The organism is Paenibacillus tepidiphilus (assembly GCF_008635795.1).
In the GTDB taxonomy this organism is placed as follows: domain Bacteria; phylum Bacillota; class Bacilli; order Paenibacillales; family Paenibacillaceae; genus Paenibacillus_AQ; species Paenibacillus_AQ tepidiphilus.
In genome coordinates, this window is sequence record NZ_VWRQ01000022.1 from 1 (window position 1) to 57,671 (window position 57,671).

Consider the following 57,671-nt stretch of genomic DNA (forward strand, 5'->3'; position numbering starts at 1 on the left):
TCGCCGGTTTCCAGCCCCAGGGACAGTACGCCCAGGATGGATTTCAGGGTTACCTTCTTGCCTTTGGCTTCCGCGAAGGCTTCCGTGTCCTTGAATTTAGTAGCTGTATTGACCAGCGCAGTCGCCGGACGTGCATGAATTCCGTCTTCGTCGATAATTCTGAATGTTGTTTGCATGAGATCCAACTCGCTTTCTGTTAATTTGGGATACATATATAGGGAGACGGCGCCTCCCCCGCAAGGAGAAGCGCAGCGCCATGGTACATGTTACTGGATGCTGATAATATCCTTGTCGCCGATGGACACCTTACCGGGTTTCTTCAGCGTAACCGATGAGCCTTCAGGCAGATTGGAGAAGATTACCGGAGAAATAACGGATGGCGCATGGGCCTTCACATATTCCAGATCTACTTCCATAATCGGCTGGCCGGCGGCCACCAGATCACCCTCTTGGACCAGAACAGTAAAGCCCTGACCCTTCAGCTTGACGGTGTTGACCCCGATATGCACAAGCACTTCCTTGCCGCCGTCGGACATAATGCCGACCGCGTGCTTGCTTGGGAACACATTGAACACTTTGCCGTAAACCGGCGAAGCAATCTTGCCGTCGCTGGACAGGAAGGCGAAGCCATCGCCGGTCATCTTTTGCGAGAATACGGCATCCGGAACCTCGGTAATGTCCAGCAGCTCGCCGTTGACCGGAGAGACGATATCTTCAGAGATAATCGCCGTACCGTTTACACCGGCTTGCTGCTCCAGTTCGGGCTGCGGCGCAGCTGCTGCTGGTGCCGCAACAGGCGTTCTGCCGCTCATGACGTCCTGAATTTGCGACTTGATCGTATCGGAACGGGTACCGAAGATCGCCTGTACGTTGTTCCCGACCTCAAGCACACCGGAAGCTCCAAGCTTCTTCAGACGGTTCTTATCCACCCCGCCCTTGTCTTTGACTTCAACTCGCAGCCGAGTGATACAAGCGTCCAGATGGACAATGTTCTGGCTGCCGCCGAGAGCCGACAATATGTTGCGCGGCAGATCGTCGCCGGTCTTCGACACGCTTTCGGTATTGACTTCTTCTTTATCATCCTCAGGCTCTTCCCGGCCCGGGGTCTTCAGGTTGAACTTGCGGATAACCCAGCGGAAGCCGAAATAGTAGATGACCGCAATGACCAGACCCACCGGAATAACGAGCCACCAGGATGTACGGTTCGGAATAATGCCGAACAGCACATAGTCGATAAAGCCGCCGGAAAAGGTCATCCCAATCTTAACGTCCAGTAGATGCATCGTCATAAACGACAAGCCGGCGAATACGGCATGCACCGCGAACAGCAGCGGAGCCACGAACAGGAAGGAGAATTCCAGCGGCTCGGTAATCCCCGTCAGGAACGAAGTCAATGCGGCGGACACCATCAAACTGCCGACAATCTTGCGGTTCTCCGGTTTGGACTCATGGTAGATAGCCAGCGCCGCGGCCGGAAGGCCGAACATCATGAACGGATATTTACCTGTAGTGAAGGTACCGGCAGTAAATTCCACACCGTCGCGCAGCTGCGACATGAAGATACGCTGGTCCCCGCGGATCAGCTCACCCGCATGGTTGATATAGCTGCCGAACTCATACCAGAACGGCGAATAGAAGATATGGTGCAGGCCGAACGGGATCAAAGAGCGCTCGATCACCCCGAAGATGAACGCGGACAGCGTCAGATTCGTGTTGATCATACTCTGGGATACATAGTTCAGACCGTGCTGGATCGGCGGCCAGATCAGGCACAGCAGCAAACCGAGCAGCAGCGAGGTCACCGCCGTCATAATCGGTACAAAGCGCTTACCCGCGAAGAAGCCCAGATGAGACGGCAGCTCGATACGGAAGAAACGGTTGTACATGGATGCTGCGAGTATCCCGACGAGTATACCGCCGAATACCCCTGTCTGCAGCGTCGGAATCCCCAGCACGCTGGCATAGGCAAAGTCCTGCTTGCTCAAGACATAGTCGTTGATCCCCAGGACCGTTCCCATGGTCACGTTCATGACCAGGAAGCCGATAATGGCGGCAAGACCCGCAACGCCTTCACCGCCGGCCAAACCGATCGCTACCCCAACGGCGAACAGCAGCGAGAGATTGTCAAAAACAATCTGTCCTGAATTCATTAACACGTTGGCGACAGCTTGAATCGTGTCATTTTCCAGTGCAGGCACGTACTGCAGGAAGTCAGGGTTGACCAGCATGTTGCCGATACCGAGCAGGAGGCCGGCAGCCGGCAGAATGGCCACCGGAAGCATCAGCGCTTTACCGACTCTTTGCAGAACGCCGAATAACTTTTTGAACATAATTTCACTTCCTTGGTCTAGGTTTCAACAGAACGCCAAAAAAGGCATGAGCAACACAGTTATGGAATGTTAACCTAACGTTGAAGTTAGATTGCCCCGACTTGGGGCGAAACAACCATAAATCTGTAAATCACTCATGCCTGATCGAATCAGTAACACGTTCGGTATTCTGTTATCGTTTATTAACAGGGATCATTGTAGCACCGATTATTTGATGTTGCAAGACTCTTTTTCAGCGGTGCATTTCCTCTTCGTCTTCTTTCTTCTGCGCCAGGCGCTGCAAATGGATCGTCAAATAACTGACCTCGGCCGGATATACCGGGATATGCATCCGCTGTTCAATGACCTTTGTCAGCTTCCAGGCCAGCATGTACATCTCGGGATACTCACGCTTCATCAGCCCGTCCAGAGATGAGGTTTCCCGCACGGTCTCTCCCCGGCGCAGCCGTTCCAGCACGAACCGCAGATGTGTCACCAGCCGGGAGTAATCGAGTGAATCGCGCGGCACCCGGTATTCAAGGCTGTCTTCCACCAGGCCAACCAGGTCGCCGATCAGCAGTGAATGCGCCCTGACTTCGGAAATATGCCGGTTGCTCAGCGCGCTGACGATATGCAGGGCGACGAATCCAACCTCATCGGGAGGAAGCGACACCTTCATGGCCGTGTTGATCCGCTCAATGGCATGCTCGGCGAGATTATATTCCTGCGGGTACATCTCCTTCGTCTCATACAGAAACGGGTTGTGGATCGGGATATGCTGCTCCTGGCGGCGGATCGCAAAGGAAATATGATCCGTAAGCGCCGTATGGATATGCTCGTTCAGGCCCTGGCCGCTATTCTGCATAATATGCAGGACGATTTCCTGGACAACTTCAATCAGCTTCTCCTCCACCTGGGGAACGAGCTGCTTGTACTGCTCCTGTTCCTCCTGGCTGCGGAGAATGAACATCTTCTCGACAGAAGCCAGATTGATGCGGTCATGGGCTTTGCGGTTGAAGCCAATGCCCTTGCCGATTACAACGACCTCGGAAAATTGCGGATGCTCGGCGATAATTACATTATTGTTCAGGACCTTGGCCACTGTGATGCTGCTCACCATAACACCTCTTTAGATTCGAACTTCACATGAACAGCCTACAGACAAAAAGGCTAGTCTCCATTATACGGACTGCATCAGCCAAACTTCAAGCTAAACTTCAGACCGCCCTGCTATAAAAAATATCCCGTTAGCTATCCGCACACAGCTTGTGCATTTATTTCAGCCGAAAGGTCTTCGCATGAAATCTGCGGACCAGAATCAATGCCAGCACAGCATAGACCAAAGCCAGGACCAGCGCAGCCGGCGCAAAAAATTCCGCATTGCTTCTCAGCACAAGGCCGACGCCCCCGACAGCCATCACGAGGCTGTTGACCACCATAAAGAACGGGTTCTTGATGTTCATCTCCGTGCCGTACGGCTGAAACATGTAGTACATAAACAGATGATGCACAGAGTAGAACAGCGCAAGTCCGATAACCGCCATGAAAAAGAGCGCAGCATCCCATATAATCCAATCCGCAGGCGACAGCAGCAGCGGCAGATTGACCGCCAGTCCGATCGCCACGGCCGCAATCAGATTAAGCCCGGAGATACGTGCCAGCCGGATGCGGAAGTTGCTCATGACCGCACCCTGCTTGCGGTAGAACCCGTACCGCAAGAGGCTCATATCACAGTTATAAAACATGGCCTTACAGGCCTTTTCTCCGGTGGTGATAAAGGCCATTACAAAGATCAGCACCAGCATCCCGGAGCGCAAATATTGTGCCGGAGCGATGAATAGCTCCGGGGACAGTGCAAGTGCCAGCAATCCTCCGCACAGCAGAACGGCGCAGCCTGCCAGACAGCGCTGGAGCGGCTGGATCAGGAGACGCTTGTGACGGGCGAAGAAGATGGCGTTCAGATAGGCATAGCCGGTCTTGTCTTCATATGCCGCGTGGCCAGGCCGCAGGACTGCCTGTTCCTCATCGGAACGGATATCCTTCGCCTGGGCATCCTTCATCATCCGGCCCATGTTGAGGAGCGGCTCGTCAATTTTGCTTACGGCATCAACCGCCTTCCGGTAATTCCCGTATCTGGCGATGTACAGGCCAGCCGCTCCCCCTGCCAGAAGGATAGCCAGCACAACCGGCAGATTAAACAGCCACTCCGGTTCGATGAACGATACTCCCGCATACAGCATAAAGGCACCAAGAATAAATCCCGGCCCAAGCACGATCCAGACGACAGCCGTTTGTTTCACCAGCACGATTTCCGTCCGGTCAAAAAGCCATAAATGCAGCGCTTCACACAAGGTCCGCCAGGATGCCAGCAGCAACGCCAGCAGTGCGCCTTGCCAGAGGGGAGCCTGCAGCATATGGGCGAACACCATCATTGCCGGGGCGAAATAGATCCCGAAGGACAGGCAGCGCAGCGTCATCGTGGAGCGCATATACGCACGGGCCGGCAGCCGCATCAGCTTGACGCAGATATATTTGTCCAGCTTTGGCTCCAGGATAACCGCACTGGAGACACCTGCAAGCGCGAAGCTGAGCAGCAGTATCATCTGCAGGTACAGACCGTATTGCTCCTGCGGCGGCAAATCGTTGCCAACCGCGGTAACGGGCCAATAGATTACAATTCCAAGATACATAAACTTCCCCAGGAACCCCCACAGCACCCTGAGGATTTGCACAATCACCGTCAGCGCCTGTTTCAGCTCCGCCCGGGCATACATCCCTTCCTTCATCATTCTCCCAAGAAGCGGAATTCTCCGGAAATAATAGATCAGCCGGTTCGCCCCGGAAGCCCCACGGATTTCCATTATGCTGCGCAGCGTCCTAAGCATCGCCGTGCCCGTCCTTTAGCATTTCAATAACCTGCTGTTCAAATTCCGGGCTTTGCAGCATGGCGGAGGGAATTTCCTGCAGCAGGCCATTGTTCAGGATGACCAGCTCATCGCAGAGATCGGCGGCAAGCTGCAGAATATGCGTAGAAAAGATAATGATGTGATCCTTCTTCATGCTGCGCAGCAGGTTCTTGATCTCCAGCGCGACAACCACATCAAAGGAGGTCAGCGGCTCATCCAGCAGGATGACCGGCGGGCGGTCAATGATAAAGAGCAGCATCTGCAGCTTGTTCTTCATTCCGTGGGAGTACCCCTTGATCAGGCGGTGCCGGTCTTCCGGCTCGATCCGCATCATCTCGAAGTATTCGTCGATCGTTCTGGCTCCGGCAATCTTATCCTTGTTGATATCCAGGTAAAATTTCACAAACTCATAGCCGGTCAGAAACTCCGGCAGCACCGGCAGTGAGAAGACATATCCGACATCCTCCTCGCCAAGCGGCTGGCTGACATCCCCCTGCCGTAAAAAAACCCCGCCGCTGTCCATGCGGATTTCTCCGCTCAGGCAGTTGAACAGCGAGGTTTTCCCTGCTCCATTGCGTCCGAGCAGGCCGTATATTTTGCCTTTTTCAAAGGTATAATCAATGCCTTTCAGTACGGGCTTATCACCAAACTTCTTGCGGATATTATCCAGTTGCAGCTGCATATACAGCCTCCTGTCTCCAGTTAAAGTAAAGGTATGGCAGACCTTATGCCGTCCGCCATACCTCGTCGTCTTATCCCTGCTTATTCGCCTACCGGCTGCTCAGGCACAGGGGCCACAGCCGGTGCAGGCTTGATTGCCGGTTTAATCTCTGGCTTAATTTCCGGCTTGGCGGCTCCGCCTTTGGTCAGCCCCTTGATCAGCCCCTCCACATCAATGCCGGAGACATCCTTCAGCATCTGGGGAGCGGTCGCCATCAATTGGGTGACATAGTTGCTGACCCGGGCCGCACCTTCACCGTTACCGGTGTCAACGACCGTCAGCTTATCAATCGAAGCCAGCGGCTCGGCGATCTTGCCGGCCAGCTCAGGCAGCATCTTGACGATGATATCGAGCACCGCAGCCTCACCGAACTTCTGGAATGCTTCGGCCAGCTTCTCCTTGGCTTCCGCTTCCGCCAGACCGCGCAGCCGGATGACTTCGGACTCCGCTTTACCTTTGGCCAGCTCGGCGTCGGCGACAGCCAAGCCTTCCAGGCGTTTCTGCTCGGCAGTTGCCTTCGCCTGTGTCTCAATGCTGTACTGCACGGCATCGGCCTCACGCATCCGCCGTGCCTTGTCGGCTTCCGCCGCCTGCTCTACCGCATAACGGTCAGCCTCCGCTTTCTTCTTCACTTCCGCATCATACTGCTTCTCGCGGACCTGGATTTCCTTGCCCTGCAGGTCGATTTCCCGCTCCTTGCGGACGAGCTCGACCTTCATCTGCTCCTCGACCACAATCTGCTTGGCGCGCGCTTCCTGAATATGATACGCCTGATCGGCTTCCGCCTTCGCCGTATCCTGCTCGCGCTTAAAGGACGCAACCTTCAGCTGATTCTCCTTGGACGCCTCAGCGATGTTCGTGTCACGCAGCAGCTCCGCCTTTTGACCCTGCTCCTCTGCATTCGCTTTCTGGATACGGGCATCCCGCAATGCTTCTGCTTCGGCGATTTCCGCATCCCGCTTCACCGCTGCGATCCGCGGCTTACCGAGGGCTTCCAGGTATCCATGCTTGTCGCGGACATCCTTGATGGTGAAGGAGACGATCTGCAGACCCATCTTCTTGAGGTCCCGTGCCGCCACTCCCTGCACCTCCTGGGCGAAGCGGTCACGGTTGCGGTATACTTCCTCCACGGTCATCGTACCGAGAATGGCCCGCAGATGGCCCTCCAGCACTTCCTGGGCCTCGCTCTTCAGCGCTTCAATCGGCTTGCCCATGAACTGCTCGGCTGCCGTCGCCACATCTTCAACGGAGCTGCCGACCTTGATAATGGCCACGCCGTCGGCGATGACGGGTACGCCTTGCTCGGTATATACCTCCGGCGTTGTCACATCGAGCTTATGGGAGAGCAGTGACGTAAATTCCGCCTTCTGGAACACCGGCAGGATGAACGCACCGCCGCCGCGGACGATCTTGATCTTGCGGCCTGAGCCGTCATCGGATATATGGCTGCTGCCGAGGAACGAACCGGTGACGATCATCGCTTCGTCGGGACCCACCGTCTTGTAGCGGGCCCAGAAGGCGATACCCAGCACCAGCAATACGGCGACAACCACCGCAGGGATAAACAGAAAATCAGGAATTCCAAACATTTACACATCCACTCCTCTTTGGTCATCAAATTCTGTTACAAGTGCGACGCCCTCACGGACCTCCACCACCACCGCCCGGCTTCCGGCAGGCAAGGGCAGACGGTCAAAGCTCGCCGCCGTGTGCAGACTGTTGCTTGCTCCGAACCTTACCATAATCTCGCCGTAGCCCTGTGCCGGAACCGGCACCGTGACTTCACCGATTCTCCCCGCCAGCTCCGCCATGGAGAAGCCGGTGGAAGTCTCACTGTTCCGGGTTGGCCTGATGACGGCCAGATAGAGCACCAGCCCCATAAACGCGGCGATCAACAGAGACAGTGCAAGGACGGCCCCTGGTTCAAGCCCTGTGTAACGTGTAAGCAAAATGCCCGCACCGCCGAATACGGTAACCCCTCCCGCAATGACGGCCGGATTGACGAAGTCAAAGGACAACGCATCTGTAATTCCGTCCAGCGCATCTCCGATCACATCCCCCAGCAGCACGCTGACGAAAGCAAAGATAACGCCGAGTGCCAAACAGCCCAAATACAGCGTTTGCATATGATCCCCCCTGTCGATGATTTCCGGACTGTCGTATCAGTATAAACGCCAAAACTGTGTCCTTGGTTTCACAAACCTGGGTAATTATATCAGTATTGTAACCTTTACTGGGATCCTATGGAAGACCCGCGGTTCATTTGCTACACTTAATGGTAACGTATGCAGTCATATTTTGGACCCGACAGAGTTAAAATCTTGATGGTGAGGTGAACGCACCTTTGCGAAATGAACAAGAGATGCTGGAGCTGATTATGGGAGTTGCCCGGAAGGATGAGCGAATCCGTGCAGTGTATATGAACGGCTCCCGCACCAATCCGCACGCTCCCCGGGATATATTCCAGGATTATGATATCGTGTATGTGGTCACCGACACCGAATCATTTATCCGCGATGAAGGGTGGATCGACATATTCGGTCCCCGCCTCATTCTCCAGGAGCCGGAGAAGAACAGCCAATATTTCTATTTCGATGACGGAACGCCGGACTTGTCGCGCAGCTACGGTTATCTGATGCTCTTCACAGACGGCAACCGGATCGACCTGCATGTCCAGACCCTGGAAGCGTCGCTGCCGGAATTCACTGCGGACAAGCTGACGGTTCTGCTGCTGGATAAGGATGCATGCCTGCCGCCGATTCCCCCGGCAACGGATATCGACTACCGGGTCAAACCGCCTTCAGAAATGGAGTTCGCCGTCTGCTGCAACGAATTCTGGTGGTGCCTGCAGAACGTCGCCAAGGGTATTTGGCGGGATGAACTCCCCTACGCCAAGCGTATGTTTGATCAATATGTTCGGGACATGCTGGACCGGATGGTCTCCTGGAGTGTGGGCATAGAGCATGACTTTGAGGTCTCGGCGGGCAAGCTGGGCAAATATTTCAAGCAATATCTGCCGGCGGGGCACTGGGAGCTGTACGTAAATACATATGCAGACGGCAGTTATGAAGGCTTCTGGAAAGCGGTCGAATCTACCTGCGCGCTATTCAGGGTACTAGCTGAGGAAGTAGCGGCACATTTCGGATACACCTACCGGAAAGAAGATGATGAGGGCATGACGTTATATCTGGAAACGGTGCGTCAGTTGCCGCAGGATGCAAAGGAAATTTTTCGGGAACAGGCTGCGCCTTAATGATTTAAGGATTCTGCTCACGATGTGCAACAAACCTCAACTTTTTCACAGACACAAGGCACAGGCTTAATTAAGATAGAATGGTTGCTTTAATCTGGTCTATCTTGCATAAAGCATCAAAACCAACAACAGTCAGGAGCACAGAAGTAAATGATCACATTTGTAAAAAGATTTCGCATCCTCCCGGGACTGCTGGCCGCCGTATTGATTCTGCAGCTGATGATCCCCGGCTTGCAGGCCGGTACGGCCGCCGCCGGTTCCACCACATCCATCCAACAAAGCTACGATGTCGTCGTGGTCGGAAGTGAAATCCAAGGCGTCCTGCTCGCCCGTGAAGCACACAAAGCAGGCTTGAAGGTGCTGATTCTCGATCCCCGCAGCAAGCCCGGCGGCGAATTGATCCAGGGACAGATGATTTTTCTGGATGATGTAAACGACAATAAGAAACAGAGCCTGGTCCAGGGGGAAATCAAGAATCTCCTGAATGGCTACAAGGCGGGGACGATCCGCAAAGCGGCCGACTTCAAACGCTACTACGACAAGCTGATCTCCGGAATTCCGCTAAAGAGCGGAGTTACGCTCGGGAAAGTCAATGTCCAGAAGCTTTCCGGCGGACAGTCGCTGAAATCACTGGACTACTCCGGCAAAGACGGCACCCACTATACTGTTCAAGCACGCTATTGGGTGGAGAACACCGATTATACTGCTTTGAGCGGCAAATTGAGTGATGCGCGGATTCCGGGCATGGAGACCATCTATAACGGCAAGAAGCCGGATTATATGGCGGCTACTTATATGCTGAACTTCAAGAACGTGGACTGGGGCAAGCTGCACCAGAGCATTCTTGAGGATTACCCTTTGACCAACGTCCGCAAGAAATATGGACCTAATACTTATGTGGACTGGCATTTTGCCACCGGCTTCAGCAACATTACCGCTAAATTTGCCACCAAGGACAAGCTGCTGAAGCTGCGCGGCCTGAACGCGGCCTATCAGAAGAACGGGCAGGTAATTATCAACGCTCTGCTTATCTATGATGTAAATCCTGCAGATCCTAAATCTGTGCAGTCGGCAATAGACAGGGCTAAAGCCGAAGCTCCCCGGATTCTGAGCTTTCTGCGCAGCAGCATCCCGGGGTTTGCCAAGGCGGAGCTGAACGGCTTTCCGGAATATCTCTACATCCGCGACTATAACCGCTACACCACCAAATATGTGCTGAGCTACAATGACCTGATGAGCAGCCGGATGTTCTATGACAATGTCAGCATCGGCGGCTATTCCGTTGACCTGCAGGGCACCCGGGCAATCCCGACAGGCATCGGCTTCGGCAAGCCGGACCGCTATGGCCTGCCGCTGCGCTCTTTTGAACTGAAATCCTACAATAACGTGCTTGTCACTGGCAAAAATGTCGGCGCCGACATCAAGGCCTATGGCAGCGCACGGATCATGGCGACCACCGCGCTCGCGGCGCAGACCATCGGCATTATATTAGGCCGGGAGAACAAGCCGCTGGCCGACTTAACGTCTGCCGATTTCAAACGGATTCACAGCTATCTGAGCAAGGAATATAATATCAAGCTGCAATAATCGAATTTCTTGATATGACGGAACAGCTCAGTGTTAAGGCATAAGGCAACAGCCGCCCCTGTCCGGGGGCGGCTGTTGCCTTATTGCACCAATAATCTATAGGTGTAGATTCGCAAGCTCTTGTATTCTTACAACGCCAGCTTGTAAATTTCCACGACATCCTCGCGCTGCAGCTTGCGGAAGTTGCCGAACGGGCCGAAACGCACGGCTTTATCGGCCATAGCACCGATCTCGCTGTCGTCGATCTCGTAATCAGCCAGCGCCTTCGGCGCGCCGATGGAATCCCAGAAGCGGCGCAGCGCTTCAATGCCTTCCAGCCCGGCTTCCTCGTCGGTCTTGCCGGAGGCATCCACGCCGAAGACATTGACGGCCAGCTGGCGGAAGCGGGCCGGATTCGTGCTGAGATTGTAGCGCATCCAGTGCGGGAACAGGATGGCCAGACCGCCGCCATGCGGAATGTCGTATACAGCCGACACGGCGTGCTCGATATTATGGGTAGCCCAGTCGCCGGCAAAGCCCATGCTGACCATGCCGTTCAGTGCCATCGTGCCGCAGTACATGATCGTCTCGCGCAGCTCATAATTCTCCAGGTCTTCAATCAGCTTCGGAGCGGTCTCGATGACAGTGCGCAGCAGCGTCTCGCAGAAGCCGTCCTGTACCGGCGTGTTGCCGTCCGTATGGAAATAGTGCTCCAGCACATGCGACATGATGTCAACCATGCCGTAGACGGTCTGATCACGCGGCAGGGAGAAGGTGTTCACCGGATCAAGGATCGAGAACGCCGGGAAGGCATGCACGCTGCCCCAGCCCATCTTTTCCTTGGTCACTTCGTTCGTGATGACCGAGCCGCTGTTCATTTCGGAGCCCGTCGCGGCCATGGTCAGCACTGTGCCCAGCGGCAGCGCAGCCTGCGGAGCGGCTTTGCGCTCCACGAAGTCCCACATGTCGCCTTCATATTTCGCGCCGACGGCCACGGCCTTGGCGCAGTCCAGCACGCTGCCGCCGCCTACGGCGAGAATGAGATCGATGCCATGCTCACGGCAAAGCTCTACTCCTTTATGTACCGTGGATAAACGCGGGTTCGGCTCCACTCCGGCGAGCTCCGTCACTTCAGCGCCGATGGCATTCAGTTCGGAAAGCACATTATCGTAAAGGCCGCTGCGCTTGATGCTGCCGCCTCCGTACATCAGAAGCACGTTCTTGCCGTATTTCGGCACTTCCGTACGCAACGCCTGCAGGGTTCCTTGTCCAAAAATCAGCTTGGTGGGATTGTAAAATTCAAACTTGCGCATGGAATCAAACCTCCAGTAGTTTTATATGTTTCGGTGCAATTGTATATTATAGACCTCCGGACAGTCGCATTCAAATCAAGCGGAAAGATCATACATTTAAAAATGTCCCCCGCCGGATAAGGCGGGGGACATTTCAATTTATTGCTGCGCGCCGAAGCTGCTGACGAACCGGCGGAAGGCTGCCTGTCCTTCCTCGGTCCGCTTGTATACGCCGGCGTGCTCAAGAATATGTGTGAATTTGATACCGACCTCATTACGGATCAGTTTAACCGCTTCCTCGCGGCCGTTGCCCGTACCAAAGCGCTCCACCAGCTCCTGAATCCAGGCGGCATGCTGAGCCAGCTTATGCTGAGGGTCGGACTGCACTGCTTGCAGCAATTGGCCGTCTCCGGCCAGAATGCCGGCAACCTCATCCAGCTCTTCCTTGAGGCGGCCCGGCAGAATTGCCAGCCCCATCACTTCAATCAGGCCGATGTTCTCCTTCTTGATGTGATGCATTTCCCGGTGCGGATGGAAGATCCCTTCCGGATATTCCTCGCTGGTCCGGTTGTTGCGCAGCACCAGATCCATCTCGAATCCGCCGTCCTCGGCACGGCGCACAATCGGCGTAACCGTATTGTGACGCACGGATTCCCCGTCTACCTCGCTTGCAGCCAGAACGTCGGCCGCCGGGTCGCTGTAGGTCATCCAGGCTTCGTAGATGTCGTTGCCGCACTCCAGCAGCACCGCCGGGTCCGCGCTGTGCAGGCGCAGCACCGACATTGGCCATTTAACGATGCTGATGCTTACACCCGGGTAGCTTCCGTGTGTGAAGGTATCTTCCTTCGGGGCCTTCTGGATCGGGAAGGTATGACGTCCGCCCTGGAAGTGGTCATGCGTCAGAATCGAGCCGCCGACAATCGGCAGATCGGCATTGGAGCCGATGAAATAGTGCGGGAAAGCTTCCACGAACCCGAGCAGCCGTTTCAGCGTATCCTTGGTCAGCTTCATCGGCACATGGTCATGATGGAACACAATGCAATGCTCGTTGTAATACACATACGGCGAGTACTGGAAGAACCATTTCTCCTTGTTCATCTCCAGCGGGATGATCCGCAGATTCTGGCGCGGCGGATGGTTCACCCTTCCGGCATAGCCGACATTCTCGCGGCAAAGCTGGCATTTCGGGTACACCGGCGGCGGCAGCAGCCGGGCCATGGCGATTTCCTTGGGACTCTTCTCCGGCTTGGACAGATTAATGGTCATCTCGATATCGCCGTACGGCGAATCCTGCAGCCAATAGACATTCTTGGAGACGCGGTCCATGCGGATATAGTTCGAATCAATGCTTAACTGGTAAAAACGGTCGGTGGCCGCCTGTATGCCCTGCCCGTCTTTGAGACGGTTAAATTCGGCATTGACCTCCGACGGACGAGCCATCAGGAGGCCCATAATCTTGGCGTCCAGCAGATCGCGGTACGTGTCCGTATTCTCGGGAATCAGCCCGATTTCAAACCCGTAGTCGATCAGGCTGTCGAGCGGCCCCTGCGGACTCTCCAGCGGAGCTTCGCTGAACTCCGCCGGATATGGCTCGCTGAAGCCGAACTGGTCGAGCAGCTCATTGCGGCTGTAATCCACGTCTGCAGGCTGGATCAGCTCTTTATGCAGAGCGAACAGTACCAGCTGCTCAATGGCCAGGAGCGCCTTTTGTGCCGCGGGTGAAGCGTTATTTTCGCTAGTCATGTAAATTCTCCTTATTCACGGTGCTGAGCTTATTTTCCGTAACCCTGCGGATTCTCGGAATGCCAGTTCCAGGCGCTCCGGATAATGTCGGCCAGATCGGGATACTGCGGATTCCAGCCGAGCACGGAGCGGGCTTTATCCGATGAGGCAACCAGCACGGCAGGGTCTCCGCCGCGGCGCTCCTGGATCATTACCGGAATGTCGAGGCCGGTTACCTGCTTCGCTGTCTCAATGACCTGCTTGACCGAGAAGCCCTGGCCATTGCCCAGGTTGAAGACATTGCTGTCGTTGCCGCCGCGCAGATAATCTACCGCGCGGATATGCGCGTCGCCCAGGTCGGTGACATGGATGTAGTCCCGGACGCAGGACCCGTCTTCAGTAGGATAGTCTTCACCGAAGACCGCGATGCTTGCGCGCTGCTTCAGCGCGGCCTGCAACACCAGCGGAATCAGATGGCTCTCCGGACGGTGGTCCTCACCGATCTTGCCGCTCTTATGTGCGCCGGAAGCGTTGAAGTAGCGCAGCGCAACGTATTTGATGCCGCTGACCTGGTCGAACCAGGCCATCATGCGCTCCATGGTCAGCTTCGTTTCACCGTACACATTCTTCGGCTGGGTGCGGTCACCTTCCTCGATCGGCAGCTTTTCCGGCTCGCCGTAGGTTGCAGCAGTGGAGGAGAAGACGATTTTATTCACGCCGGCTTCCTGCATCGCTTCGAGCAGGCAGAGGGTGCCGTAGACATTGTTGTCGTAATATTTGGCCGGATTCTTCATGCTCTCGCCAACCTCGGAGCTGGCGGCAAAGTGGATTACCGCTTCGATGTCATTTTCAGAGAAGAGCTTCTTCAGTGTAACCTTGTCGCGCAGGTCGCCCTCATACAGCTTGCCGCCCAGCAGCGCCTCGCGGTGCCCGGTTACCAGATTGTCGATCACTACTACCTCTTCACCGCGGTCCAATAGTTCCGCTACCGTATGAGAACCGATATAACCTGCGCCGCCTGTTACCAAAATCGCCATTTCTACTTCTCCCCTTTCAATTCTTCAACGCCGTTGCCGATGCTGCAGACATAGAATTCGCCGGTGAGACCGGTTCTGCGGGTGTAGGCCTCGCCCACCTGGGCGATGAACTGCTGCACATCATCCTCATGCACCAGCGATACCGTGCAGCCGCCGAAGCCCGCTCCGGTCATCCGTGAGCCGAGCGTGCCCGGAATGCGCTGCGCTTCTTCCACCATCACATCGAGCTCCTCGCAGCTGACTTCGTACAGATCGCGCAGCGAGACATGCGAATCGTTCATATAAAGGCCGAACTGCTTCAGGTCATTCTTCTTCAGCACTTCCACGGAATCCAGCACGCGCTGGTTCTCTTCCACAACATGCTTGGCGCGCCGTCTGACCGTTTCGTCGGTAATTTTATCCTGATGCAGAACAAACTGCTCCGGTTTCATTTCAGCCAGATAGGACAAGCCGGGAACTTCCTGCTTCAGGATGGCGAACGCTTCTTCGCACTGGCTGCGGCGTTCGTTGTATTTGGAGTCCACCAGGCCTCTCTTCTTGTTCGTGTTGCCGATCACCAGCTTGTAGGAGCCGGTCACAAACGGAATCAGGTTATACTCCAGCGTGTCGCACATCAGGAGAATGGCATGGTCGCGCTTGCCGTTGGCTACCGCGAACTGGTCCATGATCCCCGAATTGACACCGACATACTGGTTCTCCGCACGCTGCGAGAGCAGGGCAAGCTCAACCGTGTCGGTATCCCCGCCGAGCAGGGTCAGGAAGGCATAGCCGGTAACCACCTCGATGGAGGCGGAAGAAGAGAGGCCGGAGCCGTTCGGGATGTCGCCGTGGAACAGAAGATCATAGCCTTGGGTAAGCGGAAGCTCCTTCTTCGCCAGCTCTACCAGTACGCCCGACGGATAATCCACCCATTCGCCGGTTTTGGCTGCGCCGATTTCACTGTAGGCGAAGGATGCTTCATAAGGGAAGTTCGTGGAAGCGAACCGCACCACTCCGTCGCCGTTCGGACGGATCAAGAGGGTCGTTCCGAAATCCAGCGCCGCCGGCAGCACATAGCCGCCGTTGTAATCCAGATGCTCTCCGATGAGGTTCACCCGGCCCGGTGCGTAGAATACTCTTACCTCCTCTTTGCTCTCTCCGAATTTCTCGATAAATCTTGTGTTCAAATCCTGTACGCTCATTACTGCCAACCCATCCTTTCGCTGTCATCGCTTCAGCTTGGTATTCGGTATTGCTTCGTTCATGGTTCCATTATAATAAAATCAGACTTGCCCTGATAATGCAATCATGTGTGGAATACATGGACAAATGTGACTTCCGGCGGACAGCGGTATATAATTTCAGACAACAGTACTGTTTGCCCCTCACCATCATGGACGGAATTGTCGGCGGTAAGAAAGGAATGAAATTGATGGAGCACACTTACACTTATGCCGTAGCCTCCAATCCGGTTTATTATGAGACCCAGAGCCTGCACGTGCTGTTCTCGGGCGAGAGCCAGACCCTGCCGCTGCATCAGGCCGGCCCCAAAATCTACGACTATTACCTGCTCCACTACATCGAATCCGGCAGCGGCGTCTTCCGCAGCGAGAACCGTGCCTATGCACTGGGCGCAGGGGACTGCTTTCTGATCCATCCCGGCCAGCTCGTCAGCTATATCTCCGACCGTGATCAGCCCTGGCGTTACCGCTGGGCCGCCTTCACCGGCAGCGAATCGGATACGCTGGTCCTGAAGGCCGGCTTTACTCCCCAAGTACCGGTGCTGTCCACCGGCGAGGGCAGCGCCATTCCCGGCGCCCTTGCCGGAATGATGCAAGCCTTCTACGCCAATCAGGAAAGCGCCCATCTCACTTCGCTGGGCTATCTGTACCTGATTGTCGGCGAAGCCGCCGGGCAGCTCACCGCCACGCGCCTGCCCGGAGCCGAATCGCAGGTCAAGCGGACCGTGAAGCAGATGATCCACTACATGGCGGCCCAGTACGCCCATCCGGTATCCATTGAGCAAATGTGCGGCAGCCTGGGCTATAACCGCGCTTACCTCTCGCGCATCTTCAAGCAGGAGACCGGCCTCTCGCCGGTCACTTACCTGCTCAAGCTGCGCATCGAGAAGTCGCGCCAGCTGCTGCGGGAGCGCCCGGAGCTGTCCGTCGAGCAGGTCGCCGCGTCCGTCGGGCTGACGGATGCGCTGTATTTCTCGCGCCAGTTCAAGCGCTTCTGCGGACAGTCTCCGACGGCCTACCGCTCAGCCACCGCACGGCCGGGCGAGAAGCCGGCGCCGCGCGAGTAGCCTTGCGGCGATTATCCGGGAACCCGCCGTGCGGTACGGACTTGCAGTCTCACCTCTGGGATGATCTTAACCGCAATACCAGCCGGTCCAGCAGATAGCCCACCGTATACCAGAATATCAATGAGGTCAGATAAACAACGGCGATTGGAATAGCCTCCCCCCGTACCGCACGGAATGATTCATCTAACCAGGTCAGCGGGCTGGTTGCAGCCAGCAGCAGGTTATAGTCATCGTGACCGCTAATATTGATCCCGATTGCCGACAGAGAAATCAAGGTAAGCCAGAACCGGAATGTCCTGAGCCATGACAGCCATTTCATCGCTTCTCCTCCATTTAACTTTTCGGTACTATGTACCACGCTGGAGCTCCAAGGCCGCTTCCAGCACATCAGCCCGCATCCTGTGCGGAAGCGGGCTGATAGAATGACTTAAGCAGCAGCAGGCTAGCGGTTGCCCTGAAATGTAATGACGCATGTTAATTTAATCATGCCCCACCCTCCAGGCTCCGGAGCTGGCGATTCACGTATCACCCGCCGGCCTCGGCATCAGTATGGAGAATATTCTCGATCCGTTCCAGCTCCTCCGGCGTAAAATCGCTGTGCCCGAGTGCGGCAATGTTCTCTTCAATCTGGCTGACGCGGCTGGCGCCGATCAGGGCCGAGGTAACCTTGCCGCCGCGCAGTGTCCAGAGCAGGGCGAACTGCGCGAGCGTCATGCCGCGCGAGACGGCCATCTGATTAAGCGCGCGGATCTTGCGCAGGGCCTCCGGTGTGATTCTGCTCTCGCTGAGCGCCGTGGAAGGACCGGCTGCCCGGGAATCGGCCGGAATACCGTTCAAATATTTATTGGTCAGCATCCCCTGGGCAAGCGGTGTAAAGGCGATACTGCCTATGCCATGCTTGTCCAGCTCCTCCTGCAGCCCGTTCTCAATCCAGCGGTCCAGCAGTGAGTAGCTCGGCTGATGAATCAGAAGCGGTGTGCCCAGCTCATTCAAGATGCGGATGGCTTCGGCTGTCTGCTCCGCAGAGTAGTTGGACAACCCGACATACAGCGCCTTGCCGGAGCGGACTGCATGTGCCAGAGCGCCCATGGTCTCTTCCAGCGGCGTGTGCGGATCGGGACGATGCGAGTAGAAAACATCAACGTAGTCCACCCCGAGCCGCTTCAGGCTCTGATCAAGGCTGGCCAGCATATATTTCCGCGATCCCCAGTCACCATACGGGCCGGGCCACATATAATATCCCGCTTTTGTAGAAATGATCAGCTCGTCGCGGTAAGGCGCGAGGTCCCGGGCCAGCACCCGCCCGAACAGTTCCTCTGCGGAACCGGCGGGCGGGCCGTAATTATTGGCCAGATCAAAATGGGTAATGCCGAGATCAAACGAGCGGACAATCATCTCCCGGCCGTTCTCGTAGGCGTCGATTCCGCCGAAATTATGCCACAGTCCGAGCGATACCGCCGGCAGCTTCAGACCGGATCTGCCGACCCGGTTATACCGCATGGCTTCATAACGATCATCGCTGGCCACATATACCATTGCCATCACCGCCTCTTTCGTTCTCAGTTGTCGTGCGTTTACCCTATTTTAAACCGCTTGGAGCGCACATAATCGTGAACCGAAAAAGTTAATGCCGGATGACCCGTATCACAGGGATATTATAAGGCAGCGGTCCTGAGCCGGCCGAGGGAATCCTAAAGCTGCCGTTCGATCTCAGCCATCACTTCGCCGATTCGCCCCTTCAGTATAAGGTCCGCCCGGTCGTCGTAAGGCGTCGAATCATGGTTCAGCAGAACCGTATGGCGGCCTTTGAAATAGGTAATCAGGCTGGCCGCCGGCTGGACGGTCAGCGAAGTACCGCCGATGATCAGCAGATCGGCTGCGGCGATGGCCGCAAGCGCCGACATCAGCACCTTGTGGTCCAGTTCCTCTTCATACAGGACCACATCGGGCTTGATGATCCCGCCGCATTCCGGGCAGCGGGGTACACGTTCCGCCGAACCGGTCACCTGCTCCAGCCCGTAAAAGCGGCCGCAATCCAGGCAGTGATTGCGGTGAACAGAGCCATGCAGCTCCAATACCGCCTTGCTGCCGGCCAGCTGGTGCAGCCCGTCGATATTTTGCGTGACGACAGCCTTCAGCTTCCCTCGCCGCTCCAGCTCCGCCAGCAGCAGATGTGCGCCGCCGGGCTTCGCTCCGGGATGGAGCATTTTGCTGCGGTAGAAATCAAAGAACACCTCCGGCCGGGCCATGAAGAAGCTGCGGCTCAGCATAACCTCCGGCGGAAAAGGCGACTCATGCTCCGCCGTGTAGAGCCCGGCCGCCGAGCGGAAATCGGGAATTCCGCTCTCTGTCGATGTGCCGGCGCCGCCGAAAAAAACAATATTCCCGCTCTCTTTAATCCATGATACCAATGTCTGCATTTGATCCATTGTAAGCAGCACTTCCTCTCATGACTTCATGATTGCTGCCGGTAATACGCAGGGCCCGGAAATCCGCGACTACCGCGTCGGCATCAAGCAAATGCGCACCGGCGCCGTCCGGAGAAAGGCCCAGCGAGAAGCAGAGCCCGGCCCCCTTGCCCAGCTGCATATCGGCATTGCTGTCGCCGATAATCACTGCGTCCTCCGGCGCAAGCTCCAATTCCCGGCAGGCCAGCTCCGCCATCTCGGGAGCGGGCTTGCCTTGGGTTACACGGTCACGCGTAACCACCGTGCCGAAATACCCGGCGATGCCGAGCCAATCCAGTTGTTCCGCAGTAGTCTTATCTCCGTCGGAAGTAACCACGCCAAGCTTCAGCCCGGCTTCGGCGCATTGCCTCAGGAATGGCAGCAAGCCGGGCAGAGGTACAGCCAGCCGGCGAACACGCAGCTCTTCCATTGCTTCCTTAATAATGCCGTTCACCCGCAGCATTGCTTCGTTCCACGGGACTCCGGATGAATAAAGCTGCCAGGCCAGGATTCCCCCGGTCTCCTCGGCCGTTGCCATAGCCAGCGGTCCGGCGGGATCATAACCGGTAATTCTGCCGGACGCATCATGGGCTGTGCCCAGCACTCCGGACAAATCAAAGGCAGAGCCGGTTCCGCCAAGCGCAAGCTGGTTCTCCAGCCCGCGCAGCACCAGCTCTGCCCATGTTCCCCATGTTGCCAGCAAATCAAGCAGCGTTCCGTCCTTGTCGAACAAAATCCCCCTGCAGGGGACCGCCGTTCCATTGATATGCAGAATGGGCATGTAACCGCTCCTCTCCACGACTTTAGATAAATATTCCCGTAACTACCGCAGGTTGCCCAGCCAATCGAGCATTGCCCGGGCTGTGCTGCTCTGCTGCTCTTCTTCCGAAATAGACGGCGTCCCGTCGCCTTTTTGCGGACCATAGCTGCCAAACTGACCATGATTTCCGCCCGGAATCGAGGTGTAGACCGTATTGCTTGGCAAGTAAGAGCGTCCCTGATTGTATTTGTCCCTGTCAACTACCTCGTCCTTCGTACCAAGCACCGACAGAACTGAAAGTGTCGTATCCTTCAGGCTGCCCTTCTCATCTGCATAGGATGCGAGAAAATAGACGCCTTCCAGCTCATCCGCATGCTCTGCCGCATAACGGGAGGCCATAACTCCGCCGAGCGAATGCCCGCCGATAACGAATGTCTGCTGCGGATGTACGCGGATAATATCACTGGCCGCATCCCCGTCGATCACCGCCAGGTTGAGCGGCATCTTGGCAATATAAAAGGGATGACCGGCGGCGGCGATTTTCTTGGCGAGCGGCGCATAAGCTTCCGGCTTGACCAGCCCGCCCGGGTAAAAGATGACCGAGGTGCCGAGAATTGCCGACGGCTCAAAGGAGATCCAGTTGTCATTCTTCTCCACGGTGACTCCGCCGGCGGAAATAAGCGCCGTTTCTGCAGCCGGCTCCGGGGCATAAGGGGTCAGATACTTCCATATTCCTAACCCTGCCACAACTAGAACTACCAGCAATCCGGCCAGGATGCGGCGTTTCGTTTTATGTTTCTTCAATAGATTCACTCCCGAGTACTGCCTACTGAAAATTATATAGGAAGCCTTCCTTTCAAACAACCTTCAACACATCGCCACAAATGTACCCCTTGATAACGCTTACCATTGTGAGATATTTCACAATTTACCCTTCTGAAATCATGTATTTTAAAATTAAATTAATTGCCATGCAGATTATTGGAGGTTAGGGTCATGCCGGAGGAAAATTCGCTGGAAGCGCGCGGGGAAACTTTTTTTCTCAATCTCCGCTTCATGCTTATCGTTACGGTCTTTGTCGGTAATGCGATTGAACCTCTGATCGGCCAAATGAGCGGCCTGCACAGCCTGTTTGTCTGGATCTTCAGCTTTCATATGCCGCTGTTCGTGCTGGTGACCGGATACTTCGCCAAGAAAAGCCTGACCGGCACCGCCGGCCGCAGAGTGCTGCTGCAGATCGGGCTGCAGTATCTCATTTTTCAAAGCCTGTATTCCGCACTCGACGTCTCCCTCTTCCATACCGATAATATCCACCATTCTTTTTTCGCACCCTATTTGCTGCTCTGGTTCCTGGCCAGCCACGTCTTCTGGCGTCTCTTGATGCTCGGCATGGCGCGATGGTCGCTGTGGACCAAGCTGGCCTTCGCAGTCGCAGCCGGAGTGGCTGTCGGATATTTGCAGCTGGACGGTGTCTGGTTCAGTATCAGCCGCACGTTCGTGTATCTGCCGTTCTTCGTCATTGGCTATCATTTTAATTTCGCCGCCTTTGAGAAGCTTTACCGCAAGTATGCCCGGATTGCCGCCGCTGCTGTCTCTATCGTAATGCTCGTAACGCTTGGTTTCCTGTTCGAAGGCATTCCGCTTGGCTGGCTCTACGGCAATATGACTTTTATGCAGGTAGAAGCCCACGATTGGTATGCCGGCGCTTACCGTCTGGCGATGTACGGTCTGCAGTTTGCCGCTTCACTCGCCTTCCTGGGCTTTGTCCCTTACCGCTTCAGCCGGATGACGGATTGGGGCCGCCGCACGCTGTATGTCTTCCTGCTCCACGGTTTTGTAGTCCGTCTGGCCGTCGTCTCCGGTATCTATGCTTACATCGGCAACGCCTTCGGTGCCGTTCTTCTGGTGCTTTCAGCTACCCTCTGCACCATACTGCTGGCCCAGCCTGCCGTGAAGCGCCTGCTGCATCCGCTGGTCGAGCCGCCGGTTGAATGGATGAGCGTACTCCGTCAAGCCGCCTTGCGCCGGCCTCTGTAACTTTTTAAGCCAGATAGGAAGCCTCTCCTCGGGAGAGGCTTTTTGGCGTTTCTCCAGCCAGGCTACTGCTACCATTTTACGGCTGCTGCAGCGGTAAACTTCACATTGTCCGGTAGAAAAAACAGGTCTTTTATGATAGACTCACTAAATAAGAAAAATCTTATTGCTCCAGTACTCATCAGCTGGTTGATTTATAGAAACGGCTCCGCCCTCCTTCTACCCATGTAAGAAGCTGGACCCTGTTCTTTCTATAAACCGCGGATCCGCAGCATCCGGGATTGTAATGCGTTAACGCGGCACCACTTGTTATTACGGCGATTGCCGGGCCCGCTTTGTGCGGCCTGATGGATGCTACGCCTGACCAATTTTTAGGGGGGAACTATTTATATGGCAGCCAAGAAAATGCGTTCAGACATGATCAAGAAGGGCTTTGACCGCGCACCGCACCGCAGTCTTCTGCGTGCCGCCGGAGTAAAAGAAGAGGATTTCGGCAAGCCGTTTATTGCGGTCTGCAATTCGTATATCGATATCGTTCCGGGTCATGTGCATCTGCAGGAATTCGGCAAAATCGTCAAGGAAGCCATCCGCGAAGCCGGCGGCGTTCCTTTTGAATTCAATACGATTGGCGTGGACGACGGCATCGCCATGGGCCATATCGGCATGCGTTACTCGCTGCCAAGCCGCGAAATCATCGCCGACTCGCTGGAAACGGTCGTTTCCGCCCACTGGTTCGACGGCATGGTCTGCATTCCCAACTGTGATAAAATCACCCCGGGCATGATGCTCGGCGCGCTGCGCGTCAACATCCCGACCATCTTCGTCAGCGGCGGCCCGATGAAGGCTGGCGTCGACAGCAAAGGCCGCAAGCTCTCCCTTACTTCCGTATTTGAAGGCGTTGGCGCGCATCAGATCGGCAAGATCAACGACGATGAGCTGCTGGAGCTGGAACAATACGGCTGTCCGACCTGCGGTTCCTGTTCAGGCATGTTCACTGCCAATTCGATGAACTGTCTGGCTGAAGCGATGGGCCTCGCCCTCCCGGGCAACGGTACCATCCTGGCGGTAGCCGAGGAACGCAAAGATTTCGTCCGCAAATCGGCCACGCAGCTGATGGAGCTGATCAAGCTCGATCTCAAGCCGCGCGATATCGTGACGAAGGAATCCCTCGACAACGCGTTCGCGCTGGACATGGCGATGGGCGGCTCCACCAATACCGTACTGCATACACTGGCAATCGCCCAGGAAGCAGGCGTGGACTATCCGCTGGAACGCATCAATGAAGTGGCCAACCGCGTACCGTATCTGGCCAAGCTTGCACCGGCTTCCGACATCTTCATCGAAGACGTGGACCGGGCCGGCGGTGTCAGCGCCGTGCTGAACGAGCTGCTGAAGAAGCCTGGCGCCCTGTTCGGCGACTGTATCACAGTTACCGGCAAGACACTGGCCGAGAACGTGACCGGCCATGAAATCCAGGATACCAGCGTGATTCATACGATAGATAATCCGTATTCCCAGGTCGGCGGACTGTCCGTGCTCTACGGCAACCTGGCGCCGGAAGGCTCCATCATCAAGGTTGGCGCAGTCGACGCTTCGGTCGGCGGCTACCACAAAGGCCCGGCTATCTGCTTCGACTCCCAGGAGGAAGCGCTGGAAGGCATCGCCGGCGGCAAGGTCAAGGAAGGCCATGTCGTGGTCATCCGCTATGAAGGACCGAAGGGCGGCCCGGGCATGCCGGAAATGCTCGCACCGACCTCGCAGATCGTCGGCATGGGCCTCGGCGCCAAGGTCGGCCTGATCACGGACGGACGCTTCTCCGGTGCCTCCCGCGGCATCAGCATCGGCCACATCTCGCCGGAAGCGGCGGAAGGCGGCCCGATCGCCTTCGTTGAAGACGGCGACATCATCGAGCTCGATCTCAACAACCGCAAGATCGAGCTGCTGGTCGACGAGGAAGTGCTGGCAGCCCGCCGCAGCAACTGGACCGAGTTCGAGCCGAAGGTCAAGACCGGCTACCTCGCCCGCTACTCCAAGCTGGTTACGAACGCCAGCAAGGGCGGCGTATTGAAGATCTAGTTTATTGAAATGACAACCGTTCAGACAGTCGCTTGCGATTGTCTGGACGGTTTTTTGTTTGATGCGCGATTTGCGCATGCAGCGTATATACCGCAAATCAGGATGTGACTGTTAGGAGCAACTCAGCGAAGCAGAGTTACTTGTGAACAATGGGGACCGCCGCAGCAAATCAAAATTAAATGTGACCAACGAGCCCCGCCTCAGCAAATTAAATTACATGTGAAATGGACCGCTGAGCCCGTCTCAGCGCGTCAAATTTCCATGTGGCATGGACCATTTACTTCCGCCGCAGTAAATCAAAGTTACATTCGAACACTTAGTCCCGCCCCAGCAAAACCAATGTTACATGTGAACCTGAGTCCCGCCGCAGTAAATCAAAGTCACATTCGAACACTGAGTCCCGCCACAGCAAAACCAATGTTACATGTGAACCTGAGTCCCGCCGCAGCAAACCAATGTTACCTGTAACGCTGAGTCCCGACGCAGTAAATCAAAGTTACCTTTGACCACTGGAGGTGATTCGCCGCAGTCAATCAAAGTTACATGTGAACACTGACTCCCGCCCCAGCAAACCTATGTTACATGTGAACACTGACTCCCGCCTCAGTAAATCTAGTTACATGTGACCACTGGAGGACACTCGCCGCCACCACAACTGAAATAAGTGTATTCTGTGCAATTATCCGGGGCAATTTCGGCGTCATTCAAGTAATAAGTGTATTTTGTACATCTATTCTTCTTAGTTTTGGTGAAATACGCCCTTTTAGTGGAAAATAATTGCACGAAGTGCAATTAAACGCTCTCCACGAATCAAATAGGCTTGAATAGTTGCACATTCTGCAATTATCTTCGTTAAACTCCAATGCCTAGCTCTAACATCTAACCTCCACCTTAATCTCTATCTCTATCTCCACCTCTATCTCCACCTCTACCTCAAACAGGTACCTTCTACACTTCTACTCCCAGCAGAGCACAAAAAAAGCCCCGCCTCCCCTATAGAGGGAAAACGGGACTACGGAGCCAATAATGTATATCATGAGTTCTGTTAACTTACCGCACCGCCGTTGCACCAGGCAATTCGGGCTCAAGCGCCAGCTCTTCCTCCCGCACTCTTTCGAGATGGGTGACCTGCTTCTGCGGGCGCTGCCGGTTCGTCTGGTTCAGCAGCTGCGAGACCGGCATCAGCATCATCTTCGGCACGAGCATGTCGCTGCGCTGCTTCAGCCTGGCCCCGCCGGCCGGATGAATCACACTCAGCAGAATGCTGAGATAAAACTTCGTGGAACGGGCGAACCAGCCGTCCGGCAAATCCAGAACCATGAAGCCGAATTTCTCCGGTCCGCGGTTGATCATGCTTACACCGTACAGCGCCTTGGCTTCGGCCAGATCGACATTGCCGGCTATCTTATCCGCGAGTGCAGGCAAATCCTTTTCCATCCTGCGGATCATGCGGATCGCCAGCTGGGCGGTGGAACGGGCATGCAGCCCCAGCTCGAAGAGCTGCCGGTTGTCAAAATGCAGTTCAATGACGTTGTCACCCTTGCGCAGGAACTCGCCGCCCTCCATCCGCACCGTCTCACCCTGATACTTCCGCAGGCGGTAATGCAGAAACGGATCGGCCGGTGATATGGTCTTGATGCGGAACATAAACTGGAATACCTGCTCCCAGATCAGCCATAGCCCAACGATCAGCCGTTTGCCGAAGGAGAGCCGCTGCAGCGGAGAGGCCTGCACCTTGCGGATCATCTCGTCGATGCGGATGCTCGTTAGCCCGCGCCGCTCCACTTCCTTAAGCATACGCTCCAGGGCGAGCAGCATTTGCTCCGGCGCATTAGGATCGGCGCCCGGTGTCCGGCCGCAATCATGCAGAAGCATCACTTCGCCGGGATTCAGCTTGGCCAGCAGCTTGGCGGTCAGCCGTTCGGCGCCGAGCTTCTCCTTCCAGTCACCGAACATCGCCGACCAGAGCACAATCTGCACCTGACTGCGCTTGGAGAAATCAAACAGGTTGACGATCCCCCACGGCGGACGGTAATACGTGCTCCGTTCACCGGTAATACTGTAAATAATATCATCCGTACGCTGGATCTGACGTTTGACGGTCCGCGGCCACATCAGCCAGTTCGTTTTGTGATGATAGTTATGAATGCCGATCAGATGCCCTTCGTCATGCATCCGCTTAATGATCTCCGGATGCTGTTCCGCATGGGCGCCTACGACAAAGAAAGTAGCTTTCATATTATACCGCTTCAGAAGATCGAGCAGGCGCGGCGTATATACCGGGTCAGGCCCGTCATCAAAGGTAAGAGAAAACTCGTTGGTTCCGACACCTTTGCGGAAAACGCGATAACCGAACAGCCGGCTGATCAGTCCCGGAATAAATGCATAAAAAGTCGAGATGTAAAATAACCAGAGCAGCAAAGTCTGCATGTAAATTCCCCGCTTTTCCAGAGTGACTTTTGGACCGCATGGCTCTGCAGCCAGAGTAAGGTTACGGCCAAATGAAGGTGCAAGCCGCCTTTGCGAATGCCGGATAAGCGTGGATGCCGCAAAAAGACGTTACCCCCTATTTTAACATAAGTCCTGAAGAAAATGGCGCTTTTTTCACAATATCATGTACAATGAACGTAACGAAAAAGTCAATTCAGCCAAATGTTGTGACCTCAAAAAAGGAGTCGGTTCTATTCATGTTGCCGTTGTACAAAAAATATTGGCGCACTTTCTTTGACATCGGGCTGGTCGTGCTCACGGTCTACCTGGTAATGCTGGCCTTCAGCAAGCTCTATGCGCTGGCCGCCCCGGTCTTTCTATCCTTCTTCGTATTTATGATCATCGAGCCGCTGGCGCGCTTTCTCAACCGCAAGGGGATGGCCAAGCCGTTTGCATCGGCGATATCCGTCATTTTGTTTGTCGTGCTGCTGCTCGGGGTACTGTTCGGTGCCGGCATGCTGGTAGCCATGCAGATCATGCGGCTTGAGGACAACCTTCCGTATTATACGGCAATTGTCCAGCAGAGCTTTACGGATACGACAGCCTTTCTCAAGCACAAAATCGATGCATTGCCGCCGGATCTGACCGACAAGCTTAACGGGTATTTTACCAATATCACCAATTTTCTGTCCCGCTGGCTGACCGTTTTCTTTAATTATATGATCGGGCTGCTCGGTTCCTTCTCCTCCTTTATGGCCAATTTCGGGGTCGGGATCATTCTGGCTTTTTTCCTGAGCATGGAGATCAAGGACTGGCGCAAGATCGCTCATGACAAAATGCCAAAGACACTCAAAACAGCTTATGCCTTTTTGCAGGCCAATGTCTTCAAAGCCATCGGCTCCTACCTGAAGGCGCAGCTGATTCTGATTACAATTACCTTTGCCATTGTACTGGTCGGACTGTTTATTCTCGGTACCGGAAACGAGCTGACGATGGCGCTGGTGTGCGCTGTCTTCGACCTGCTGCCACTCCTCGGTGTGTCGACAATCCTCATCCCGTGGATTATTTACCTGTTCATCGTCGGTAATACAGGGATGGCGGTTGGCCTGCTCGTCCTGCTCGCAGTGGTCCTGATTGTCCGTCAGCTGCTGGAGCCGAAGATTACCGGCAATTCGATCGGTGTCTCCTCGGCATTCCTCATGCTGTCGTTCGTGCTCATCTCCATGTCCGCCTTCGGCGTAGCGGGACTGATCCTCGCTCCGATCCTGCTGATCCTGATCAAGGAACTGATTCAGCAGGGTTACCTGCAGCGCTGGATTTACCTGCCGAAGGAAGAGTTCATCGTGTCTCCGTTCGCAGCCTCTGAACCCAGCACTGCCGGGGGCCCGGTAAGCGGTGACCCCGATAACAGTGAAGCGGTAAGTGCTGACCCGAAGAGCAATGACCCGCAGCAGCCTCAGGCTCCGGATGAGCCGGCGAGCAAGTCGAACACCTGACCGAAGAGCTTTGTGGCCAGATGAGGGCCAACGGGGGCAGTGTTCTCTACGGCTACAGCCACGGCATACCGCGGATGGTCCACCGGTCCGTAACCGATGAACCACTGGTTATTGCGTGCCTTGCCGCGGACTATGGTCTCGGCGGTACCGGATTTGCCGGCCAGCGGCCAGCGCGCCGACTGCAGCTTGCGGCCGGTCCCGTCCGTGACCACCCGGCGCATCCAGGAGCGCAGCAGCCGGGCGGTCTGCGGCGAGATTTCGCCCGCCGCAGGGGCCAGATGGCCGGGCAGCTCGCGCAGCGTCTGCCCGTTCGCGAAGGCGACGCGCTGCAGAATGCGCGGCGCCCGCACTTCACCGCCGTGCAGCAGCGTCACCACCAGGTTCGCGGCCTGCAGCGGCGTCACCCGCACATCGCGCTGCCCGATGGCGGTCTGGACCCTGGCGCCGCCGTCATCGCCCGGCCCGGCTCCGGCGGCGAAGATGACGCCCGGCTGTTCCCCGGCGAGCGGCCGCAGCAGGGGCAGGCCCAGCGTCTGCTCGGCCTGCCAGCCGACCGGGCGGCCGAGGCCCAGCGCCAGCGCAGCCCGCTCCAGCTGCGGCGCGTTCAGCCGCTCCGCCAGCGTGGCGAATACGGTATTGCAGGACACGGCGAATCCCTCGGCCATGGTGAGGGTGCCGTGTCCTTTGCCGTTCGCGCAGGTCAGGCCGTATTTGCCGTACTCCCCGGAGCAGAAGAAGGTTTCGTCCGGGGAGGACACGCCGGCTTCCAGCGCGGCCGCGGCGGTAACGATTTTGAAGACGGAGCCGGGGATGGCTCCCTGCAGCGCACGGTTGTTCCATGCTCCGCCCGCCGGATCAATCTGAAGCGGATTGTACAGCGGCAAGGACACCATTGCTTCGATATCACCATTCTCCGCGTCAAGCACCACCACAGCCCCCTCCTTCATGCCCGAATGGACAGCCAGCTGTTCGACTTCTTCTTGAAGCTGCTTATCTATAGTCGTGTATACGGACAACGGATAGTACGGGTTGCCCGGAGCTTTGACCTGTATACCGCTGCCCGGCAGACGGTTGCCGCGCGCATCCACCTGTGCCAAGGCTTCTGTGTGGCCGACGCCCTGCAGCAGCGGCTCCAGCGTCTTCTCCAGGCCGTCCGTACCGGTCAGGGGTACCCGCAGCCCGCTGGGCGATTGCTTGGCCGCCTGGCCGCCGGCCTCCGACAAATACCCCAGCCACTGGCTGCCGGAAGCTGTGCCGTCATACCTGCGGTTATACGGCAGCACCCTGACGCCGTCAATTCCGAGCTGCTCTATCGCCTCTGCCTGCTGCTCCGTCAGGGCCAGCGGCAGCTTGCCGCCGCCAGCCGGATCAGGCCACAGGAAGGGCTCGTCCAGCTCGTCCAGCCCTTTCAGCTTCCCGGCAAGCTCGCCATAGGTAGCACCCAGCACTGTGGCCAAACGGTGGAGCGGCTCTTCCCCGTCTGGCCCGTGCGTGGACAAACCCGGCCGCTCCTCCTGCGGAAAGAAAGCCGCCGTCCAGACCGTCTCGCCCGCGAGCGGCTTGCCTGTGCGGTCGAGCAGCCGGCCGCGGCCGCTGTCCAGCACCGTCTCGCGTTCTGACTGGATTTCCGCCATCTTGGACAGGCTGTACTGCGTGCCGGGAACCGGGCGGTCCTTCAGCAGCAGCTGCACCCAGGCCAGCCGCAGGATCAACACGGCAAGCAAGCCTATAAGAAGGAGTAAGCCCCAGAATATACGTTTATGTACAAGCCTTTGCATGGCGATACCTCCTCAACAATTCCCCTTGGTGCCCGGGACAGGACCTCTCCGTCAAAAAGCTGGCAGTCCGCCTCACTATTATGCCCACCCGGCAGAATTATTACCTCAGTTGCGCAGCAAGCCGATTCCCTTCTGCCCCGCTTAATGCAAACAGCCGCCTGTCCTTGGGGACGGGCGGCATGAAATGTACTATTTTAACTTACCTGTTATTCTTTTATTAGCTGAGTAATTCCAGTGAAGTTCCGGACTTCTCGCCGCACTCATCCCAGATTATTTAATGATCCCGTGTTCGCAGTTGAAATCCGGTGGCAGCCAGCTGAGTTTAATTGGAAAATCGCCACCTAATTTCACCCATAAGCGGGTAGTCGCAAATCTAGTTTGATTTCCGCCACTTAATATCTCTGGAAATTAACCCTTACCCCAAAAACGCCCAAATTAAGTGGCGATAATCGAATTAGACTGCTGAAATCCATATAAACGGCAAGATTAGTGTGCGAAAATCAAACTATTTGCAATAATCGCTTGAAATCTCACTGAGGCTTGGCCGCGGCTGCAGGGTATGCTTGACTTCTGCCGCTTGGCCGGCCTCGAATTTCCTGACTCCAACCGCTTGCTTAGCGGGGAGAGTACAGCTCTGCCGCTGCAAAAAACATTGTTGCCCCAGAATGGCTCCCGCTACAATTCCATAAACATCTGCAGCGCCTTATCGGCAAGATACGGCAGATACTCATGGCCGTATTCATGGTAGACCAGAAGATCCTTCGGAGCGGTAATTTTATTGTAGGCGGCAAATTGGGTGGAGGGCGGACAGATCGGGTCCATCAGCCCGGTGACCCACAATATTTTACCCTTGATGCGTCCGGCCAGGTTCTGGATATCAATCAGCCCCAGACGGTTAAAAATATCCTCCTCCCGCAAATGATGCGGATCAAAGAATCGGAAATAATAATTCAGCTCCTCATAAGCCGAGGTCGTGATGTTCTGCTCCCAGGCCCGTCTGTAATCAGAGAGGAACGGGTAGACCGGAATGGCGGCGGCAATGCGCGGCTCCAGTGAAGCGCAGGCCACGGTAAGCGCCCCGCCCTGGGAGCAGCCGTAAGCGCCGACCCGCGCCGGGTCCACCTCCGGCATATTCATCAGAATACGCGCCGTCTGGGCGGTATCCAGAAAGACGTTCCGGTAATACAGATGATCCGGATTCGGATCGTCTATGCCCCGGATAATATGTCCGCGGATCGTTGTGCCCCGCACCGTCAGATTATCCTCCGACAAACCGCCCTGTCCGCGGCAGTCCATGGCGAGCACGCTGAAGCCATGTGCAGCATAAGCGACCTTCTCCATCCAGTCTCCGCTGTCGCAGGCATATCCGTGGAACATCACAATGCCCCGGCCCCGCTCAGCCACTTCCCTCTTGGGTCTCACATATTTACAATGCACCCGGGCCCCGCCCACTCCGGTAAAATACAAATGAAAGCATTCCGCAAGCTCGCTGCGGAATTCGGCCGGGACCAGCTCGTAATCGAGCGGCTGGGCATCCAGCTCCGCCAGGGCACGCTCCCAGTATTCATCGAAATTAGCCGGCCTCGGACTGCTGCCCTGATAGGCCAGCAGCTCGGGCACTGACCGTTCGTTGGTCATGGTTGTTTTCCTCCCAGTATGTATGAGCTCGGCTCCTAATTTATTGACAAGCACACAGTCAAGCAGGAGCCTCCGGGCTTCTGCCCGGCTGTGCTCCTGCTCTGCTAAACATTTTTCTTAAATCCGTCAGTTCCGGATGGCTTCACTTAAGTCTCTTAGATCCGTCCCAATCCGGCGTCGTCGCCAACTTCCTCATGGGTCTCGATCACGAAATTAACGATCTCTTCAACAGTGGTATACGCCATTCCGACATATGTGTCGGCAGCTCCGTAGTAGATGGCGATGCGGCCGGTCTCGGCGTCATGGATGGTCGCGCACGGAAAGATGACATTGTTGACAAAACCGCGCTCCTCATACCATTCCTCCGGTGTCAGCACGAAGTATTTGGAGCGGTACTTGACCTTGGAAGGCTCATCGCGGTCCAGAATGACCGCGCCCATGCTGTAGACCAGGCCGTTGCAGGTGCCGGTCACGCCATGATAGAACATCAGCCAGCCTTCGGTCGTTTCAATCGGAGCAGGGCCGCCGCCGATCTTGACGCTCTGCCACCAGCCGCTGCCGCCCTTGGTCATCACATGGCGGTGCTTACCCCAGTAGACGAAGTCCGGGCTCTCACTCAGGAACACGTCGCCGAACGGGGTATGGCCGCTGTCGCTTGGACGGGACAGCATCACAAAGTTGCCGTTCAGCTTCTTCGGGAACAGCACACCGTTGCGGTTGAACGGCAGGAACGGATTTTCCAGGCTGCGGAACGTCTTGAAATCCTGCGTCGAGCCTACGCCAATGGCCGCGCCGTAGAAATCGGTGCACCAGATAATATAATAGGTATCTTCCACTTTCACCAAGCGGGGGTCATAGGCATAACGGGGCTGATACGGCTTGCCTTCTTCGTCCTGGAACACAATCGGCTCGTCGTCGATCTTCCAGTCGAGCCCGTCTACACTATAGCCCATGCGCAGATGCGGACGTGTCGTGTTGTCCTCCACACGGAAGACCCCGACGAAGCTGCCTTCGTAAGCAGCCACAGCACTGTTGAAGATACGGGCTACCCCTTTGGCCGGATTGCGTTTAATCACGGGATTGTCGCTATGTCTCCACAGCGGATTCTCATGTCCGGCCGGCTTCTCCTGCCAAGGCATGTTCGGCACGTTCGGGCCGATGATTTGAACTTGTTTCATAACAATAGGCTCCCTTCATAATTCCGTCAGCCGCTTCAAGCGTCTGCGGTTCATCCGATAACTATTTCACTGAACCTTGCGCAAAACCGTTGTAAATGTATTTTTGCAGCGAGACGAAGGCAATCAGCGTCGGAATAATCGCAATCATGATCGCCGCGCATATAACCTCCCACTGTGATCCGTAAGGCCCCTTGAACTTGAACAGGGCGGTCGAGACCACCTGCAGCGAGCTCTTGGGCATATACAGGAACGGCGTGTAGAAGTCATTGTAAATATTGACGCCCTTGACGATAATCACCGTAACAATCGCGGGACTCAGGAGCGGCAGGATAATCCGCGAATAAATCGTCCAATAGGAAGCGCCGTCCAGCATCGCCGATTCATCCAGCGACTCGGAGATCGAATCCAGGAACTGCATGAAGATATAAACGGCGATAATATCCGTGCCCAGATACATGACAATCGGCGCCCAGCGCGTATTGAACAGGTCCAGGGAATTGATGATCTGGAACGTTGCCACCTGAGTGGTGACTCCGGGGATCAGCGTGGCGAGCAGGAATGCGCCCATCAGCAGGCTGCTGCCTCTGAATTTGAACCGGGACAGAATGTAAGCCATCATGGACCCGGTCAGTGTGGCACCGGCGATGGAGATGACCACGATGATAATCGTGTTCTTGAAGCCGAGCAGCATTTTGCCATCGACAAAAGCCTTGGTATAGTTGGAGAAATTCAGCCAGTTCTCCGGCAGCGTCAGCGGACCGGTCGAGGCGTACTCGGCATTGGTCTTAAGGGAAGCAAAGAACACAACGGCAATCGGCACCAGCGCCGCCAGCGCTCCGAGAATCAGAGTCAGATATTTGAAGAAGGAGGCGGCGGAGTATTTAAGGGTATGCATAGCTTATTTCTCCTCCTTGATCAGAACGCGCTGCAGAATGGTGACCAGGATAACGATGATCAGAAGCACGACGGCCATAGCGGAGGCCAGGCCCAGCTTGCTGTATTTGAAGGCCACATCGACGGTCTGGATGACAAACGTGCCGCTGCCATTGGACCCGCCGGTCATGACGTACGGAATTTCGAAGACACCGATCGCTCCGCTGATCGCCAGGATCAGGTTGAGCTGTAAAATACGCTTGATGCTTGGAATGATAATGTGCAGGAATTGATGCCAGCGGTTCGCACCGTCAATCTCCGAAGCCTCATAGATGTCGCTGCCGATAGAGGAGATGGCTCCGAGGAAGATAATAAAGTTCATCCCCATGTATCTCCACACGGAGGCGGTGGCCAGAGAAATATTGATCAGGTTCGGGTTGAGCAGCCATTTCTGCTGCAGCGCCCCAAGCCCGAGCAGGTCCAGAATCGTATTCAGCGTCCCTTCCGGCTTAAAGAAGAACAGAAAAATAAAACCGATTGCCACCCCGTTGAGCAGAGTCGGGAAGAACAAAATGCCTTTAAACCAGTTCTTTGCCCGGACATTAAAGCTGAGGATGGTAGCGAAATAGAGGGCCAGGCCCATTTGGACAAAGGTGGCGAAGAAATAGTACAGGCTGACTTTGAATACGGCGAAGTATTCCGGCTTGGAGAAGATGGTCTTGTAGTTCTCAAAGCCGACATACTCCATATCCTTGCTGAGACCGTCCCAGCTGGTGAAGCTGTACTGGAACATTTTGAATACCGGTAAATATGAGAACGTCAGCAGCAGCGCTACCGGTACCAATGAAAACAGGATAATGATCAGAATCCGCTGATTTTTGTAGCTCAAGTTGGACAATTTGGGCACTCTCCACCCCTCCTAAGAACGCATTGCTTTCCTTTCCATAAACGGATCATCCGTCACCCGCAAAAGTGAAGGGGAAACCGCCGTCCGGCAGCTTCCCGTTCTGTACATCTGTCTTCACGCCTTGCGGAAAAGTATAGTTTGTCGCACAGCCGCCTGTCCGGCAGGTTAATGTCCGGAGCTTACAGGCTGGAGCTTACTGCCCGGAAGTCACCTTGGCCCGCGCTTCTTTCCATTTGTCGTTCAGGTCTTTCATGATATCGTCATAGGATTCCTTGCGGTTGCCGATAGCCGCTTCAATGATGACCTTCTTGAAGTCAGGCTGCCAGAGACCGATTTCAGCTTCCTTGTCGATGGAGTCCACCCAGCCTTCTTCACCGGCTTTGGCTGCTGCCAGGGTGTCAAACGTCACGTTCGTGCCTTCGAATTGCTTCAGGATTTCCGGCAGCTCGGCGCCCTTCACCGGACTCATGCCGCCGCCTTCAACGGTCGGATAGCTGGATTCGTTGATGAACCAGTCTACCCATGCTCTGGCCGCTTCCTTGTTCTTGCTGTGTTTGCTTACACCGAGGTTGTAGTCGGCAGCCAGCGGTACAAACACATTGCTGGCATTCGTCGGGAACGGCATGAAGCCTACGTCATCCGGGTTGGTTGCCACTCCCTTGATCTGTCCGATTGCCCAGGAGCCCAGCACCATCGTGCCGATTTTGCCGTTGGCCAGGTCCGCTTTGGAGGATTCCCAGTCAGTCGTCGTCGGGTCTTCTTCAATCAGACCGTTCTTGGCGGCATCGTACATTACTTTATACAGATCGTAATGCGGCTTGCCGGCTACGAAGTTGTCGTCGGAGGCTACCTGCTCGATGTTGACGTAATCACGGTTACCGGCTACAGTCGCCAGTACGGCCTCCCACTGGGTCAGTGTCCAGCCTGCGGCATAGTTCGTGTAAAGCGGAACCGCGTCGGTCTTGTCCTTGATGGCCTGGAGCGCAGTCATGAAATCATCAATCGTTGTCGGTACTTCAGTGATTCCTGCATCCTTAAAGACTTGCTTGTTATAGATCACACCGGAATAGTTGACGGTAATCGGAATCCCGTAAGCCACTCCATCCACCGCACGTTCTTCGAGACTTGTGTAAGTCTTCTCCATCTCGGACAGCTGGCCCAGCGGCTCGAAGAAGTCCGGCAGATCCTTGATTGCAATGCTGGTCGGCAGAAGCAGTACATCGCCGTAGTCTTCAGTGCTCATGCGGATCTTGATCTGGTCTTCATAGCTGGAAAGAGCCTCGAAGTTCACTTTGACATCCGGATATTTCTCGTTAAACTGCTTGGCATAATCCTGGAATACGGTGTCCACAATATCCGTGCGCTGCGTAATAACAGTAATTTCGCCCTTGATTTCCTTTGCCGGTTCGCCCTCAGGAGCTGCAGTGGCAGCAGTATTGCTCCCCTTATTGCCGGCATTATTTGTGGCTGCTTCATTGTTGCCGTTGTTGTTCGAGGAACATCCGGTGAACATTGTCGCCAGCAGCGCCGTTGCCATGAGTCCTGTCATTACTTTGCTTTTTTTCATTGCTTTGTTGACCCCTCTCTTCAATTTAATACAATAACATTAATACTAACAGTTAGTTTTCTTATTCCCGGAATCATAACATCTCTTCTGTAGACTTTTGTCACTTTTCCGTGAAAAGAATGTTGATATCGCTTACATTTGCTATTATATCTCGTTTTTTGGCTGAAAACGATGGTCTCTATTGCTTTTTCTGGTCTTCAATTTGTTATTTTTGTTTTTATATATTATTGATTAGTTATGTTAATGGATACAAAAAACAGAAAAGAAGGCTGCGCCCTCTTTCCTGAATTTAAATGAACTTCCTATTAATATATATACTTCATCAAACGGAAGCCGGCTCTGAAATCCAGTTTATACCGCATCAGAATTCCTGTCTTGGCGCCCGGCAACCGCTCTTGTAGTCCTTCGGCGTGACGCCGCACATCTTCTTGAACAGCTTGTTGAAATAGACCGGGTCGCTGTATCCGACCATCTCGGCGATTTCATAGTTCTTGAGATCGGGACGGCTTGTCAGCAGCTCCTTTGCTTTGGCAATACGGATACCAATCAGATAGTCCGTAATGGTCTGTCCCGTCTTGTATTTGAACAGACGGCTGATGTAGCTGGCGTTCATTCCCACAGTCTCGGCCAGCTTCTCCAGCTCGAAGTTATGCCCGTACTCCTTCTCCAGAATAGCCTTGGTCTGCTCCACCACATAGTGCTCGCCGCCTTCGGCATGAGGCTGAGGCCGTTGTCCCTGCTCCGGCCCGGCGTTCTGCAGGTCCCTGCCTTCTTCCACCCTTCTGAGCAAATCATATAATTGCGCCTTTTCGATCGGCTTCAGCAGATAATCAAGCACGCCGTGACGCATGGCCCGCCGTGCATACTCGAACTCGCTGAAGCCGCTCAGCACGGCAATCGGCAGCTGCTTCATCCGGTCTCTGGTCGCCTCGATCAGCATGAAGCCGTCCATACGGGGCATCTTGATATCCGTAATCAGAAGGTCGATATCCTCCGGAGTCAGTGTTTGCAGATGATTCCAAGCCTCCAGTCCGTTACCGTAGGAGCCGATCACCTGAACCTGCAAATCCATTCTGGTTGTTATTTTCTCCAGTCCGCGGCGAATCACCTCTTCATCGTCCGCGATCATGACCTTGATCACTTCATCGCCTCCAGCTGGCATATTTGTTGTATGTTTGCGCTATCATTTCAATTATAAGCCCCGCTTGCCAAATAGAAAATGTACTGTATTGCTCTTTTCTGGTTTTCAGTTTACTTTGCGAGGTTTACCCTTGAAATCGCAGTCAAAAAGGGTTATAAATAAGTTGTATATTGTTATTATTTAATAACAAAATTATAATAACATTATAACAATTTGATAACTGATTTCTTCCTTTATCCTAATTATTTCATTAAAGCGAGGTTTCTACATGACATTGCGCAACGACTATGTCGGGGGCGTTACCTGGGGTTACCCCGGCATCCGCGGTACCTGGGCCACTCCGGACGCCGAACGCTCCATGGAGCTTATGCAGACGACGACCGGAGCGAACTGGACCGCCATTGCCTTCTGCGCGTTGCAGGCACATCCGCAAGCTACCGATATTGTCTATAAGGAGCACCCGACGGTAACCGATGAAGAAGTACGCTGGGCCATCGGCAAAGCCCAATCACTTGGGCTGAAGGTTTGCTTGAAGCCTATCGTCAATTGCGCAGACGGCACCTGGCGGGCGCATATCAACTTCTTCGACAAGGATGTACCCTGTGAACCGAAATGGAGTGACTGGTTCCGCTCCTATACCGCCTTCATTCTGCATTATGCCCGGATGGCCGAGGAGACCGGCTGCCAGATGTTCTGCGTCGGCTGCGAGCTGGTACAGACAGACCGCCGTGCCGAGGAATGGCGGACGCTCATTGCCGAGGTGCGCAAGGTTTACTCCGGCATCATCACGTACAACTGCGACAAGTACCAGGAGGACAATGTGACCTGGTGGGATGCCGTCGATGTCATCTCCTCCAGCGGCTATTATCCGGCTGAAGACTGGGAGAATCAGCTCGGGAGAATCAGCGAGGCTGTTCAGGCGGCAGGCAAACCGTTCTTCTTTATGGAAGCAGGCTGTCCAAGCCGCAGCGGAAGCGCCGCCATTCCGAACGACTGGTCCCTTCCGGGAGAGCCCAGTGAAGAAGAGCAGGCGAAATTCTACCGGGCAATGCTTGAAAGCTGCAGCCGCCGGGAATGGGTACGCGGGTTCATGCTCTGGGACTGGCCGGCTGCTCTGTATCCGCTGGAGACAGCGGCAGGCAATGATGACTATTGCATGTACGGCAAAGTCTCCGCCCCGCTCATCAAGAGCTTTTATCTGGCCCATACCGGTGTCTAATCACAAGTTAAGGAGCGAACTTATTCTATGACATTTACCTCCGAACAATGGCTGAAGGAGCTGGAAGCCGAGCTCAAGGACAACATTCTGGGCTTCTGGCAGAAGCATACGCTGGACGAAGTCCACGGCGGCTTCCTCGGCGAGATTGACAACAACATGCAGGTTAATCCGCAGGCTGACAAGAGCCTTGTACTGAACGCACGGATCCTGTGGAGCTTTGCGAGCGCTTACCGCATGTACGGCGGCTCCGAATATTTGGAGATGGCTGAACGCGCCCGCGCTTATTTAATGACGTCGTTCAAGGACCGGGAATACGGCGGCTTCTATTGGATGGTTGATGCCCTCGGCGCTCCCGCCCAATTGAAGAAGCAGGTCTATGGCCAATCCTTCGTGATCTACGCTCTGGCAGAGTACTATCATGCCACCGGTAACAAGGAAGCGCTGGATGAAGCCGTCGCTTTATTCCACCTGCTGGAGAAGCACGGATATGATCCAGAGTATACAGGCTATGTTGAAGCGCTGGCGAGAGATTGGCAGCCTACCGAAGAGCTGTCGCTCAGCGCCAAGGACATGAATGAGAAGAAATCGATGAACACGCATCTTCATGTACTGGAAGCGTACACCGGCCTTTACCGCGTCTGGAAAGCGGAAGAGCTGCGCGCCAAGCTGGCCGAGCTGATCGGAACGATGATCGATCATATTGTGGATGCCAAGGGCCAGCATTTCCATCTGTTCCTGGATGAAGCCTGGAATGTGAAATCGGAGACCGTCTCCTTCGGGCATGACATTGAAGGCAGCTGGCTGCTGTTCGAAGCCGCCGAAGTGCTGAGCGACGAAGCCGTGCTGCAGCGTGTACGCCAGGTAGCGATATCCATGGCGGAAGCTGTGCTGAATGAAGGCGTCGCCCCGGACGGCGGAATCTGGAACGAAGCGGAGCCGCACGGCCTGGCCAGTGAGAATAAAGACTGGTGGCCGCAGGCCGAAGCCGTAGTCGGATTCTACAACGCTTATCAGTTAACGGGGGAAGCGAAGTATCTGGAGGCCTCGCAGGCTGCCTGGAGCTTCATCCGTAATCACCTTGCCGACCCGGAACACGGCGAATGGTTCTGGGGTGTCGACAAGGACCTGAAGCCGCTGGCGCATGAACCGAAGATCAGCGCCTGGAAATGCCCTTATCATAACAGCCGGGCCTGCTTTGAGCTGATTGCCCGCCTGAATTCAACCGCAAAGGAGTCCCATGTATGAGTATCTTTGAAGATCGCAAAGCACAGCTGACCGAGCGCTACGAGGCGCTGATTACCCGCAAGAACGAGAAGCAGCCTTACGGCAACGGCACGTATGACCGCTATAAATATCCGCTGCTTACCGCAGAGCACGCCCCGCTTGTATGGCGGTACGATTTCAACCCTGAGACCAACCCCTTCTTCGCCGAGCGCATCGGGGTGAACGGCGTATTCAACCCGGGTGCCATTGAGCTGGACGGCAAATTCTATCTGGTCGCCCGCGTCGAGGGCAATGACCGCAAATCGTTCTTCGCCGTCGCCGAGAGCGACAGCGGCATCGACGGCTTCCGCTTCTGGGATCATCCGGTGGTGATGCCGGAGACCGAAGAGCCGGATACCAACGTCTATGACATGCGTCTTACCAAGCATGAGGACGGCTGGATCTACGGCCTGTTCTGCACCGAGCGCAAAGACCCCGATGCGCCGCACGGCGACCTCTCCAGCGCCGTGGCCCAGTGCGGCATCGCCCGCACAAGAGACCTCAAGACCTGGGAGCGCCTGGCTGACCTGAAGACCGGCTCCGCGCAGCAGCGCAACGTAGTGCTGCATCCGGAATTCGTCGGCGGCAAGTACGCCTTCTACACCCGTCCACAGGACGGCTTCATCGACGCCGGCTCCGGCGGCGGCATCGGCTGGGGTCTCGCCGATTCGATGGAGAATGCGGTGATTACCAGCGAGTCCATTATGGATCAGCGCTATTACCACACCATCAAAGAGGTGAAGAACGGACAGGGCCCCGCGCCGATTAAGACGCCGAAAGGCTGGCTGCATATCGCCCATGGCGTACGCAATACGGCAGCGGGACTGCGTTACGTGCTGTATGCCTTTCTTTCGGACCTGGCTGAGCCGGACAAGGTGACTTACGCACCGGGCGGCCATTTCATCGCTCCGGACGGTGAAGAGCGCGTGGGTGACGTCTCGAACGTGGTATTCTGCAACGGCGCCATCGCGCTGGACAACGGCGAAATCTATATTTATTATGCTTCCTCGGACACACGTATCCATGTGGCCACCACCACCGTCGACCAGATGCTGGATTACGTGATGAACACTCCGGCGGATCTGCTCCGTTCTTATGCCAGCGTGCAGCAGCGGATTGAACTGATTGACCGGAACCTCGCGCTGTAAGGGTTGCTTGCTTGACACTTCTACAGCCTGTTAAGGCGGAAGTCTCTTGGACATTGCTTCCCATAAACCACAAAGGTGACCTTTCAAAGGACTCTCGAACAGAGAGCCGCTTTGGGAGGTCACCTTTTTATGCTGATTGATGATTAGCGGATGTCGCGGGACGAGCTGCAGACTATAAAAGCAAGATTTCGGAAAACTAGCGGACCGTAAAGACGTTATTCCGCCGGACAACCCGGGTTTGCACGCTGACGGACAGAGTAGTTCATAAATAAAATCCTTTTTTAACTCTCTATAAGCCACCACGTGCTGTCTGTCAGCCAATGCTCTCGGAATAAAGGTGAAGAGCAATATTTAGAAAGATACTCCTTCATATCGTAGTATGTTATAACTAATAAAACATGGCTTACTTTCGATGGGAGATTCTGGGAAGCATTAACCGTAGATCCAATCCATCAGTCGTTTTATCTACTCCTTCATAATGCCATCGAACAGTGATCTTTATTGATTCATCATTATCACCATGTACGAAATGGATTTGCTTATAATCATCCCGAGTCGTCTGTGCGCCACGATCAATCAGCCACTGTTCTGCACGTTCCTGTCCTAATTTATAGAGTCACGAATTTACAACAGGGTCTTTGCCTGTGGGTATAATTTTATTCGCCATCTATAGTATCTCCGTCCTACGTAACCTGATTGTCCAAGACTTACTCCCAATATTTTTTTGCTTCACTACATATTTGACAGTTATCAATGTGTAAAGGGTATAAGATTTCATACAGACAATTCTTGTCCTTTTTCATGTATTGAACTATTCACTTGTTTTGATATATACTTCTGTTTCCAATTCTCATCAAATAAATTTGGCTTATTTAAAATACTTAATTAGCGCATTCTCTTTAGGAAAGTAGATATAGAATGGTCCATTTCCAATTTTATTTAAGTTCGAATTCTCGCTTAATACATGCCTTTCGTTGTCTAACATGTACAGTAAGAATAAATTTCCAAGAATATCAGATGGCTGATGTATTCGTTCAAGCCGATACTTTTTTATTTCAGGCTTATTGAAATATCTAAGCACCGCAGGATAAAAAGAAATTAGCATACTATGAAAAACGACTAATCCAAAAAAGGCAAATAAAGCATACAAATAATTCTCTTTAACTTCCCTTAATACATGTTCCCTATTCAACAACAATAAAATAAAGGGCATTAAAAAAACTAATAAATAATGTGAAACAACGGTGAAAGACAAAATCCTCCCCTTCACACGCTTAAACAATGATAAAAACCAAAAAATCACGATTACTACGGAACTAACAAAAAATAGCACCAGGTCAACAATCATCAAAATATTCAAAATGGCAGGACTATAATCAGGAACTATAATAGGAATTAATAAGAACAGCACAAGCAAAGAAGATAGGAGAACCACTTCTATAAACTTGTCCCACATGGACACGTTCCTGGGTTCTATAACCATATCAACAATAGTTTTATTTGTTGTTCTGATGAATAGCCTTATCCAAACTATTATTGTACCTACAACTGTTATAATCGCTGGCAATATTTCAATGTTTTCTTTCACTAAGCATCAGTACCTTTCATTCTGAACATATATCCGAGATAAGAATTTCACACAAAATTTTTGACATACACTTTCTGAATCCTTCCAAATCATGTATAATCCCAATATTCTTTTCACCTTAAGGATGCTAGTGATTAAATATGCACTTAAAACTTAGCAGAGATTGAAGCGTCATCGCTGTGCAATGGCATGTTCATCACACCAATCAGCCTAGTAAATTCAGTTATTTAGGTCGGAAGTCTAATCTCACAACTGTATCTTCGCTTGAACCCCCTGCTCCTCTAACATATGCAAGAGCACCCTACCATCGATTAACTCAATGGGCTTGTCCTTAGCAAAGCTTCTGGCATCAGGGCCATATGTTGAGGTGGTCACCAAAATTCCCTTTGAGGCATTCTCGTTCATCATGGTACCGTATAAGTCGCGGACTGCAGCTACCTCTACAGTATTCTTATATCTTTTGGCTTGAATCACATATTTCCCACCAAATACAGGGCGCGGATCAAATGCAATGACATCCACCCCACCATCTCGGCTAGAGCGTGTCAGCTTCGATTCAAGACCAATTTTGGAGAACAAGTTACATACCAGATGTTCAAAATCAAACGGGTCCATCTCCAAAAGATTGGTTCGGGTATCAAGAGCAGAAATCATGTCCCTTTCATTAACAAATCGTTTATCGTACATGACCAAATCAACAATTGGTTTGACAGGAGTGAGTTCAGTGACTGACGGGGAAAGTTGGGCTTTAAGGCCTTTTACACAGGCAAGAATATCCACTCTGGCAAGATCAAATTTCATGAATTCTTCTTTCCGGGTCTGAATGGTTATAATGCAGGGCCGAATATCGAGCCCCGTACTTAAGTCCACCGTGGATACCACCCCATTAAACACGATAGAATCCAAATGGTTGCCTTGGTCTGCTTCAAAAAGCTCATGAAGTGTACGGAGTGCTATTGAAGCCACAAGTATAGAGTATATTTCATTCACTTCCTTGGGCTTATAAGGAACCCCTTTAATCTCATCACGGCTTTGTGTATACTTATACTCCTTATCCTTAGGTACAGCCGTCACATCCGGCAATTCATACTCTACTAGTAATTCTTTGCTCTCTTCCAAATAAAATAAATCAAAGGTCTGCGGAAAAATGTCACTGTAATTTGAACGTTCCAAAACCAGAGTGTTATACGCTTCTATGGCTTCTTTATCTTTATTGAAGTAGCTAGTTTTAAAATTATTAATCGAGTTATTATGAGATGTAATTCCCTCTAAATATAAACGCTTGGCCTCGTCATATTCTGCTCTTGCAGAGTGGAGGAATATCTCATTTTCTTTAATCAATTCATTTATTTTATTTTGAGCGGACTCATAATTGCGAAGGGCATAGTCATATGCTTGCTCCGCTGCTTCGATCGATTTTAGACGCGCTTTTTTTCCGAGACCAATGACCTTCTCCATGAAAGAGGCTTCCATAGCAACTCCTGCAAAGAAGTTTTCTCTAACGGGTATAGGATTATTTGGGAGAGGCTTAACGTACGGCTCCACGAACTCAGGATATTCATCCTTCTTATAAAGTGATTCGAAAGAAATCTTGTCATCCACACTGAGCGTTTCACCTATAATTGATTTGAATTCGTTCAGCCGGTAAAGCACCTCAGCATTTAAATCATTCGTCTCTTCATTACGGCCTTCTATGTATAGCGCCTTTTGTTCTTTCTCATATGCCTTTTGCTCACGGATGGACTGTTTGATAGCTCGTTCAGTCTCGCGTTCATATTGTCGCTGCAGCCTTAAATGTCTTTCCTGTTCACGAATAGCAGCATTCCTTGATCTTTCAGCTGCACGTTGCGCTTTTGCAGCCTCTTTAATCATTTTATTAACTGTACTTCCAAAACTACGAGCCACCTTTACCCCTCCAAATTAAGTTAAATAGGATTATATTTATCCAAATTATAACATCAATTCTCAAATGTTTTACACGATAATGCTACTTTTTACATAATTCTTTTGAACTAAGAGTTTCAATTTCGACAAAAAAAGAGCCTGTCAAAAGACAGACCCTATACGCTCACTGCTTCGCCTTATAAAACTCATGATTCAGCTTCACCAACGCTCTCTACTCTATCTGCGAAGCGTAGCTGCGTGGATCCCCAGCTTCTTTGTGCATCTCCGATCCGCTATAGCATAGTTACACGTCTTTCGTCCAAAATTGAGCGATGATTGAAGTCGCTTCTCTATTTTGACTGGTTATAGCTTCAGACCAACTGATATCATTTGATATAGAGAAAGCCGACATCGCTTGTACTAATAGATCTACTTGGTTGTTTCTCAAATGATAACCGTCTTCACTTTTAAAAAGCTCTAATTGGTATGAAGATTTTAAGTACCAATTAGAAACTGTAATTTGGTCTGTTGTATTGTGAACTTTTAATATAAGATCATTACCATTTTTAAAAAACATCACTTCATCAGGATTAACTTGAAGTAGTAGGGTGTCTACATCGTCCACACTGCCCCCTCCTTCATAAATCCAGTCATTCCCGTACCCTTTACCAAAAACATAGGTATCACTGCCGCTGTAAACTGCAGCATTCGGATGTGACGCCTCCATACTCAAGTTCCCGTACAGCGAGTCGTTTCCGCTTCCTCCATCCAGCACATCCTTGCCTGCACCGCCGTATAACTGGTCGTTTCCAGACTCTCCAAACAGCTGGTCATCTCCCGCATCGCTATACCCATCGCCGTACAGTCGATCTTCTCCTGATCCACCGAGCAGTTGGTCTTCCCCATTACCTCCAATTAAAGTGTCGTTCCCGCTGCCCCCTTCCAAATAGTCTTTCCCCGCATAACCATATAGGGTATCATTTCCCCCTAGCCCATATATCCGGTCGTCATGATAGTGTGCGCCTTTCAACGAGGCGTCGTCGTTCTCCGTTCCTTTAACCGTCATTCTCGCTTCAATATCCGACTGGCCCCAGACCGTTCCGTCCGCAAACTCAATTCGTTCAATTTGGTTATCCATTGAGGCTAGATATCTGTTCACTGTAACTGTTTCGCCCGTCTCCCGAATTTGAAACCATAGTTCTTCCCCTGATTGAAGCACCTCTATCTCTTCCGGATTTACCAGCAGCCTTAGGATATCTACGTCGCTTGTACTTCCTCCCCCTTCGTAGATCCAGTCATTCCCGTACCCTTTACCAAAAACATAGGTATCACTGCCGCTGTAAACTGCAGCATTCGGATGTGACGCCTCCATACTCAAGTTCCCGTACAGCGAGTCGTTTCCGCTTCCTCCATCCAGCACATCCTTGCCTGCACCGCCGTATAACTGGTCGTTTCCAGACTCTCCAAACAGCTGGTCATCTTCAAACCGTCCATAAATTTTATCATTTCCATTTCCGCCAACAAGCACATCCCCCTTCTCCGTCCCAGTAACCGTAATCCCTGCTGATCCCGCTCCGTTATTGAGTACAATCGCCCGCGCACTCACCTCACTAACTCCCCACACCGTTCCATCCCTAAACTCAATCGCCTCAACCACACTGCTTGTACTTCCAAAATAACCTGCCACTCGTACCCTGTCATTACTTCCGTTTATCCGGACCTCCAGGTCATTCCCGTTCTTAATGAGCGTGACTTCTCCCGGTGTTACGCTGGCATCCAGTAACAACCGATCATAGTTCCCTGCCGCTGCATCGTTCTCAACGATTGTATCCTGACCGTATCCACGGCCAAACAGGTACACATCGTTCCCGATTCCTCCTGCCAAGTAGTCACCGTCAGTTCCGCCATCCAGAGTATCATTTCCCGCTTCTCCTACTAGATGGTCGTTGCCCCTTCCACCGTCAATCCGGTCATTCCCGCCGCCTCCGTAGGCCGTATCGTCTCCTGCTCCTGTCTGGATCTGGTCCCCCTCGGCACTTCCGTAAAACGTCTCGCTCCGGCCGGTCCCCTTTTGTTGATACAGTGCATGGCTGAGAATATACTCCGAGTTCCAGATCACTCCGTTCCCGAATACGATCCGTTCCACCTGACGGCTTGTTCCCTTGAAAAATCCGCTTACGGTAACTGTTCCTTCTTCTCCGTTACAGGAAATAAGCAGATCGTTCTCCACCCGGCTTAGTTCTATCTGCTCTGGCAGTATTGATATCTCCAACTTGATCGTATCCATATTTCCTGCCGCCGCATCTTCCTCGTAAATCGTGATGCTCCCTACTTTTGGATTGACCCAGTATGTATCATTGCCGCTCCCACCAAACAAGGCGTCATTGCCGCCATTTCCCTGCAGCACATCATTCCCGCTGCCTCCCGAGAACGCTTCGTCCTTGGCCGTCCCACCCAGGGTATCGTCACCGGTCGTGCCGGAGATATTCACTTTCAGGTTCGATTCCACGATCCAGGCAAGTTCCGTGCTTTGCTTAGCAAAGTGTGCGCCAAACCCTTTCAGTCCGATCGCTTCTGCCTGGTACAGCTGCTTAGCCGTCCTAATAAATTCGCCTACTTGGTCCTTGGCGCCTGCTGTTCCGGCCTGCAGCTTGCTCTGCAATTGCTGTTTTACTCCTGACAGATCCATCACAAACTGGTTTGTATCCCATTTCAGCGATATATCTGCATAAAGCGATGCCAGATGAGTCTGTGCCATTAATGCCGCATACACCTGCTCACGGATATCCGTGTAGTACTCCACGATGTCATCTGCCGTATCTGCCGGAGGGACATACCCTGGCTGGTGCACTCCATAGTATTTCTCAATGACCACCAGCTTCTGGGCATCGACAATTCCTCCCCGGCTATTCGGGTCAACTTTATCCGCCCCAGTCCATGTGTAAACCAACTGGTCAATGAGCGCAGTCCGCTCTGTCACAAGAATTGATGTCTGAAACTGTTGAACAATATGTATTAATTGCCCGCTGCTGTCCCGCATCATCGCCTGATGCAACGAATACAGCCGACCACTGCCCTCTACGTCCGGAAGGGAAGCCACTTCTTCACTTTCCTCCAGCCACTCGTTGGCCACCGTATCATAGGGTGCCGTTTTCAATTGGTATTCGATTAACGGTTTATAGGGATAATCTGTATCATCTGCGGTTCCGTACGTTGCCTGCCCGGTTTCGATATTGCCCGTTTGTCCATCCGGGTCGTTTAGATTGCCGTGATCTTTAAGATAAAACCCCGTAATTTTCCGCTCGCTTAATGTTTGCAGTTCGCCTTCATCCGTTATGCCGTCCGAATTCATGTCCCGCCACAACTTTAGCTCATGAAAACCCGAATCCTGTGCATTTATGATCTGGTCTCCGTTGTCATCCAGATCCAGCAGTGCTTCAAATCCGCTCTTGGCCAAGCTCCCATCTTCTAAATATGTATATTGACCAAACAATTCCGAACCGTTGTTAATCACTCCGTCCCCGTTTAAATCCCGAACCAGCAACCCATCCTCTGCATTCACCCATCCGGTCTTCTCCGCAAACCCATCCCCGTTGTGGTCGAAGTAAACGTCGCTTTCCTCCATCCCTATCGTGTTGTCCCTGCTGTTTTCGTTTAAGTCCAGAATGACCGGATCTACAAACTTCGTCGCTCCGTTCGTTAACGTATACAACTTGGAATCCCCCCGGATACCGGGATTGATATCCAAATAACTTTCCATCAAGGCCTTCATTTGTACCGTCGCCGTAATCTCATTTGTATACGGGTTCGCAAAGGAGACCTTTTCCACACATCCGATTGAGGAATTAAATCCGTTGTTATATTCCAAGGTAATGCTGTCACTGGAACCCTCAAAATTCAAGACAACTAGCCGCCGGCTGGCATATTTCCCTCCGCCCTTTTCAAAGGTAAAGGTGATTCGTGTGCTGGCCAGGGAGTGGCCGTAAATAATTAGGTGATCATTTGAGCTTTTTTTATCTGCTGTCTCTATTATTTTATCCTGTCCATCACCAGCAAAAAATTTATAGGTATCCGATCCCTTATCTCCCTGGAGGATATCATTCCCTCCACCGCCAACAATAAGATCCTCATTCTTTGAACCATTCAATATTTCTGATAAAGCCCTCCCATTTGTTTCCCGGCCTAAGATTGTAAATCCTTTTTCTTTCCATGCCGCTTCTGAACTTGGGTGGAAATTACCATCACTGTTCATATAATATTCAAAACAGAAATCATTAATATCAACAGAGGAGTGCCGAGTGATGGGGTCTGTTGCATCTGTAATCTCTCTGGAATATGGGAGAACAAATCGACTTCCAAAGTGCGCAAACTTGTTGAATGCCTGTAATATTTCCCCTTCGACTACATAATTGGCGATATCGAATCCCGTAGAATCTGGTGCCAATCCTTTAACAGCAGGAGCTGAATTAAATGTAACAGCTCTTCCAACCTTGCTAGGACTAAGATTGGGTAGTTCACCTTCCTTGGCTCTTGTGTAGCTGTATTGTGCAAGTTTTCCTCCAAGTGAATGCCCAGTGAAGTTAACACTACTAACGATGCCTTCATCAACAACATCTGCAATAAAAGAATTAACGAAGTCTAAAGCTAACTTTACCTGCGCAGTTGTCTCACCATCCAACAGACCTGATAAGCCTGTGTTTTCCAATAGCCAATCCTCAACATCATCTGATCCTCTAAAAGCCACAACAATTTCTTTTGTATTTTTATTATAGTAAGAGGTCATATCAAATCCAGAACTCAACGCATTTTTTATATTATTTTCAATATCTGCAGATAAAAACTTATCCCTGTCTACAGAAAGAGACTTAAGAACTACCCACTCACTTTTATTACCCATAAAATCTTGTTCAATAAGAAACTCTTCGCCAGCATAATTTTTTTCATAAGCACGATCACTTAATCTCAAAAACTCTAAATCAGTCGCCATATCAAGTCCCCCTAATAATTATTTCATTATGTCAAACTTATTTGTCGCAATCTTCTATTTCACTGACCATATCTTGTAAAGTACCTACTATTTCAGGAAAGATAAAGCAACCAGTAACCGAATTTCCGAGATAACTATCCCATTTTGGATTTTGCTTTCTGGCCTGGACAAGATCTTTAAGAGTAAGCTTTCGTTGTGAATTAGTTTCTGCCGGGAACTCTAAACGGAGACTTCCTATCTCTACACCTAAATCATCTAAATAACGAATCGCTTCATATAATTGCTGTGAAAAAATTATACCTTGTTCGTTTTTATTATCCATATCCGTAAAAACAATAATTTTAATGTCGCTCTTTTGCAGGTATTCTATGCTATTTCGTTCGTTTAGCTCCCGCAAATTGTATTTTTTCATTGTTTCCTCAGTCTCAGTACCGAAATCATCATAACTACCTTCAAAATAAAAATGCATCTCATCTAGACGATTATTCATAGCTTTGTTTAACGCTTCATTTATCAAATAGTTATCATTAAACTCCATAACTTTTGAGGAAAGGTAGACTTCCACCAAAATAGAACTTTCCGGTGAGTCTACAGGATGAGCCCTGAGATTAACTCTTTTAGAAGGATTATTATAATCGACAGTATTCTTATCGACGGCAAACGCTTCACCATACTTCTCACTAAGAACACGTTCTACCGACGATATCACCTTTTTTTCGCTATAGGTTAATTGATCAAACAGTTGATTTAGACCTAGTACCATAAAGGGTCCTAGCCAAACAAGTAATCCCAAAATTAGTACCGCAATAACAAAGCGTTCAATTATTTTTTTTCTCAAAAATAGGGTCCCCTCCAAATAATAAAAATCTTGAATATTACATTTTTCACATCGCCCAAACCGAAAATAACTACTTTAATAAAGTTTGCAGCATCATCCTTTTCTAGATTTATTCTTTTTGCCTGATAAGCTTCGAGTTCTTGCAAATCCTGATGTAAACGCAAGGCTAAGTACTTTTCGTCCGTCTTATTATCCCTCGGTCTTTTTACTTACAAATCAGTAATATAGTACCACAACAATATTAAGACATATTGTCGAATCATGGATATAATTGCATTTATTTCACCCTATTTATTGCCTAAGGTAATAAAAAAACCCGCCCCTCGGCAGGTCATCCTTATCATTTTTTACCGCTTCGCCTTATAAAACTCATGATACAGCTTCATCAGCGCCCTTTTCTCAATCCGCGACACGTAGCTCCGCGAGATCCCTAGCTCCCTCGCCATCTCCCGCTGCGTCCGCTCCTCCCCGCCGGTATCCAGGCCAAAGCGGCCGATCACGACCTCTTTTTCCCGGTCATCGAGGATGTCCAGGTTGCGGTAAATCTTGCTCTTCTCGATCTTCAGATCGACCTCTTTAATGACATCGTCTGTCTCGGAGCCGAGGATATCAATAAGCGTGATTTCATTACCTTCCTTGTCTGTTCCGATTGGATCGTGGAGCGATACGTCTTTACGAGTCTTTTTCAGGCTGCGCAAGTGCATCAGGATTTCGTTCTCAATACATCGGCGGCGAATGTGGCCAGCTTGGTGCCTTTATTCGGACGGTAACTCTCAATGGCCTTGATCAGGCCGATGGTGCCGATGGAAATGAGGTCTTCCATGTCTTCGCCTGTGTTATCGAATTTCTTGAGGTTAAGTATACGATGCGATGTCAATTTCAAGTACCAAATACACTTTTTATGGACCTCTGTCAAGAAAGTAGACGGTTAAGCTACTGCTTTTCTTTTAAATTGCTCAGCAAAACGTGCAGGGGAAAGATACCCTAGCGCACTGTGCATCCGTTTGCGGTTGTAATATAACTCAATGTACTGAAAGATCGCATCGTAAGCTTGCTCCCGCGTTTTAAACCGAGGGTTACAGTAAATGAGCTCCTTCTTTAAAATACTGTGCTAAGATTCAATGTAGGCGTTATCGTAGCAGTTCCCTTTGCGGTTCATGCTGGACTTCATATGGTACTGCTCTACCTGGTCGGCATAGTCTTTAGAAGTGTATTGAGAGCCCCGGTCGGAGTGGTGCAGGAGCCCTTCTCCTGGCCGTTTAGCAACATAAGTATCCTTCAATGCATCCAGAACGAGGCTGGTTTCCAGTTACCCAGTGACGAAGCCCCATTAATTAAAGCAGCAGCCTCCAGTAGCCTCCTGGATGAGCCTGGATTGTTCTAGCGGTGCATGATCGAGCAATTCGTAGGCAGCCACACAAAATTATGGACACCTGTACTCCGTGCAGCAAATGCTTGTCATCAACCTGGGAAATCTGCAGATACTCCTATCCCCCAGCATTATGTTTGAGGAATGCTGCGATAATGATTAAGCAAATCTTAAACTATAAGTGTCATTCACTCTCTTTTCGATCCCCGATTGTAGTGGGCCGTCCCGGCAGGTCCGTTGCTTTATGGGGCAAAAAAAGACCGCTCCCTTACCAGCGGCCCATTGAGCTATGTTGTTTTACTGACACTAAGTGAACGCTATATCCTTAAAAATATCGGCTACTGCGTCCACCGCACCATCCCAGAGCCTCTCTCCCAATTCCTCCGTCGCCTGCGTGGAGTCACCGATAACACCCGTCTTAGAATATTTAGAGAAATCAAGATTGGGATCATCCCAGTCCGGCTCTGCATTGTGTGGATTGAATATTTTGTCGTTCCTTACAGCTTCTTTCCGCTTGAACAATCCGAGCGAAGTAGTAAAGCTATCGGCATGTCCTCCAGGTAACTCAGGGGCTCCATATTTGCACCACACATCGTAAAATGGATAATGCGGAATATAAGCGACTGAAAGCCCCTTGAAATCGCTATTGAATCTCTCTGCTGCCTTGTCTAAATGATGACCTCCGCAACCGCGGAAAATCACAATTTTCTTGAATCCCTGCTCAGCAAGTGACTTCAGTACAGAATAAATCAGACCTTCATATAAGTCCTGCGGATTATCTATATAGCCATATCCGTAATTTCTATGTTCTGGCGTTGGACCAAACGGTAACGTGGGAACGACCAGATATCTGGCTCCATACTTCTCATACGCTCTTTCTGCGGCTGAGATTGATAATTCAGAGGCAAGCCAGGTGTCAAAATCAACGCTTGTGTGAGGACCTTGTTGTTCAGTACATCCAGTAGGAAGAACCGCCATGTACCCCTCCTCAATCATTGCTTGGATTTCTAAATATGTAAGCTTGCCATACTCAAAGGTCATCTGTATCCTCCAATAATACTAATATGTACATCAAATGCCCGGCCTCTGCTAATCTCCTGCTGGTGCACCCGGCAGCGTGCTGCCGCTGCGGCCATAGGCAGCAGCAACGTCGCTCACTGTATGAATATCAGTATATAAGCCGGGATCAGCGGTGACCTCAGCCCCGCGGACCCGCCACAGAATCACGGTGAACGATGTCCGCCGAGATCAGAATCTTCTCCTGGGGCTCGGACGGATGCTGAATGCGGTTCAGCAGCTTCTCCACGGCCGCGCGGCCCATTGCCTCCTTGGGCACATGGATGGTGGTCAGCGGCGGAAGGCCTCGGCTGGCAAGCTCAATATTGTCGAATCCCGTGACCGAGACATCCTCCGGTACCTTCACCCCTTCTTCGGTCAGCACCTCACTGACTTCCAGAGCGATGTTGTCATTGGCACAGACCATCGCGGTGGGCAGCGTCTTGGCTTTCCGCCGCTTGACCACCCAGCTTCTGAAGGCATCGCGGAAGGTTCCGTCCTCCATGCCATCCTGCATCAGCAGCTCGTCATTGCCGGGCTGCGTCTTCAGCTCACTCTCTTCCAGCGCACTGCGGAAGCCGAGCCAGCGGTCCCGGAAGCTGCGGGCATAGCGGATGTTCCCCACAAAATGCAGCTGATTGTGACCGTTGCCCATCAGATGATTGGTGAGCCGGAACATAGAGTCGGTATTGTTGGCAAAGACCGTATCGCTTGGAATCAGCGGGTCCTCGTAATCAATCAGCACCATCGGCAGGCCAATCCGGTGGACCTCCAGCAGCAGAGAGGTGGAGATCACCCCGACTCCGATCAGGCCCAGCAGCCCGCTTGGATTGAGAATATTGACGAAATTATCGGCCCGGTGCTCGGAGACGATGACCATGCCGAGCCCCTCCTGGTCAAGTGCCAGCGCAATGCCGTCGACGATTTTGCCCCAGTAGAGTGAATCCTGGGTCTGCGAGCGGATATTCGGCATCAGCACCAGCACGGATTGCTTATTCCGGTCCCCGGCTCCGGGCTGGGCCGTACGCTTGATATTCTGTACATAAGCATTCTTCTGGGTGAAATAACCGAGCTGCGAAGCCGCCTGAATGACTCTCTCCCGCGTCGTTTCATTGACGCCGCCTTTGCCGGAGAGCGCTTTGGAGACAACGAACTTGGAGACGCCGAGATGGTCGGCAATTTTTTGCATAGTCACTTTCTTAGCCATAAATACGCCCCCTAGAGGTTTCATATGTAGTGTTACTTGCTGCCATCATTATTATCAGTATCCGGCTGCAGGGGAAGCTACCTGTCCCGCACGCGCTTCCTTCCACTTGGCATTGAGCTCGTCGAAGGATTGCTGCAAATCCGGCGCTGCGATCAGCTCCTGCATATAATCGCCCGACCAGAACGACAGCTTGGCCCGGTTGGCCATGTCGATAAACGCATCACTCTGGACAGTAGCCTCAACCAGCGTAGGCTGATAAGACAGGAACTCCTGATATTGCGGCATCCCAAGCTCCTGCGAGCCGTCTGCCGGCAGGAATCCCCACTCCTGCGTGTAATCCGTCTCTTTCACAAAGAACTCGACCCACGCCTTTGCCAGCTCCTTGTTCTTGCTGAACTTGCTGACGCCCATGAACCAGTCGGGATTAAGCGGTGCATAATGGGAGGCGCCGTTGTCATACGGAAAGGGGAAGAATCCGATATCCTCGGATTCGGCCCCCGCATCCAGCACCTGCCGGATCGTCCAGTTGCCCAGCAGATACATGCCGGCTTCTCCCGTAGCCAGCTTGGTCTTGGAAATCTCCCAGTTGTTCGAGAACAGCTGCTCCTCCACATATCCCTGATTGATCATCGTCCGGGCGATCTCCAGGGATTGTCCCCATTCATTGCCGAGCTGCCAGGGAGCGTCCTGGTTCACCATATTATTCAGGTAATCCGGATCGCCCGTCATATAGTTGAGCAGATTATGGCCGAATTCGCGCAGCGGCCAGACGGCCCCGTAATTCATGTACAGCGGAGTGATTCCCGCCGCCTTCAGCTTCGCGCAGACTGCATAGAAGGCATCCAGCGTCTGCGGAATTTCCGTGATGCCCGCCTGTTCAAAAGCACGCTTGTTATAGATAATCCCGCTGGTCGTTGAGCCTGTGGATAAGCCGTACCGCTTGCCTTCATAGGTGGAGAAAGTGACGAAGCGTTCATCCCGTGCCATCGCTTCATCCAGCGGCTCAAAGAACAGGCCCAGCTCCTTGGCCGGCAAATTGACCGGCAGCAGCAGCACATCGCCGGCATCCCTGGTCGATAAGCGTACCAGGATATCCGTGGCGTAATTGGGCAGGCCCTCGAATTCGACATGTGCCCCGGGATATTTCTGATTGAACTGCTCCGCGTAAGTCTCCAGCGTTCCATTCTCCACCAGGTCCACCCGGTTCGTCAGCATGACGATGGTCCCGGACAACTGCGCTTGCTGCCCCGGTTCGGCAGCCGGCTCCTTCTGCACGCCTGCGCCAGCCCTCTCACAGCCGGCCGTCAGCAGGAGAAGCAGCGCTACCGCCAGAAGCGGGGATGACCTTGGCTTCTCGCTCTTCATGCGGATGCTCCCTTCATATGATCTTTCTGTCCGTATTCTGGCGCTCCGGCAGCGGCAAGGACAGTACAACATCCGTACCGGCGCCCGGACAGCTATCCACCTCGATGCCGTAGGCTGTTCCATAATGAAGCTGAAGCCGCTCATGTACATTTTTCATACCGATGCCACCGTTAATGCTCTTGCGCGGAGGCTCCTCCCGCTTCAGACGGTCGTTTAGCCGCTCCAGTGTAGCCTGATCCATACCGATGCCATCATCGCGGATATGGAACAGCAGCTTCTGGGGAGTGACCTCGCAGGTGATGCTGAGATGCATATGCGGCTTGCTGTCATCCAGCCCGTGATAGGCGGCATTCTCAATGATCGGCTGGAATACCAGCTTGATCAGAGAATAATTGTCCAGCGCCGCAGGTACGGAGATATCCAGAATAAAGCGGCCCGGATAGCGGCAATTCAGCAGCTCGACATAATTGCGTACATACAGCAGCTCCTGTCTCAGCGTCGTAATGCCGCTCAGATCACTTGTGCTGTAACGCAGCAGCTTGCCCAGGATGGAGATCATATCAGCGGCTTCCACATCATCGTTGATCTCTGCGGTCATCCGGATCGATTCCAGCGTGTTGTAGATGAAATGGGGATTGATCTGGCTCTGCAGCGCCTGCAGCTCCGCTTCCTTCTTCTGCTGCTCAATCCGGTAAATATCCTGAATGAGGTCCTTGATCCGGACCAGCATCCGGTTGAACTGGTGGCCCAGCAGGCCAATTTCGTCACGCCGCTTCACCCGGAAGGTCACATCCAGATCGCCGCCCTGCACCTTCTTCATCAGCTGAATCATCCGCGTCAGCGGCTTGGTCAGCGCAAAGGACAGAATCAGCGAAATAATCAGTGCCAGAACAATAATCACAAGCGTTGCGGCAAAGGTGGCATTCCGCGTGACGAGGGCATCCCGGGTCAGCTCGGCGACTGGAATGGAGATAATCACCTTCCAGTTCGTCTTGCCCGAGCTCGAATAAATGTTCAGCCGTTCCTTGCTGGACACCGTATCATAGAAGCTCCCCGCCGCCCCTTTGCTGTTGCGGTACAGCATCGTGTTCGAGATATCCGTGGCGAGCAGCTTCTCCTCGCTGTCGTAAATGACCTTGCCGTATTCATCCACAATCAGCGATTTGCCGTGGGTAACGGCATCCAGCTCGGCAACCTGGTTCTCCAGCATGCTGATATTCGTCTCCACCGCGATCAGGCCAATCGGATTCCACAGGCCGTCGACAATTCTCCGGACCACAGTGAACGCATAGCGCGTACTTTGCAGATTACTGGTGTACGCCTGGGTACCGAACAGCAGCGCTTCCCCGCTGGAGTTCTTGGCCTGCTCGCTCCAGAACTCATAGCTTTGCTTCAGGTCCAGCCGCACGGCGCCGTCTTTGGCGGAATAATAGCCGTTGCCGTAGGCGTCAAAAATATACACTGAATTGGCCCCGCGCTTAATGTTGTTGATGAAAGAGATGTTTCCTTCAATGCCGCGCTGAATGGAGAGAAGCAAATCGAAATCACCGGGAGCGAGCAGGGCGCTGCCATCGGCGCCGGCCATGCTCTGCTTCTGTTCATAATAGCGGTTGGAGCGGATCAGATTCTGTTTGATATCGTTTACATAAGCCGGCATGGATGAAATCCGCTTCATGTCCTCGATGTAGTCGTCAATGCCGTCCATCATCTGGCCGATGAGCTTCTCCGAATAGGCCACCGTATTGGCCTGAATCGACTTAGAATAGCTCTTGAAGCTGATGACGCTGATAAAAGAGAGCGGAAGCGTAATGATCACGAGGAAGACGAGGAACAGCTTGCGTTCCATGCTCATATCTCCGATATAGGACCACCAGCGTTGCCTCAATTTCCCCTTCATTCGGTCCTGCTCCTTCAACACAGTTTAGCTAACATTTCAGATGATTATAACAAAATACCCTAACAAAAATATTATACGTGTTAGTCTACAGTTTCACAAGATAATTCCAGCGTATTCGGCTCATACAAGCAGAATGGTTACGCCGTACTAACAAGACGGCATGGCAGAGAAGTATTGTTTAAAAAAATGACCGCCTCTTCCACGGTGGAAAGAAGCGGTCTGCATTTCAGATGGATTTACGCTACTTAATCGTAAATAAGGACAGCTTGTTCTTGAGCGAGGTCGATGCGCCCTCCAGCTTGCCGGAAAGTGCCACCAGCTGGTCGCTGACATTCTGCTGCTCGCTGCTGAGCGAAGCGACTTCCTCGGAGGTCGCCGACGACTGCTGGGCCACTGCGCTGACATTGCTCATCGCTTCGGACAGCACACTCT

Annotated in this window: 44 protein-coding genes and 1 pseudogene (1 of these 45 running past the window's edge); 9 read left to right on the forward strand and 36 right to left on the reverse strand. The window is 52.9% G+C overall.

What is annotated here, in order from left to right:
* The 7 genes from F1379_RS23335 to F1379_RS23365 all read right to left on the reverse strand — a co-directional run.
* On the reverse strand, positions 1-176 hold a 176-nt coding region (locus tag F1379_RS23335), incomplete at its 3' end, for an HPr family phosphocarrier protein (protein WP_150274514.1).
* A 90-nt stretch (positions 177-266) separates the two neighbouring features.
* On the reverse strand, positions 267-2,330 hold the full coding sequence (gene ptsG / locus F1379_RS23340; protein ID WP_150274516.1) for a glucose-specific PTS transporter subunit IIBC: 2,064 nt from the start codon (positions 2,328-2,330) through the stop codon (positions 267-269).
* 232 nt (positions 2,331-2,562) lie between these two features.
* Positions 2,563-3,426 carry a glucose PTS transporter transcription antiterminator GlcT gene (glcT, locus tag F1379_RS23345; protein WP_150274518.1) on the reverse strand — a complete coding sequence of 288 codons (864 nt, stop codon included), beginning with the start codon at positions 3,424-3,426 and terminating at the stop codon, positions 2,563-2,565.
* Between the two features lie 157 nt (positions 3,427-3,583).
* Positions 3,584-5,194: a hypothetical protein gene (locus F1379_RS23350; protein WP_150274520.1), complete on the reverse strand. Its 1,611-nt coding sequence runs from the start codon at positions 5,192-5,194 to the stop codon at positions 3,584-3,586.
* Positions 5,187-5,897 (reverse strand): ABC transporter ATP-binding protein, encoded by a 711-nt coding sequence (locus tag F1379_RS23355; RefSeq protein ID WP_150274522.1) that lies wholly within the window; start codon positions 5,895-5,897, stop codon positions 5,187-5,189. The genes F1379_RS23350 and F1379_RS23355 overlap by 8 nt, the downstream gene beginning before the upstream one ends.
* 80 nt (positions 5,898-5,977) lie before the next feature.
* Positions 5,978-7,525, reverse strand: coding sequence for a flotillin family protein (locus tag F1379_RS23360; protein WP_239004781.1), 1,548 nt, complete (start codon positions 7,523-7,525; stop codon positions 5,978-5,980).
* Complete coding sequence (locus F1379_RS23365; RefSeq protein ID WP_150274524.1) at positions 7,526-8,062, reverse strand: NfeD family membrane protein; 537 nt, start codon at positions 8,060-8,062, stop codon at positions 7,526-7,528. It lies immediately after the preceding gene.
* A gap of 218 nt (positions 8,063-8,280) precedes the next feature.
* Here F1379_RS23365 and F1379_RS23370 point away from each other — a divergent pair, with 218 nt between their 5' ends.
* Positions 8,281-9,189: an aminoglycoside 6-adenylyltransferase gene (locus tag F1379_RS23370; protein WP_150274526.1), complete on the forward strand. Its 909-nt coding sequence runs from the start codon at positions 8,281-8,283 to the stop codon at positions 9,187-9,189.
* Positions 9,190-9,339: 150 nt separating this feature from the next.
* A complete protein-coding gene (locus F1379_RS23375; RefSeq protein ID WP_150274528.1) occupies positions 9,340-10,776 on the forward strand; it encodes an FAD-dependent oxidoreductase in 1,437 nt (478 codons plus the stop codon).
* Between the two features lie 128 nt (positions 10,777-10,904).
* On the opposite strand, the gene F1379_RS23380 is transcribed toward F1379_RS23375, so the two are convergent.
* The 4 genes from F1379_RS23380 to F1379_RS23395 form a co-directional block, all read right to left on the reverse strand.
* Positions 10,905-12,068, reverse strand: a complete 1,164-nt coding sequence (locus F1379_RS23380) for an iron-containing alcohol dehydrogenase (RefSeq protein WP_150274530.1) — start codon at positions 12,066-12,068, stop codon at positions 10,905-10,907.
* A 138-nt stretch (positions 12,069-12,206) separates the two neighbouring features.
* Positions 12,207-13,790, reverse strand: coding sequence for a UDP-glucose--hexose-1-phosphate uridylyltransferase (locus F1379_RS23385; RefSeq protein WP_150274533.1), 1,584 nt, complete (start codon positions 13,788-13,790; stop codon positions 12,207-12,209).
* Positions 13,791-13,819: 29 nt separating this feature from the next.
* On the reverse strand, positions 13,820-14,806 hold the full coding sequence (gene galE / locus F1379_RS23390) for a UDP-glucose 4-epimerase GalE (RefSeq protein ID WP_150274536.1): 987 nt from the start codon (positions 14,804-14,806) through the stop codon (positions 13,820-13,822).
* Between the two features lie 2 nt (positions 14,807-14,808).
* Positions 14,809-15,987 carry a galactokinase gene (locus tag F1379_RS23395; protein WP_150274539.1) on the reverse strand — a complete coding sequence of 393 codons (1,179 nt, stop codon included), beginning with the start codon at positions 15,985-15,987 and terminating at the stop codon, positions 14,809-14,811.
* 227 nt (positions 15,988-16,214) lie between these two features.
* Here F1379_RS23395 and F1379_RS23400 point away from each other — a divergent pair, with 227 nt between their 5' ends.
* Positions 16,215-17,093: an AraC family transcriptional regulator gene (locus F1379_RS23400; protein ID WP_150274710.1), complete on the forward strand. Its 879-nt coding sequence runs from the start codon at positions 16,215-16,217 to the stop codon at positions 17,091-17,093.
* 49 nt (positions 17,094-17,142) lie between these two features.
* On the opposite strand, the gene F1379_RS23405 is transcribed toward F1379_RS23400, so the two are convergent.
* The 5 genes from F1379_RS23405 to F1379_RS23425 all read right to left on the reverse strand — a co-directional run bounded on the left by F1379_RS23405 (position 17,143) and on the right by F1379_RS23425 (position 21,113).
* On the reverse strand, positions 17,143-17,412 hold the full coding sequence (locus F1379_RS23405; RefSeq protein ID WP_150274542.1) for a hypothetical protein: 270 nt from the start codon (positions 17,410-17,412) through the stop codon (positions 17,143-17,145).
* A gap of 206 nt (positions 17,413-17,618) precedes the next feature.
* A complete protein-coding gene (gene mgrA, locus F1379_RS23410; RefSeq protein WP_150274712.1) occupies positions 17,619-18,629 on the reverse strand; it encodes an L-glyceraldehyde 3-phosphate reductase in 1,011 nt (336 codons plus the stop codon).
* A 155-nt stretch (positions 18,630-18,784) separates the two neighbouring features.
* Positions 18,785-19,522 carry an NAD-dependent protein deacylase gene (locus tag F1379_RS23415; RefSeq protein WP_150274544.1) on the reverse strand — a complete coding sequence of 246 codons (738 nt, stop codon included), beginning with the start codon at positions 19,520-19,522 and terminating at the stop codon, positions 18,785-18,787.
* Positions 19,488-20,321: an HAD family hydrolase gene (locus tag F1379_RS23420; protein WP_150274546.1), complete on the reverse strand. Its 834-nt coding sequence runs from the start codon at positions 20,319-20,321 to the stop codon at positions 19,488-19,490. Before F1379_RS23420 ends, F1379_RS23415 begins: the two co-directional genes overlap by 35 nt.
* 42 nt (positions 20,322-20,363) lie before the next feature.
* Positions 20,364-21,113 (reverse strand): alpha/beta hydrolase, encoded by a 750-nt coding sequence (locus F1379_RS23425; RefSeq protein WP_239004782.1) that lies wholly within the window; start codon positions 21,111-21,113, stop codon positions 20,364-20,366.
* A gap of 183 nt (positions 21,114-21,296) precedes the next feature.
* On the opposite strand from F1379_RS23425, the gene F1379_RS23430 reads away from it, so the two are divergent.
* Entirely contained in the window at positions 21,297-22,337 is a 1,041-nt protein-coding gene (locus F1379_RS23430; RefSeq protein WP_150274550.1) for an acyltransferase family protein, read from the forward strand.
* 387 nt (positions 22,338-22,724) lie between these two features.
* The gene (gene ilvD, locus F1379_RS23435; RefSeq protein ID WP_150274552.1) at positions 22,725-24,410 is read left to right on the forward strand and encodes a dihydroxy-acid dehydratase; all 1,686 of its coding nucleotides are present in this window, start codon (positions 22,725-22,727) and stop codon (positions 24,408-24,410) included.
* Positions 24,411-25,460: 1,050 nt separating this feature from the next.
* Here the strand turns inward: ilvD and F1379_RS23440 are convergent.
* Positions 25,461-26,840 (reverse strand): polysaccharide deacetylase family protein, encoded by a 1,380-nt coding sequence (locus tag F1379_RS23440; RefSeq protein ID WP_150274555.1) that lies wholly within the window; start codon positions 26,838-26,840, stop codon positions 25,461-25,463.
* A 257-nt stretch (positions 26,841-27,097) separates the two neighbouring features.
* Between F1379_RS23440 and F1379_RS23445 the strand changes: the two genes are divergently transcribed.
* Positions 27,098-28,336: an AI-2E family transporter gene (locus F1379_RS23445; protein ID WP_150274557.1), complete on the forward strand. Its 1,239-nt coding sequence runs from the start codon at positions 27,098-27,100 to the stop codon at positions 28,334-28,336.
* On the opposite strand, the gene F1379_RS23450 is transcribed toward F1379_RS23445, so the two are convergent.
* From F1379_RS23450 to F1379_RS23480, 7 genes are all read right to left on the reverse strand, one after another.
* On the reverse strand, positions 28,297-30,114 hold the full coding sequence (locus F1379_RS23450; protein WP_150274559.1) for a peptidoglycan D,D-transpeptidase FtsI family protein: 1,818 nt from the start codon (positions 30,112-30,114) through the stop codon (positions 28,297-28,299). The genes F1379_RS23445 and F1379_RS23450 overlap by 40 nt on opposite strands.
* 675 nt (positions 30,115-30,789) lie before the next feature.
* Entirely contained in the window at positions 30,790-31,752 is a 963-nt protein-coding gene (locus F1379_RS23455) for an acetylxylan esterase (RefSeq protein ID WP_150274561.1), read from the reverse strand.
* Positions 31,753-31,907: 155 nt separating this feature from the next.
* Positions 31,908-32,930: a glycoside hydrolase family 130 protein gene (locus tag F1379_RS23460; protein WP_150274563.1), complete on the reverse strand. Its 1,023-nt coding sequence runs from the start codon at positions 32,928-32,930 to the stop codon at positions 31,908-31,910.
* A 61-nt stretch (positions 32,931-32,991) separates the two neighbouring features.
* Positions 32,992-33,825 carry a carbohydrate ABC transporter permease gene (locus F1379_RS23465; protein WP_150274566.1) on the reverse strand — a complete coding sequence of 278 codons (834 nt, stop codon included), beginning with the start codon at positions 33,823-33,825 and terminating at the stop codon, positions 32,992-32,994.
* A 3-nt stretch (positions 33,826-33,828) separates the two neighbouring features.
* Complete coding sequence (locus tag F1379_RS23470) at positions 33,829-34,710, reverse strand: carbohydrate ABC transporter permease (RefSeq protein WP_150274568.1); 882 nt, start codon at positions 34,708-34,710, stop codon at positions 33,829-33,831.
* A 193-nt stretch (positions 34,711-34,903) separates the two neighbouring features.
* The gene (locus F1379_RS23475) at positions 34,904-36,277 is read right to left on the reverse strand and encodes an ABC transporter substrate-binding protein (protein ID WP_150274570.1); all 1,374 of its coding nucleotides are present in this window, start codon (positions 36,275-36,277) and stop codon (positions 34,904-34,906) included.
* Between the two features lie 361 nt (positions 36,278-36,638).
* Positions 36,639-37,418 (reverse strand): response regulator transcription factor, encoded by a 780-nt coding sequence (locus tag F1379_RS23480; protein ID WP_150274572.1) that lies wholly within the window; start codon positions 37,416-37,418, stop codon positions 36,639-36,641.
* Between the two features lie 268 nt (positions 37,419-37,686).
* On the opposite strand from F1379_RS23480, the gene F1379_RS23485 reads away from it, so the two are divergent.
* The 3 genes from F1379_RS23485 to F1379_RS23495 are packed head-to-tail and all read left to right on the forward strand — an operon-like array spanning position 37,687 to position 41,048.
* Positions 37,687-38,637, forward strand: a complete 951-nt coding sequence (locus F1379_RS23485) for a glycoside hydrolase family 113 (protein ID WP_150274574.1) — start codon at positions 37,687-37,689, stop codon at positions 38,635-38,637.
* Positions 38,638-38,664: 27 nt separating this feature from the next.
* Positions 38,665-39,882 carry an AGE family epimerase/isomerase gene (locus F1379_RS23490; protein WP_150274576.1) on the forward strand — a complete coding sequence of 406 codons (1,218 nt, stop codon included), beginning with the start codon at positions 38,665-38,667 and terminating at the stop codon, positions 39,880-39,882.
* The gene (locus tag F1379_RS23495; RefSeq protein WP_150274578.1) at positions 39,879-41,048 is read left to right on the forward strand and encodes a glycoside hydrolase family 130 protein; all 1,170 of its coding nucleotides are present in this window, start codon (positions 39,879-39,881) and stop codon (positions 41,046-41,048) included. The genes F1379_RS23490 and F1379_RS23495 overlap by 4 nt, the downstream gene beginning before the upstream one ends.
* An 868-nt stretch (positions 41,049-41,916) precedes the next feature.
* Here the strand turns inward: F1379_RS23495 and F1379_RS23500 are convergent.
* From F1379_RS23500 to F1379_RS23555, 12 genes and pseudogenes are all read right to left on the reverse strand, one after another.
* On the reverse strand, positions 41,917-42,636 hold the full coding sequence (locus tag F1379_RS23500; RefSeq protein WP_150274581.1) for a hypothetical protein: 720 nt from the start codon (positions 42,634-42,636) through the stop codon (positions 41,917-41,919).
* Positions 42,637-42,882: 246 nt separating this feature from the next.
* Complete coding sequence (locus F1379_RS23505; protein WP_150274583.1) at positions 42,883-44,541, reverse strand: restriction endonuclease; 1,659 nt, start codon at positions 44,539-44,541, stop codon at positions 42,883-42,885.
* A 283-nt stretch (positions 44,542-44,824) separates the two neighbouring features.
* Complete coding sequence (locus F1379_RS23510; RefSeq protein WP_150274585.1) at positions 44,825-49,507, reverse strand: calcium-binding protein; 4,683 nt, start codon at positions 49,505-49,507, stop codon at positions 44,825-44,827.
* A 37-nt stretch (positions 49,508-49,544) separates the two neighbouring features.
* Complete coding sequence (locus tag F1379_RS23515) at positions 49,545-50,345, reverse strand: hypothetical protein (RefSeq protein WP_150274587.1); 801 nt, start codon at positions 50,343-50,345, stop codon at positions 49,545-49,547.
* A gap of 347 nt (positions 50,346-50,692) precedes the next feature.
* Positions 50,693-51,195: pseudogene (sigK, locus tag F1379_RS23520) on the reverse strand (RNA polymerase sporulation sigma factor SigK); the annotation flags it as partial.
* A gap of 78 nt (positions 51,196-51,273) precedes the next feature.
* Positions 51,274-51,450 carry an IS3 family transposase gene (locus F1379_RS30740; protein ID WP_150274715.1) on the reverse strand — a complete coding sequence of 59 codons (177 nt, stop codon included), beginning with the start codon at positions 51,448-51,450 and terminating at the stop codon, positions 51,274-51,276.
* Positions 51,451-51,456: 6 nt separating this feature from the next.
* Positions 51,457-51,654 carry a DDE-type integrase/transposase/recombinase gene (locus F1379_RS30745; protein ID WP_150274717.1) on the reverse strand — a complete coding sequence of 66 codons (198 nt, stop codon included), beginning with the start codon at positions 51,652-51,654 and terminating at the stop codon, positions 51,457-51,459.
* A 366-nt stretch (positions 51,655-52,020) separates the two neighbouring features.
* A complete protein-coding gene (locus F1379_RS23535) occupies positions 52,021-52,755 on the reverse strand; it encodes a creatininase family protein (protein ID WP_150274589.1) in 735 nt (244 codons plus the stop codon).
* Positions 52,756-52,912: 157 nt separating this feature from the next.
* Complete coding sequence (locus F1379_RS23540) at positions 52,913-53,977, reverse strand: LacI family DNA-binding transcriptional regulator (protein ID WP_150274591.1); 1,065 nt, start codon at positions 53,975-53,977, stop codon at positions 52,913-52,915.
* A 54-nt stretch (positions 53,978-54,031) separates the two neighbouring features.
* Positions 54,032-55,342, reverse strand: coding sequence for an ABC transporter substrate-binding protein (locus F1379_RS23545; RefSeq protein ID WP_150274594.1), 1,311 nt, complete (start codon positions 55,340-55,342; stop codon positions 54,032-54,034).
* 13 nt (positions 55,343-55,355) lie between these two features.
* Positions 55,356-57,239, reverse strand: coding sequence for a sensor histidine kinase (locus F1379_RS23550; protein WP_150274596.1), 1,884 nt, complete (start codon positions 57,237-57,239; stop codon positions 55,356-55,358).
* 241 nt (positions 57,240-57,480) lie between these two features.
* Positions 57,481-57,671: the final stretch of a methyl-accepting chemotaxis protein gene (locus F1379_RS23555; RefSeq protein WP_420850525.1), read on the reverse strand. It continues 2,020 nt past the right edge of the window; 191 of the gene's 2,211 nt are visible here — the last part of the coding sequence; its start codon lies beyond the right edge, outside the window; its stop codon occupies positions 57,481-57,483.

Coding starts and splice junctions, on each gene's coding strand:
- F1379_RS23395 (WP_150274539.1), bottom strand. CDS start 15,987: ATGAGCGTACAGGATTTGAACACAAGATTTATCGAGAAATTCGGAGAG.
- F1379_RS23415 (WP_150274544.1), bottom strand. CDS start 19,522: ATGGATCAAATGCAGACATTGGTATCATGGATTAAAGAGAGCGGGAAT.
- F1379_RS23540 (WP_150274591.1), bottom strand. CDS start 53,977: ATGGCTAAGAAAGTGACTATGCAAAAAATTGCCGACCATCTCGGCGTC.
- F1379_RS23355 (WP_150274522.1), bottom strand. CDS start 5,897: ATGCAGCTGCAACTGGATAATATCCGCAAGAAGTTTGGTGATAAGCCC.
- F1379_RS23360 (WP_239004781.1), bottom strand. CDS start 7,525: ATGTTTGGAATTCCTGATTTTCTGTTTATCCCTGCGGTGGTTGTCGCC.
- F1379_RS23445 (WP_150274557.1), top strand. CDS start 27,098: ATGTTGCCGTTGTACAAAAAATATTGGCGCACTTTCTTTGACATCGGG.
- ilvD (WP_150274552.1), top strand. CDS start 22,725: ATGGCAGCCAAGAAAATGCGTTCAGACATGATCAAGAAGGGCTTTGAC.
- F1379_RS23455 (WP_150274561.1), bottom strand. CDS start 31,752: ATGACCAACGAACGGTCAGTGCCCGAGCTGCTGGCCTATCAGGGCAGC.
- F1379_RS23440 (WP_150274555.1), bottom strand. CDS start 26,840: ATGCAGACTTTGCTGCTCTGGTTATTTTACATCTCGACTTTTTATGCA.
- F1379_RS23485 (WP_150274574.1), top strand. CDS start 37,687: ATGACATTGCGCAACGACTATGTCGGGGGCGTTACCTGGGGTTACCCC.
- F1379_RS23495 (WP_150274578.1), top strand. CDS start 39,879: ATGAGTATCTTTGAAGATCGCAAAGCACAGCTGACCGAGCGCTACGAG.
- F1379_RS23535 (WP_150274589.1), bottom strand. CDS start 52,755: ATGACCTTTGAGTATGGCAAGCTTACATATTTAGAAATCCAAGCAATG.
- F1379_RS23450 (WP_150274559.1), bottom strand. CDS start 30,114: ATGCAAAGGCTTGTACATAAACGTATATTCTGGGGCTTACTCCTTCTT.
- F1379_RS23350 (WP_150274520.1), bottom strand. CDS start 5,194: ATGCTTAGGACGCTGCGCAGCATAATGGAAATCCGTGGGGCTTCCGGG.
- F1379_RS23490 (WP_150274576.1), top strand. CDS start 38,665: ATGACATTTACCTCCGAACAATGGCTGAAGGAGCTGGAAGCCGAGCTC.
- F1379_RS23365 (WP_150274524.1), bottom strand. CDS start 8,062: ATGCAAACGCTGTATTTGGGCTGTTTGGCACTCGGCGTTATCTTTGCT.
- galE (WP_150274536.1), bottom strand. CDS start 14,806: ATGGCGATTTTGGTAACAGGCGGCGCAGGTTATATCGGTTCTCATACG.
- F1379_RS23550 (WP_150274596.1), bottom strand. CDS start 57,239: ATGAAGGGGAAATTGAGGCAACGCTGGTGGTCCTATATCGGAGATATG.
- F1379_RS23465 (WP_150274566.1), bottom strand. CDS start 33,825: ATGCATACCCTTAAATACTCCGCCGCCTCCTTCTTCAAATATCTGACT.
- F1379_RS23405 (WP_150274542.1), bottom strand. CDS start 17,412: ATGAAATGGCTGTCATGGCTCAGGACATTCCGGTTCTGGCTTACCTTG.
- F1379_RS23430 (WP_150274550.1), top strand. CDS start 21,297: ATGCCGGAGGAAAATTCGCTGGAAGCGCGCGGGGAAACTTTTTTTCTC.
- F1379_RS23420 (WP_150274546.1), bottom strand. CDS start 20,321: ATGCCCATTCTGCATATCAATGGAACGGCGGTCCCCTGCAGGGGGATT.
- F1379_RS23475 (WP_150274570.1), bottom strand. CDS start 36,277: ATGAAAAAAAGCAAAGTAATGACAGGACTCATGGCAACGGCGCTGCTG.
- F1379_RS23385 (WP_150274533.1), bottom strand. CDS start 13,790: ATGACTAGCGAAAATAACGCTTCACCCGCGGCACAAAAGGCGCTCCTG.
- F1379_RS23545 (WP_150274594.1), bottom strand. CDS start 55,342: ATGAAGAGCGAGAAGCCAAGGTCATCCCCGCTTCTGGCGGTAGCGCTG.
- mgrA (WP_150274712.1), bottom strand. CDS start 18,629: ATGGTATATGTGGCCAGCGATGATCGTTATGAAGCCATGCGGTATAAC.
- F1379_RS23375 (WP_150274528.1), top strand. CDS start 9,340: ATGATCACATTTGTAAAAAGATTTCGCATCCTCCCGGGACTGCTGGCC.
- F1379_RS23510 (WP_150274585.1), bottom strand. CDS start 49,507: ATGGCGACTGATTTAGAGTTTTTGAGATTAAGTGATCGTGCTTATGAA.
- F1379_RS23380 (WP_150274530.1), bottom strand. CDS start 12,068: ATGCGCAAGTTTGAATTTTACAATCCCACCAAGCTGATTTTTGGACAA.
- F1379_RS23460 (WP_150274563.1), bottom strand. CDS start 32,930: ATGAAACAAGTTCAAATCATCGGCCCGAACGTGCCGAACATGCCTTGG.
- ptsG (WP_150274516.1), bottom strand. CDS start 2,330: ATGTTCAAAAAGTTATTCGGCGTTCTGCAAAGAGTCGGTAAAGCGCTG.